General features: G+C 74.9%; 35 protein-coding genes (1 of these 35 cut by a window edge). 8 read left to right on the top strand and 27 right to left on the bottom strand.

What is annotated here, in order from left to right; genetic code table 11:
- Window positions 1–581: 581 nt before the first annotated feature.
- From ACZ6Q9_RS29865 to ACZ6Q9_RS29855, 3 genes are all read right to left on the bottom strand, one after another.
- Window positions 582–1,217 (bottom strand): hypothetical protein, encoded by a 636-nt coding sequence (locus ACZ6Q9_RS29865; protein ID WP_393266068.1) that lies wholly within the window; start codon window positions 1,215–1,217, stop codon window positions 582–584.
- 13 nt (window positions 1,218–1,230) lie between these two features.
- A complete protein-coding gene (locus tag ACZ6Q9_RS29860) occupies window positions 1,231–2,922 on the bottom strand; it encodes a DUF4012 domain-containing protein (protein WP_396830429.1) in 1,692 nt (563 codons plus the stop codon).
- A gap of 208 nt (window positions 2,923–3,130) precedes the next feature.
- Entirely contained in the window at window positions 3,131–4,354 is a 1,224-nt protein-coding gene (locus ACZ6Q9_RS29855) for a glycosyltransferase family 4 protein (RefSeq protein WP_396830431.1), read from the bottom strand.
- 159 nt (window positions 4,355–4,513) lie between these two features.
- On the opposite strand from ACZ6Q9_RS29855, the gene ACZ6Q9_RS29850 reads away from it, so the two are divergent.
- Entirely contained in the window at window positions 4,514–5,089 is a 576-nt protein-coding gene (locus ACZ6Q9_RS29850; protein ID WP_396830432.1) for an arsenate reductase/protein-tyrosine-phosphatase family protein, read from the top strand.
- On the opposite strand, the gene ACZ6Q9_RS29845 is transcribed toward ACZ6Q9_RS29850, so the two are convergent.
- Window positions 5,070–6,527, bottom strand: a complete 1,458-nt coding sequence (locus tag ACZ6Q9_RS29845; protein ID WP_393266079.1) for a tyrosine-protein kinase domain-containing protein — start codon at window positions 6,525–6,527, stop codon at window positions 5,070–5,072. The two genes, ACZ6Q9_RS29850 and ACZ6Q9_RS29845, sit on opposite strands and share 20 nt — an antisense overlap.
- 334 nt (window positions 6,528–6,861) lie before the next feature.
- On the opposite strand from ACZ6Q9_RS29845, the gene nhaA reads away from it, so the two are divergent.
- Entirely contained in the window at window positions 6,862–8,181 is a 1,320-nt protein-coding gene (gene nhaA, locus ACZ6Q9_RS29840) for a Na+/H+ antiporter NhaA (RefSeq protein WP_396830434.1), read from the top strand.
- A 136-nt stretch (window positions 8,182–8,317) separates the two neighbouring features.
- Here nhaA and ACZ6Q9_RS29835 read toward each other — a convergent pair whose 3' ends face one another.
- The 10 genes from ACZ6Q9_RS29835 to ACZ6Q9_RS29790 form a co-directional block, all read right to left on the bottom strand.
- Window positions 8,318–8,515, bottom strand: a complete 198-nt coding sequence (locus ACZ6Q9_RS29835) for a hypothetical protein (RefSeq protein ID WP_393266084.1) — start codon at window positions 8,513–8,515, stop codon at window positions 8,318–8,320.
- 35 nt (window positions 8,516–8,550) lie between these two features.
- A complete protein-coding gene (locus tag ACZ6Q9_RS29830) occupies window positions 8,551–8,838 on the bottom strand; it encodes a hypothetical protein (protein WP_393266086.1) in 288 nt (95 codons plus the stop codon).
- Entirely contained in the window at window positions 8,835–9,197 is a 363-nt protein-coding gene (locus ACZ6Q9_RS29825) for a DUF1622 domain-containing protein (RefSeq protein ID WP_393266088.1), read from the bottom strand. Before ACZ6Q9_RS29825 ends, ACZ6Q9_RS29830 begins: the two co-directional genes overlap by 4 nt.
- 40 nt (window positions 9,198–9,237) lie before the next feature.
- Window positions 9,238–9,825 carry a TMEM165/GDT1 family protein gene (locus ACZ6Q9_RS29820; RefSeq protein WP_357699458.1) on the bottom strand — a complete coding sequence of 196 codons (588 nt, stop codon included), beginning with the start codon at window positions 9,823–9,825 and terminating at the stop codon, window positions 9,238–9,240.
- Between the two features lie 243 nt (window positions 9,826–10,068).
- Window positions 10,069–11,034, bottom strand: a complete 966-nt coding sequence (egtD, locus tag ACZ6Q9_RS29815) for an L-histidine N(alpha)-methyltransferase (protein WP_393266091.1) — start codon at window positions 11,032–11,034, stop codon at window positions 10,069–10,071.
- A gap of 41 nt (window positions 11,035–11,075) precedes the next feature.
- The gene (gene egtC / locus ACZ6Q9_RS29810; protein WP_357699454.1) at window positions 11,076–11,822 is read right to left on the bottom strand and encodes an ergothioneine biosynthesis protein EgtC; all 747 of its coding nucleotides are present in this window, start codon (window positions 11,820–11,822) and stop codon (window positions 11,076–11,078) included.
- Between the two features lie 13 nt (window positions 11,823–11,835).
- Complete coding sequence (gene egtB, locus ACZ6Q9_RS29805; RefSeq protein WP_396830436.1) at window positions 11,836–13,173, bottom strand: ergothioneine biosynthesis protein EgtB; 1,338 nt, start codon at window positions 13,171–13,173, stop codon at window positions 11,836–11,838.
- Window positions 13,170–14,405 (bottom strand): ergothioneine biosynthesis glutamate--cysteine ligase EgtA, encoded by a 1,236-nt coding sequence (gene egtA, locus ACZ6Q9_RS29800; RefSeq protein WP_396830438.1) that lies wholly within the window; start codon window positions 14,403–14,405, stop codon window positions 13,170–13,172. The genes egtB and egtA overlap by 4 nt, the downstream gene beginning before the upstream one ends.
- Before the next feature lie 141 nt (window positions 14,406–14,546).
- Window positions 14,547–15,299 carry a hypothetical protein gene (locus ACZ6Q9_RS29795; protein WP_396830440.1) on the bottom strand — a complete coding sequence of 251 codons (753 nt, stop codon included), beginning with the start codon at window positions 15,297–15,299 and terminating at the stop codon, window positions 14,547–14,549.
- A gap of 15 nt (window positions 15,300–15,314) precedes the next feature.
- Complete coding sequence (locus ACZ6Q9_RS29790) at window positions 15,315–15,944, bottom strand: RNA polymerase sigma factor (RefSeq protein WP_396830442.1); 630 nt, start codon at window positions 15,942–15,944, stop codon at window positions 15,315–15,317.
- Window positions 15,945–16,478: 534 nt separating this feature from the next.
- Between ACZ6Q9_RS29790 and ACZ6Q9_RS29785 the strand changes: the two genes are divergently transcribed.
- Together ACZ6Q9_RS29785 and ACZ6Q9_RS29780 are read left to right on the top strand one after the other, a co-directional pair.
- Window positions 16,479–17,870: a serine/threonine-protein kinase gene (locus ACZ6Q9_RS29785; RefSeq protein WP_396830444.1), complete on the top strand. Its 1,392-nt coding sequence runs from the start codon at window positions 16,479–16,481 to the stop codon at window positions 17,868–17,870.
- Window positions 17,871–18,048: 178 nt separating this feature from the next.
- A complete protein-coding gene (locus ACZ6Q9_RS29780; RefSeq protein ID WP_350707623.1) occupies window positions 18,049–19,311 on the top strand; it encodes a nucleotide sugar dehydrogenase in 1,263 nt (420 codons plus the stop codon).
- A 59-nt stretch (window positions 19,312–19,370) separates the two neighbouring features.
- On the opposite strand, the gene ACZ6Q9_RS29775 is transcribed toward ACZ6Q9_RS29780, so the two are convergent.
- The 5 genes from ACZ6Q9_RS29775 to ACZ6Q9_RS29755 all read right to left on the bottom strand — a co-directional run bounded on the left by ACZ6Q9_RS29775 (window position 19,371) and on the right by ACZ6Q9_RS29755 (window position 25,460).
- Window positions 19,371–21,854, bottom strand: a complete 2,484-nt coding sequence (locus ACZ6Q9_RS29775; RefSeq protein ID WP_396830445.1) for an ABC transporter permease — start codon at window positions 21,852–21,854, stop codon at window positions 19,371–19,373.
- Window positions 21,851–22,645, bottom strand: a complete 795-nt coding sequence (locus ACZ6Q9_RS29770) for an ABC transporter ATP-binding protein (protein ID WP_350707619.1) — start codon at window positions 22,643–22,645, stop codon at window positions 21,851–21,853. The genes ACZ6Q9_RS29775 and ACZ6Q9_RS29770 overlap by 4 nt, the downstream gene beginning before the upstream one ends.
- A gap of 147 nt (window positions 22,646–22,792) precedes the next feature.
- The gene (locus ACZ6Q9_RS29765) at window positions 22,793–23,458 is read right to left on the bottom strand and encodes a response regulator (RefSeq protein ID WP_393266112.1); all 666 of its coding nucleotides are present in this window, start codon (window positions 23,456–23,458) and stop codon (window positions 22,793–22,795) included.
- Entirely contained in the window at window positions 23,455–24,699 is a 1,245-nt protein-coding gene (locus ACZ6Q9_RS29760) for a sensor histidine kinase (protein ID WP_396830447.1), read from the bottom strand. Before ACZ6Q9_RS29760 ends, ACZ6Q9_RS29765 begins: the two co-directional genes overlap by 4 nt.
- 62 nt (window positions 24,700–24,761) lie before the next feature.
- A complete protein-coding gene (locus ACZ6Q9_RS29755) occupies window positions 24,762–25,460 on the bottom strand; it encodes a DUF305 domain-containing protein (protein ID WP_393266117.1) in 699 nt (232 codons plus the stop codon).
- 137 nt (window positions 25,461–25,597) lie between these two features.
- Between ACZ6Q9_RS29755 and ACZ6Q9_RS29750 the strand changes: the two genes are divergently transcribed.
- Entirely contained in the window at window positions 25,598–27,040 is a 1,443-nt protein-coding gene (locus tag ACZ6Q9_RS29750) for an LVIVD repeat-containing protein (RefSeq protein ID WP_393266119.1), read from the top strand.
- Window positions 27,041–27,137: 97 nt separating this feature from the next.
- Here the strand turns inward: ACZ6Q9_RS29750 and ACZ6Q9_RS29745 are convergent, their stop codons facing one another.
- The 6 genes from ACZ6Q9_RS29745 to ACZ6Q9_RS29720 form a co-directional block, all read right to left on the bottom strand.
- Complete coding sequence (locus ACZ6Q9_RS29745; RefSeq protein WP_396830449.1) at window positions 27,138–28,145, bottom strand: linear amide C-N hydrolase; 1,008 nt, start codon at window positions 28,143–28,145, stop codon at window positions 27,138–27,140.
- Window positions 28,146–28,227: 82 nt separating this feature from the next.
- Window positions 28,228–29,160: a PfkB family carbohydrate kinase gene (locus ACZ6Q9_RS29740; RefSeq protein WP_396830451.1), complete on the bottom strand. Its 933-nt coding sequence runs from the start codon at window positions 29,158–29,160 to the stop codon at window positions 28,228–28,230.
- Window positions 29,161–29,335: 175 nt separating this feature from the next.
- Window positions 29,336–30,946, bottom strand: coding sequence for an asparagine synthetase B family protein (locus ACZ6Q9_RS29735; protein WP_393448837.1), 1,611 nt, complete (start codon window positions 30,944–30,946; stop codon window positions 29,336–29,338).
- Between the two features lie 4 nt (window positions 30,947–30,950).
- Window positions 30,951–31,910: a DUF5715 family protein gene (locus ACZ6Q9_RS29730; RefSeq protein ID WP_393448834.1), complete on the bottom strand. Its 960-nt coding sequence runs from the start codon at window positions 31,908–31,910 to the stop codon at window positions 30,951–30,953.
- 140 nt (window positions 31,911–32,050) lie between these two features.
- Window positions 32,051–32,890: an isocitrate lyase/phosphoenolpyruvate mutase family protein gene (locus tag ACZ6Q9_RS29725; RefSeq protein WP_396830453.1), complete on the bottom strand. Its 840-nt coding sequence runs from the start codon at window positions 32,888–32,890 to the stop codon at window positions 32,051–32,053.
- 677 nt (window positions 32,891–33,567) lie between these two features.
- Window positions 33,568–34,314 carry an ArsR/SmtB family transcription factor gene (locus ACZ6Q9_RS29720; RefSeq protein WP_393266136.1) on the bottom strand — a complete coding sequence of 249 codons (747 nt, stop codon included), beginning with the start codon at window positions 34,312–34,314 and terminating at the stop codon, window positions 33,568–33,570.
- A gap of 133 nt (window positions 34,315–34,447) precedes the next feature.
- Here ACZ6Q9_RS29720 and ACZ6Q9_RS29715 point away from each other — a divergent pair, with 133 nt between their 5' ends.
- Window positions 34,448–36,667 carry a glycoside hydrolase family 43 protein gene (locus ACZ6Q9_RS29715; protein ID WP_396830455.1) on the top strand — a complete coding sequence of 740 codons (2,220 nt, stop codon included), beginning with the start codon at window positions 34,448–34,450 and terminating at the stop codon, window positions 36,665–36,667.
- Between the two features lie 75 nt (window positions 36,668–36,742).
- Here ACZ6Q9_RS29715 and ACZ6Q9_RS29710 read toward each other — a convergent pair whose 3' ends face one another.
- Both ACZ6Q9_RS29710 and ACZ6Q9_RS29705 read right to left on the bottom strand, forming a co-directional pair.
- A complete protein-coding gene (locus tag ACZ6Q9_RS29710) occupies window positions 36,743–37,348 on the bottom strand; it encodes a response regulator transcription factor (RefSeq protein ID WP_350681505.1) in 606 nt (201 codons plus the stop codon).
- Entirely contained in the window at window positions 37,345–38,502 is a 1,158-nt protein-coding gene (locus ACZ6Q9_RS29705) for a sensor histidine kinase (RefSeq protein ID WP_393266140.1), read from the bottom strand. Before ACZ6Q9_RS29705 ends, ACZ6Q9_RS29710 begins: the two co-directional genes overlap by 4 nt.
- A gap of 133 nt (window positions 38,503–38,635) precedes the next feature.
- Here ACZ6Q9_RS29705 and ACZ6Q9_RS29700 point away from each other — a divergent pair, with 133 nt between their 5' ends.
- The gene (locus ACZ6Q9_RS29700; RefSeq protein WP_396830457.1) at window positions 38,636–39,502 is read left to right on the top strand and encodes a hypothetical protein; all 867 of its coding nucleotides are present in this window, start codon (window positions 38,636–38,638) and stop codon (window positions 39,500–39,502) included.
- 103 nt (window positions 39,503–39,605) lie between these two features.
- Window positions 39,606–41,000, top strand: partial view of a DEAD/DEAH box helicase gene (locus ACZ6Q9_RS29695; RefSeq protein ID WP_393448822.1) — the 5' portion only. It continues 402 nt past the right edge of the window; the window shows 1,395 of its 1,797 coding nt (coding positions 1–1,395); the start codon lies at window positions 39,606–39,608; the stop codon falls past the right edge of the window.

Raw genomic sequence — 41,000 nt, 5'->3', positions numbered from 1 at the left:
TAACGACCCCGGCCCGGCCACGATTCCGCCCCCACGATGCCCCCGGTCACACCCCGAACCGGACCCACGGGACACTGCCACCCGACCCCTGTCGACCTGCCCTCACAGACGGGGCACAACGTGCCCCGGCAGGCAATCGAGCCTGCTGTGACGGGGGGTGGTCCCACAGACGGGGCAGCTCGACAGCGCCCACCGCACCCACCCCACCGCCCCGGTCAAGAGCGGGCCGACGGGCCGTGACCTCGCGGTGGACAGCTCGCCAACCCATCGCCGTCGCCTCCCGACGGGCGTCCCGACGGGCCTCCCCCACGGCCAATGCCGGACAACGGACAGCCAGGCACGGACGGCGCGCGACCACCGACGGGGTGTGGCCCGCCGTGCCCGGCGCAGGGATCAAGCCTGACTGCCCGGAGCCGGGCACGGCGGGCCACACCCCCACCACCACGCACCGCAACCCAACACCCCACACCACGACCATCAGCAAGCAGGAACCAGAGAACAAGCCGACGCCCGCCGGGAAACCTCCCGACGGGCGTCAGCCGTTTCGCGGTGCCCGGGCACTGCCCGGAAGGCGCTCACCGTCAGCGCGCGGCCCCCATGCCGAAGCGGTGGCGCTTGCGCCAGACCAGCGACAGCAGCAGAAGCACCGCGCCGGCGCCGACGAGGCCGCCGCCGAACTTCATCGGGGTGCTCAGGCTGTCACCCGTGACGGGCAGCGGCGCCGGGGAGTGCTTCTTCAGCACGGTCAGCGTCGCGGTCGCCACCTTCTCCGACGACTCACCCCGGGCGCGGAAGGTGTAGGTGCCGTGGTGGCGCGGCGTGTAGGTCGTGCGGAACTCGCCCTCGTCGTCGGCCGTGACCTCCCAGCTTCTCGGGTTCGGCTGCGGGGCCTGCTGGAACGAGACGGGCGCCATCGCGACCAGCTCGCCGTTGCTGCGCCGCGCCTGCTCGGTGCCCAGTACGGGGGCGGCGAGCGGCGCCGTGCTGGCGGTGATCACGACCGTCTCGCCCGGCGTCCAGCCGGTGCCGATCAGTGTGGCGGTCTGACCGACCACGACGGTCGTCGGGCTCACCGCAAGGGTCGCGGGGCCGGGCGCGTAGGGCGGTGGTTGGGTTTCGCTCGGCGCCGGCTGCGGCTGCGCCGCCCCCGCGGCGGACGGCGCGGCCACCACGGCCAGACCGACCGCGAGCGCCATGATGATGCGGGATAGCCGCATGATTGGTTCCCTCCTACTGGTCACAGCTTGGTGCGGAAACAACTTGGGTGGTCCATGGGGTGGCGGTGGGGGTCAGCCACAGTTCGGCCGTACCGACGCCGGTCTTCGCGGTGAGCACGGTGACCTCCAAGGTGCGGGAGCCTCCCGGGCCGACCTCGACGTTCGCCGTGGTCACCTGGCGGCGCCGTTCGGTGCCGCTGCCCACCGCCGTCTCGACGCCGTCGAGGTGGGTGGTGAGCACGGTCCCGCCGGCGGGGCTGTACACCGACACCAACGTGCGGGCGGTGTACGGGTCGCCGGCCAGGCCGAGGCCGAGGACCGACTTGCTGAGACCCGACTTGGGCGCCGACGAACGCAGGGTGACCCGGAGCCGGAGTTCCCGGCGGCCGTCGGTCCGGCAGTCGCCGACGGTGAGGGTCGCCGTCTGCCGGAGGTAGTAGCCGAGCTTCGCGCCGCTGCCGTCGTTGAGGAACACGCCGACCGTCGGCACGACGTCCTTCTCCGGAAGCACCCCGGCCATTCGGCTGTCGCCGATCGTCCGTTGCTCTTCGGGTCGGGCACTCCAGAACAATATCCGGCGTTCGGTGACAGCACGGTCAAATGCGGACAATAACCCCTTCGGGTCGTATTTCTTCGTGACCAGCGCGTCGAACACGGCGGCGGCGGAGGCCGCGAAGAAGGCGTCCTGCTCCTCGTTGTCCATCCGCTGGTAGCTGTCGCCGAGCACCGTCTGGACGACCTTCTCCGCGGCCAGCGGGAGCCCGCCGGGCACCATCACCGGGCCGGTGGCCTTCAGCAGGTACGACAGCACCACCGGGTCGACGGCGAGCACGCCGTCCACCGTGGTCCCCGTACGCCGGCGGAACATCTCCCGGTAGAGCGCGGCGGCGGTCGGGAAGTGCGGGGTGAGGTTGACGTCCGCCGGATAGATCCCCGGCAGGTCGGCCCAGAGGTGACGCACCTCCGCGGGCACCTTCAACGGCGGCTGGAACCGGCCCAGCGTGCTGCTGCTGCCCTGCCGCCCCATCCGGACCCGGCCGTCGTCGGCGTGGATCACGGCGTACGCGCCGATCATGCCGCCGGTGGCGCGCAGCTCGGCCGGATTCTGGGACACCACGAGATAGGTGCGCGGGCCGGCGGCGCCCAGCAGGGGCGGGAGCAGCCGGGTGGCCTGGTCCGCCGCGGCGGTGAGGCCCGCCAGGCGGTCGATCTCCCCGCGCAGGTCGACGAGCGCCTGCCGGACCTGGCTCACCAGGCCGTCGGTGGGCACCGTGGCCAGGCTGCTCCGGGTGCCCTGCACGGCCGCGTTGACGGTCGTCAGTTCCGCCGAGACCGTCCGCAGCCGGGCCACGTCGAGCCGCCCACCCGCCGGCACCAGGCTGGCCAGGTCGGTGCGGAGCAGCAGCGGGAACGCCTGCCGGGCCAGGTCGTCGACGGCGACCGAGATCTGCCGCACGGCGGCCAGGTTGTCCCCGGCGTACGGGGTGTGCCGGCCGAGCCACCAGCCGGGGTCGCCGGTCGCCGACCTGGCCTTGCCCGCCTGCTCCTGGAGCGCGGCCAGGGTGCGCTGCGCGCGGGCCGTGTCACCGCCGACCACCTGGGCGCTGAGCTCCCGGGCCAGCCCGGCGGCGTTGAGCAGGTGGGCGCGGGCCTGCCAGCCCCGGAAGCCCACCCAGCCGCCCGTCACCAGGAGCAGCGAACCCACCACGAGGCAGGCGAGAAGTGCCCGGCGAAGCTGCCGACGCCGCCGGGGCCGGCCCCGCCGCCGGCGCGTTCTCTGGCTCTCCGTCACACCACACGTCCCTTCGCGGAAACGGACAGAAGACCCTATTCCTCCGCCTGTTCCTAACAGGTAACGATCGTTTTCGCCGGTAGATGACGGTATTAGCCGGTACGCGAGGGTTGCTCGCGGTTCAGCGGCCGGTGGCGCGGCCGGCAGCCGCCTCGTACAGCAGGCGTTCGATCCGGTCCACGCCCGCCGGCATGGACATCTCCCGCAGGTACGCCTCCCGGCCGCGCCGGCCCATGTCCACCCGGGCGGGCGGCGGGATGGTGGCGGCCAGCCAGAACCGGTCGGCCAGGCTCGCCCAGTCCTCCGGCGGGCAGGACAGCCCGGCCCGGGCCCGCTCCACCAGCTCGGCGGTGTCGCCGCCGGCCGAGGCCACCACCGGCGCGGCGCAGGAGAACGCCGCCTGGAGCTTCGCCGGCAGGGTGCTGCGCAGCTCCGGGAGGTCGCGCAGCATGACGAGCTGGTAGTCGGCGGCGGCGTACAGCTCCGGCATGTCCAGCGGAGACCGGCGTTCGACGAAGCGCACGTTGTCGGCGCGTAGTTCGGCGGCGAGCCCCCGCACCCGCCGCTCGTCCGCGCCGGAGCCCACCAGGACGAGGTCCATGGTGCGGTCCAGCGCCGCCGCCGCCCGTACCGCCGTCTCCAGGCCCTGCCGGACGCCGATGGTCCCGGCGTGCATCACCACGCAGCGGTCGTCGCGGCGCACCAGCCGGCGCGCCGCCCCGCTGGGCCGCGCGGGCTGGAAGATCCGCTCGTCGGTCCAGTTGAGCACCACCTGCACCCGGGCCGGGTCGGCCCCGGCGGCCACGACCTTGTCCCGCAGCGACGGCGCGGAGACCGCGATCCGGTCGGCGGCGCGGTAGGCCCGGGTCATCGCCGCGCCGATCCGCCCGGCCCACCGCCCGTTCCCGGCGCCGGTCGACTCGTCCGCCGCCCAGACGTCCTGCACATGGACGACGGTCGGCACCCGGCCCAGCAGCCGCAGCAGGCCGGCGGCGGCGAAGGCGGTCGCCGGCGGCAGGTGGACGTAGAGCGCGTCGACGTCGGCGAGGAACGGCCGACCGGTCAGCGTGGCGCTGCCGGCGAAGGAGAGGTAGCCGGCCATCCGCGTGCGCAGCGACCCGTCGCCGGCGCTGTAGCGCGGGACCCGGCGGACGGTCAGCCGCTCGCTGCGGGTCTCGTGGCGCCACCGCTGTCGCCACCCCGGGTAGACGTGCCCGCCGGGATAGTCGGGGAAGCCGGTCAGCACCTTCACCTCGTGTCCCCGCACCGCGAGTTCCTCGGCGAGGCTGCCCGGGATGAACGCCGGCTCGGGCGGGAAGTGGTAGGACAGGATCCCGATCCTCATCGGCACGCCTCCGTCCGGGTCGGGCGGTTCGGCGCGGCACGGCGTGGTGGACGCGTCGATCCCGCGTACGATGCCCGCATCCCCTCCGCGTCCGGCCGGCACCGACGGCCGGCGGCCGGCGCGGCGTTGCCCGCGCGAGCACCGACGAGAGGGATCCAGATGGTCGACCGCGTGCTGTTCGTCTGCCACGCCAACCTGTGCCGGTCCCCGATGGCCGAGTACCTCGCCCGCCGCCTGCTGGCCGGGCAGCCGGTCGTGGTCTCCAGCGCGGGCACCGACGCCGTCGACGGCCTGCCGATGCACCCGTACGCGGCGGAGGTGGCGACGTGGGCCGGCGGTGACCCCACCGGCTTCCGCACCCGGCGGCTGCGCGGGGAGCACCTGGTCGGGGCGACGCTGGTCCTGGCGGCCACCCGACGCCAGCGCTCGGTCTGCACCGCGCTCGCGCCGGCGGCGCTGCACCGGACGTTCACCCTGCGCCAGTTCGCCCGGCTGGCCGAGGCCGCGGACGCCGCGGATCCGGCGGACGACGCGATCGCGGACCCGACCGACGGGCCCGTGCGGGCCGCGGTCCGGGCGGCCGCCCGCGCCCGGGGGCGGCTGCAACCCGCCACCCCCGACGCGGACGACCTGGTGGACCCGATCGGCGGGACCGCCGCCGACTTCCGACGCTGCGCCGAGGAGATCGAACGGTCCCTGCGACCCCTCGCGGCGCTCATCGGGACAGCCGGGTGAGTTCCTGCGTGCGGTCGCTGACGCCGTCGATCCGCTCCGCGTGCCGGGCGGTCTTGGCCCGGTCGGCCGGCACGTCCGCGGGCCCGCCGGCCGCCACCACCCGGTAGGCCTCGTACTGGTAGGCCTCGGCCTTGGCCACCTTGGCCATGTTCAGCACGCAGCCGAGCAGCCGGACGGAGACCGAGTGCAGGGAACGCGCGGCGGCGGCCACCTGCGTCCGTGAGGTGCGTCCCTGCTGGGAGACCAGGAGCGCGCCGTCGGCCTGCACGGCCACCACCACGCCGTCGGTGACCGCCAGCAGCGGGGCGGTGTCGATGATGACGATGTCGGCCGATTCCCGCAAGGCGAGCAGCAGGTCCGCCATCGCCTTCGAGCCGAGCAGCTCGCTGGGGTTGGGCGGCGCCGAGCCGCTCGGCAGCACCAGCAGGGACTTGTCGCCCCAGCGCTGCACCACGTCGCCGACCTGGACGTCGCCGACGAGCACGTCGGTGAGCCCGATGCCGGCGTCGAGCCCCAGGTAGTCGGCGACCTTCGGCCGGCGCAGGTCGGCGTCGACCAGCAGCACCCGCCAGCCGGCCTCGGCCAGGGCGATCGCCAGGTTGCAGGAGAGCGTGGTCTTGCCCTCGCCCTGCAGGGCGCTGGTGACCGCGATGACCCGGGCGGGCTCGTGCACGTCCACGAAGCGCAGGTTGGTGCGCAGCTTGCGGACCGCCTCGGCGCGGGCGGAGTTCGCCGCGTCGCCCACGATCAACGGCTCCGACTTCGCCGTGCTCTCGAACGGGATCTCACCGAGCAGCGGGCTGCCGGTGGTGCGCTGCAAAGCGGCGGCGTCGCGCAACCGGACGTCGGCCACCCCGCGCAGGATCGCCAGGCCCACGCCGGCGAGCAGCCCCAGCAGCGTCCCGATGACGACGTTGCGGACCGGCTGCGGCGAGACGGGGCTCGAACTGACCCGCGGCCCGCTGACCACCTCGATCTTGATGGGGCCTGCCTTGCCGTCCTGGGTCGTCTCCACCTTCTGCACCAGCTCCACGAACTTCGCGGAGAGCGCCTCGGTGACCTTCAGCGCCCGGTTCTGGTCCGTGTCGGTCACCGACGCGCGCAGCAGGACGGTGCCCGTCTCGGTGGACGTGCTGACCAGACCCTGGACCTCCTCGGCGGTGAGCCCGATCGCGTTCTCGGCCACCACGCTCTGCGCCAGCCGGTCGCTGGTCAGCAGCTCCGCGTACGACTTGACGCGCTGCTGGAGGAAGAGGCCGCCCTGGTAGGCGTCCGTGACGCCCTGGCTCGGCGTGGTGACGAAGAAGGTCACCGAGGCGACGTACCGGGGCTGGGCCCGGACGGTGACGAGGGCGGTGACGCCGAGCGCGACCATGACGGTGAGGAGCACGATCCACCAGTGCCGACGCACGAGGCGGAGTTGGCGGTACAGGTCCATCAGGCGCGCCTCCGTACCAGGCCGGTAACGCCAAAGAACTTCACGAAAACCCCCAAGGTCGACATAATCTCGTGAAACCATTAAAGCGACTCATACGACCTATGTCCTGAGTTATGCATTTTCACCCCTTGACATCTACGCCCGACCCACCAACCGACAAACGGGCGTGCGGCGTCCCGGGACGCGGGGAGAAACGAACGGGCGTGACGTCTCCGACGACGAGCCGTCCCGACTCGCCGGTGGCGGCTGCGATGGATAGGGTCGGTGACGGTGTGCCGGGAAGCCTGGTCGGCAGCTACCCCCTGCTGCCCCGACACCAAGGTGAACCTCACGCATGAGCGACCGCGCCCCGCACACCGGCCCTTCCCGCCCGACCCGCCGGCTCTTCTCGCGTACGTCCTGGCCGGAGGCCCGCTTCCTGGCCGACGTACTGCGGACCGAGACGGTCGGCGGCGGTCTCCTCCTGCTCGGCGCGGTGATCGCGCTGGTCTGGGCGAACTCGCCCTGGGAGTCCGCCTACCAGACCCTCGGCGGCTGGGTGCCGTGGGCCGGCGGGGCTGCGCTGCACCTCGACCTGAGCCTCTCCGCCTGGGCGGCCGACGGCCTGCTCGCGGTCTTCTTCTTCGTGGTCGGGCTGGAACTGAAGCGGGAATTCGTCGTCGGCGAGTTGCGGGACCCGCGGCGGGCGGCCCTGCCGGTGATCGCGGCGGTCGGCGGAATGGCGCTACCGGCGCTGATCTACGTCGCGGTCAACCTGGCCGCCGGCGGCGACGGCCTGCGGGGCTGGGCCATTCCCACCGCGACGGACATCGCCTTCGCCCTGGCCGTGCTGGCCATCATCGGCTCCCACCTGCCGCAGGGCCTGCGGGCCTTCCTGCTCACCCTCGCGGTGGTCGACGACCTGCTCGCGATCACCGTCATCGCGATCTTCTACACCGACGACTTCAGCCCGCTGCCGCTGCTCGCCGCGCTCGCCCCGATCGCACTCTTCGGCCTGCTCGTGCAGCGCCGCAGGACCTGGTGGTGGGCCCTGATCCCGCTCGCGGTGGCCGCGTGGACGCTCGTGCACGCCTCCGGGGTGCACGCCACCGTGGCGGGCGTCCTGCTGGGCTTCACGGTGCCGGTCCTGGGCAGGGACGGCGACACGCACGGGCTCGCCGAGCACCTGGAGCACCGCTGGCGCCCGGTCTCCGCCGGCTTCGCCGTGCCGGTCTTCGCGTTCTTCGCGGCCGGGGTGTCGCTGCGGGGCGCCGACCTGGGCGCGATCGTCACGGACCCGATCGTGATCGGCGTCGTCGCCGGCCTGGTGGTCGGCAAGGCCGTCGGGATCTTCGGCTCGACGTTCCTGCTCGCCCGCTTCACCCGGGCCCGGCTCGACGAGGACATCACCTGGGCCGACCTGCTCGGGGTGGCGCTGCTCGCCGGGGTCGGGTTCACCGTCTCCCTGCTGATCGGCGAACTCGCGTTCGGCGCCGGCAGCGCGGCCGACGACAACGTCAAGGCGGCTGTGCTCACCGGCTCGGTGATCGCGGCGCTGCTCGCCGCGGTCGTGCTGGTCCGGCGCAACGCCGCCTACCGGCGGATCGCCGAGGCGGAGGCCGTGGACGCCGACCGCGACGGCGTGCCGGACGTCTACCAGCGCGGGGACGGCTGACCCGGACGGCCGAGGGCTGATCCGGGACGGCCGAGGGCTGATCCGGGACGGCCGAGGGCTGATCCGGGACGGCTGCGGCCGGAAGCCGCGCGGAACTCCGGCGGAACGACAACCGGCCCGCCGGAGCCCGGACGGGTCAGCGGCGCCGCTCGGCCGCCCGGCGCTCCTCCTGCTCGTCGGCGAGGGCGTCACTGACCGGCTCCATCAGGTCGTCGGCCGGCACCGCCACCTCCTCCGCCCGGTCCTGCTCGTCGGCCCGCCCGCCGGCCGGCGGCTGCGGGGCGGTGGCGTCTCCGGCGAAGCCGTACTCGTTCGGCTCGTCATGCTTGCTCATGTCGGCAGTCCTCCCGCTTTCTCCGGTTTCGCCTCCTACCGCAACGGTAGGTGGTGATCCTCTTGCCCGCTGGAGGCCGCCGATAGTCGTGGCGGCGCCGCGCCGGTGAGCGCGGCCCACAGCAGCCGGCGCAGCAGGACGATCGCCGCCGCGGCCGCCAGCTCCGCCCAGCCCTGGTCGACGGCCAGCCGCAGCAGGCCGGCGGCCGTGAGCAGGTCCAGCAGTACCCGCAGCGCGCAGCGCCAGGAACGCGTGCCGACCAGCGCCGCCAGGCCGGCGAGCGTGGCCAGCGCGGTGGTGGCGGTGGCCAGGACACGGGTCACCTGGCGTGCTCCGTCTCCCCCACCTGCCGCTGCTCCTGGCGGATCTCCCGACCGAGGAAGTAGTTCAGCGCGGTCCGGATGGTGGCGATGGCCGCCAGCTGCCCGATCTGGGTGAAGGTCGGCGAGACCGCCGTACGCAGGATGTCCGCCGCGAGCTGGAACTCCAGCCCGAGGGTGAGGAACCGCCCCAGGGAGAGGCGGATCGGGGTGAACACGGCGGCGCTGCGGTGCCGCAGCCCTTCGACCACGAACCGCAGCGCCGCCCAGGCCGCGCCGACGAAGATGACCACCGCGCCGGCGACCTCCACCGCGGTGACCAGCAACTGGTAGCCGTGGCGCAGCACCTCCTCGACGCCCACCCGCTGGCCTTACCCGGCCCGCCGGGCGGTAGTCGGGGCATCAGGTGAGCTGCGCGACCGCCTCCAGGATCAGCCAGAGGCCGCAGATGGCGAAGAGCGCGGCGGCCCCGTACTTGATGGTCTTCTCCGGCAGCCTCCGGCCGAGCATCCGCCCGACCAGGATGGCCAGCGCGTCCGCCGCCACCATGCCGACCGTCGAGCCGAGCCAGGTGCCGAACCAGCCGTACTTGGTGGCGAGGGTGATGGTGGCGAGCATGGTCTTGTCGCCCAGCTCCGCCAGGAAGAACGCGACCGACACCGCCACGATGGCGGACTTGCTGGTCTTCTCGGCCTTGCGCTTCTCCTCCTCGGTGAGCGTGTCCCCGCGCAGGGTCCACGCGCCGAAACCGAGGAACGCGAGGCCCGCCACCAGCGAGATCCACTCCGTCGGGAGCGCGGCGCCGAGGCCGTAGCCGATCGCCACCGAGGCCAGGTGCACGACGGCGGTGGCGACGGTGATGCCGATCAGGACCGGTACGGGTTTGAAGCGGGTGGCGAAGGTCAGGGCCATCAGCTGGGACTTGTCGCCCAGCTCGGCGACGAAGATGACGCCGAAGCTGACCACCAGCGCGACGAGGAAACCTTCCATGACATCCTTCCGGATCACGCCGGGAGGAGGTACGGGGGCGCCCTCGACCCGGCTGCGACAGCCTGAGTCGAAGGTCTCGCCCGCCCCGATGACGAGGCCGCGTGGCCGGATGCGGAACGCACCAGTGTGTCGACCACGACATTGGGGGCTACTCCCCTTCGCGCCGCCCAGCCTAGCCGACCACCGGCGGGGCCGGGCGCCACGGGTGAAGATCGTCACGCGCCGCCGGCCGGCCGGTCCCGGTCACTCCGCGCGGGCCAGGGTGACGCCGAACAGGCCGTCCGGGTCGGTCCAGAAGTCGTGGACGCCGAAGCGGGCCGCCGCCAGCTCCGCGGCGATGCCCTCGGGCCGGAACTTCGCGGACACCTCCGTGCGCAACTCCTCGCCCTCGGCGAAGGTGACCGCCAGGTCGAGCACCCGGACCCGCATCGGCCGGAGCGCGCGCAGCCGCATCTCGATCCACTCCCGCGCCGGGTCCCAGAGCGCCACGTGGGCGAACGCCTCCGGGTCGAAGTCGGCGCCCAACTCCCGGTTGACCACCCGCAGCACGTTGCGGTTGAACTCGGCGGTGACCCCGGCCGCGTCGTCGTACGCCGGCACGACGACCGCCGGGTCCTTGACCAGATCGGTGCCGATCAGCAGCCAGTCCCCCGCCTCCAGGGCGCCCCGCATCGCGCCCAGGAACCGCGCCCGCTCGGCCGGCAGGAGGTTGCCGATGGTGCCGCCGAGGAAGAGCACCAGCCGCCGCCCGCCGGTCGGCAACCGGCCCAGGTGACGGGTGAAGTCCCCCACGATGCCGCGCACCCGCAGCCCCGGGTAGTCGGCCGCGATCTCGACGGTGGACTGGCGCAGGGCGCTGACCGACACGTCCAGCGGCACGAACGTGCCGAGGCCGCCCCGCCGGGTGAACGCGTCCAACAGCAGCCGGGTCTTCTCCGACGAGCCCGAACCGAGCTCGATCAGCGTCTTCGCGCCGGTCAGTTCGGCGATCGCGCCCGCCCGTTCGGCCAGCACGGCGCGTTCGGCCCGGGTCGGGTAGTACTCCGGCAGCCGCGTGATCTCCTCGAACAGCTCGCTGCCACGGGCGTCGTAGAACCACTTGGGCGGCAGCCACTTGGGCTCGGCCGTCAGGCCGGCGCGGACGTCCTCCCGCAGGCTGCGGCCGAGGTCCTGCTCCTCGAGGTGGATCTCCAGCGGCTCGGCGCCCATGTCTTCCCCTTCGTCGTCGGAACGTCCCTGTCGGCCGGCGGTCAGACCTCGGCGAGGGCGCGCAGACGCACCCCCGTCGCGGTCGCCTCCACCAGTTGTCCGTCCGGCACGGCTTGCCAGCCGGGGTCGTCGTCGTGCGGTTCGGACGCCAGCAGCACCGAGGCCGGGGTCGCGCGGATCGACAGCGCGTGCCCGGCCACGCTGGCCACCACGGTGTGGCCGTCGGTGAGCAGCAGGTTGAGCCGGGACCCGGGGGCCGCCACGGCCACCGCCGTCACGGTCTCGGCGATCGCGCGGGCAGGCTTCACCCCGGCCCGCAGTCGGTGCCGGACCAGCGCCCAGAGCAGCGCCGAGTCGGTGGCCGCGTCCAGGGTGAGCAGGTCACGTACGGGCAGGGTGCCGGCGAGCGGGACCATCGTGTCGGGCCAGCCCCGCACCACGCCGTTGTGGCTGAACAGCCAGGGCCCCTCGGCGAACGGGGCGGCGGCCCCGTCGAGCACCGCCATGCCGACCGTGGCAGAACGGACGGCGGCCAGCACCGCGCCGGCGGAGGTGACCGCCGCGAGCTGCGCGATCGTGGGGTCGCTCCAGATCGGCTGGGCCCGCCGGTAGCGCACCGGCTCGCCGGAGCCCGGATACCAGCCGACGCCGAAGCCGTCGGCGTTGATCGTCCCGCCGCCGCGCATGTCGCGCGGCGCCCAGGACTGCCGCACCAGGGCGTACGGCGGGTCGAACAGCAACTCCCGCAGGGTGACCGGCGGTCCCAGGTAGGCCAGGTGGCGGCACATCAGGCGGCCGTCCTCACGGCTGCGACTCCTCTGGCCGGGCGTCGCGGGCGCAGCGGAAGCCGCTGAAGATCTGCCGCCGGATCGGGTAGTCCCAGTTGCGGAAGGTGCCCCGGCAGGCGACCCGGTCGGTGCCGAACGACCCGCCCCGCAGCACCTGGTAGTCGTCGCCGAAGAAGACCTCCGAGTATTCGCGATAGGGGAACGCGGTGAAGCCCGGATGCCCCCGGAAGGTGGTGGAGGTCCACTCCCACACGTCGCCGATGAGCTGGTGCACGCCCAGCGGCGAGGCGCCCGCCGGGTAGGCGCCCACCGGGGCCGGCCACAGGTGCCGCTGCCCCAGGTTGGCGTGCTCGGCGGTGGGGTCGTCGTCACCCCACGGGTAGCGGCGGGAACGGCCGGTGGCCGGATCCCAGCGGGCCGCCTTCTCCCACTCCGCCTCGGTCGGCAACCGCTTGCCGGCCCAGGCCGCGTACGCCTGCGCCTCGTGGTGGCAGACGTGCACCACCGGCTCGTCGTCGCGGACCGGGGCCCACCGCCCGAAGCGCAGGTAGGCCCAGCCGTCGCCGTCGCGCCGCCAGTGCATCGGCGCGGACAGCCCCGCCTCCCGGCGGTGCCGCCAACCGGCTGGGCTCCACCAGCGCGGGTCGTCGTAGCCGCCGTCGGCGATGAACTCGCGGTAGCGGCCGTTGGTCACCGGCGTGGCGTCGATGACGTACGCCGGCAGGTGGACCCGGTGGGCGGGGCGCTCGTTGTCCAGCGCCCACGGGTCGGTGTCGGTGCCCATGGTGAACTCACCGGCCGGCACCAGCACCTCGCCGCCGACCCGGGTCCGCGGCTCCGGCGGCGGCGGGGCGGGCAGCACCGCCGGGCCGGCGCGGAGCTGGTGGGTGGCGAGCATCGTCTCGTCGTGCTGCTGCTCGTGCTGCACGATCATGCCGAAGGCGAAGCCGTCGGCGACCAACGGACGGTCGGTGAACGCCACCCTGTCCAGCAGGTCGAGCACCTTGTCCCGGACGGTGAGCAGGTAGGCGCGGGCCTCCTCCGGCGGCAGCAGGGGCAGCGACGGGCGGTCCCGGCGGGGCTGCTTGAACGCGTCGTACAGGTCGTCGATGTCCCGCCGGACCGGCTCGCGGCCACCCACGTCCCGGACCAGCCAGAGTTCCTCCTGGTTGCCGACGTGCGCGAGGTCCCACACCAGCGGGGACATCAGCGGCGAGTGCTGCCGCACCAGGTCGGCCTCGTCGACCGCCTCGGTCAGCAGCGCCGTGCGGGCGCGGGTGCGTTCCAGCTCCGCCGCGATCCGGCTGCGCAACCGCTCCGCGCCCGGCCGCTGCGTGGTCGCTCCGGTCACGCGTGCCTCCTCCCCGCGGCGGCTCGTCGCCGCCGTACGCCTCGGTCGATGTCGTCGTGCAGGGCCGCCGGCAGGCCGAGCCGGGGCAGGGCGGTCAGGGCCAGGTCGAACAGCTCCACGGCGGCGGCGGCCAGCGCCGGGTCGCGCAGGCCGTGCCGGGCGGCGGCGCGCCAGCGGTGCGCCACCGGGCCGGCGACGGCGCGGGCCGCGTGCACGGTGCCGGGCTCGGCGAGCAGGGCGGCCACCACCGCGAGCGCGACCGCCCAGCCCCGGCCGGGCTGTGCGTCGAGGTAGCGCAGCTCCAGGTAGCCCCGGGGGCGCACCGGCGGGAACAGGGTGCTCACGTGGTAGTCGAGGTCGTCGGTGGTCGGCGGTCGGGGCAGCGCCCCGTCGACCCAGTCGGCGAAGCTGACGGCCGGCGGCGGCGTCCAGTCGGGACCGCCACCGCGTACGCAGAGCAGCGGCGCGGCGAGGACGTAGTCGGTCCAGGCGGCGACCGGGTCGACGTCGGCCCGCGCCGGCGTCCACACCGGCCGGGTGCGGGCCGGGTCGATGGCGAACCAGGCCGCCATGCGCGCGGACGCCCAGCCGGTGGCCCGGCCGGCGTGCCGGGCGGCCGTGGCGAAGGCGGCCAGCAGGGGCGGCCCGAGCGCGTGCGCCGTCGCCCAGCGGGCCGGCAGGTGCTCCGGCTCCCCGGCGTCCAGGCAGACCTGCAGGCCGGCGGTGCTGTACATCATCGTCCGGCCGGCAGCGCCACGCCGGTCGAAGACGTGCCGCATGGCGCGGTAGCGGGGGGTCTCGACCACCGCCCGGGGCGGCCGGTGGGGGTCGATGCCGCTCTGCCCGAGGACCAGCCCGGCGGCGGCGAGCAGGCCGCTCAGCTGGGCGATGTCGCCGTCGGTGGCCTGGACGAGGGTGGCGAGCGAGGTGCGGGGCGCGGTGGAGATCTCCAACTGCCCGCCGGGCTCGACGGTCACGGTGCCACCGTGACGGAGCGGTGCGGCGGGGCTCGCGCGGTCGAGGGTCGGGGGGCTGTGCCGCCCCAGCGCCGCCCGGAGCCGCTCGCCGTCGACGGGGCGGGCGGGGTCGGCGGCGTCGTGCACGGTCCATTCGAGTTCGACGCCGGTGTGGGTCGGCGGGCCGGTCTTGAAGCAGATCCGGGCGAGGTGACCGGCGGCTGCGGCGCGCTCCCGCAGGACGATGCTCCGGTCGAGTTCCGGCGACGTCACCACAGGACGGTCTCCCTTCCCCGCGCCGACTTCCGGGCCATGTCACCGTAGCGCCGCCCACCGTCATCGGCAGGGCGTCGGCGGCCCACCACTTCTGTTTCTAACAGACGGATTTCGCGGGGTCGGCCGGAACGAGCAGGGCAATCAGCCGGTCGCCTCCGGGGACGGTGCCGTCGTGGGCTCGGCGTTCTTCGGCTCGGCCTCGGGCGCCAGCTCCCGGCAGAAGTCGTCGACGTTCTCCCGGCCGCCCGCCGCGGTCACCACGCCGGCGTACGCGGAGCTGTCCAGCGCCTTCTCCCGCTGGGCCGGCGGCTTGGCCAGGTACGCCTGACAGAGCCCCCGCATCTGCTCGGTGCGCTGCTCCGGCGGTCGTGGCCCGCCACCGCCCGGGGCGCCGGGGGTGGCGGCACCGGACGTGGGGGCGGCGGACGGGCCGCGCGAGCCGTCGGTGGGCGCGTCGGAGGGGGTGCCGCCGCTGCCGGTGGCGCCGGTCGACCCACCCCGCTCCGTACCCGTGGTGGCCGGTGCCGGCGTGGCCGGGCGCGGCGGCGGGGCCGGGTCGTCGGGGCGGTCCAGGGTGACGGCCGCGAAGGCGGCGCCCGCCGTCGCGGTGACCGCGATTCCGGCGGCCCAGGCCACGGCGCCGGCGGTGAACCGGCGTCCGCGCGGTGGCCGCGTCGCAGCGGTGGCGGCGGGCGCGGCGGCGCGGGCGGCCCGGAAGGCTGCCAGCGCGCCCTCCTCGCCGGCCAGTTCGCCGGGGCGGGCGGGGGCCGCCGCGGCCGAGAGCAGCCGGGCGAGCGACTCCGGGCCGGCGTCGGGCGAGCCGGCGCGGGCCGCGTCGAGCAGCCGGTCGGACTCGGCCCGGTCGGCGGGCCGCTCGTGCCGGCGGAAGGTCATCTGATTCCCCTCACGTCAACCGTCCGCCGGCTCGGCGTGCGGCGCCTGCCGCCGACCGGCGCGCGGACGCGGCGGGGTGGCTCCCTCGGGGTCGGCCGGCGGCTGGGACAGGTCGTAGCGTGTCATCAGGGCGGCGAGGCGGCGCAGACCCCGGTGGGCGGCGGTGCGCACGGCACCGGGCCGGCGGCCGAGCACCCGCCCGGCGGTCTCGGCGTCCAGCCCGATGACGGCGCGGAGCAGGACCGCCTCGGCCTCCCGGGGCGGCAGGGTGGCGATCAACGCCAGCGCCGCCTCGGTGCCGATGGTCTCGCCGGCCCGTTCGGCGGTGTCGGCGTCGCCGGCCAGCTCGCTGAGCGCCTGCACCGGCACCGGCAGCGACGGGCGGCGGCGTTGCCGCCGCAGGTGGTCCATGGCCCGGTTGCGGGCGATGGTCACCGTCCAGGCCCGGAACTCGCCGCCGGTGAAGCTGGGCAGGTCGCGGGAGATCTGCAGCCACGTCTCCGACGCGACGTCCTCGGCGTCGGCGCCGACCAGGGCGGTCAGGTACCGCAGCAGACCGGGTTGGAGGCTGCGGTAGAGGAAGCGGAAGCCGTCCTCGTCGCCGGCCTGCGCCGCCGCGACCGCGTCGTTCAGCTCAGCGGACACGGGACCGCCACTTCCGCTTCCCGGACGCGCCGGGGTGGCGCACGCCGAAGCGGGCGTGCGCGACGCCAGCACGGTCCGGCACCCGGACCTGATCCCGCACCCTCAGCCCCCCGCTGACCTGGTCACGCCCGGGACCGCGGCGGCCCGGACGGTAGTTCTGGACTCTCGCCACGGCGGCACGGCCGGCGGCGCGGCGCCGGCGACGCCGTGGGGCGGGCCCGAGTCGGGCTAACGGTAGGAGCACCGGGCCGATCGGACAAGTCGGCCCCGGTCGGCAAAAGAGTGAGAATTATCTACCTGATCGGGTGGCGGGTCGCCGTAACGCGGCGCGCGCCCGCGACGCTGCGCCCGTGCTGGAGGGGCGTTCGTCCAGCGTACGGTGGCGACGGGCGGATCTCGTCACGGGGCGTCCCCGGACGGTCACACCATATCGGAGGCGACCGCCGGCACACAGCCCCCGACGGGGCGGCCCGCGCCGGTGGGCCGGCCCGCTCACCGCGCGCCGTTCTCCGCCGCTCTGGGTACGGTGGTGCTGTGTTGTCATCGGAGGTCGTACTCAGCGGTCGGTACCGCCTGGACGAGCGTGTCGCCACGGGCGGCATGGGCGACGTCTGGCGGGCCAAGGACCTCGTCCTCGGCCGTCAGGTCGCGGTCAAGGTCCTGCTGCCCGCCCTGGTCTCCGACCCCGATTTCATCGCCCGTTTCCGCGCCGAGGCACGGATCATGGCCGCTCTGCGGCACCCCGGCATCGTCCAGGTCTTCGACTGCGGCGAGGACGACCTGCCCGACGGCGGCCGGGCCGACTACCTGGTCATGGAGTTCGTGACCGGCCAGCCGCTGTCCAAGCGGATCGAGGCCGCCGGCCGGCTCGACGTCGGCGAGACGATGGCGATCGTGGCCCAGGTCGCGCAGGCCCTGCACGCCGCGCACCTCGGCGGGATCGTGCACCGCGACGTCAAGCCGAGCAACCTGCTGGTCCAGGAGGACGGCAGCGTGGTGCTGGTCGACTTCGGCGTGGCCCGGTCGACGAACGTCACGAGCATCACCAGCACCAACGCGGTGCCCGGCACCGCGCTCTACATGGCGCCCGAGCAGGCCGCCGGCCGGCCGGTCTCGGGGGCCACCGACATCTACGCCCTCGGTGCCGTCGCCTACTGCTGCCTGAGCGGCAGCCCGCCGTTCACCGGCGACAACCCGCTCCAGGTCGCCGTCCGGCACCTCGACGACGAGCCACCGGAGCTGCCGCACGACATCCCGGAGGCCGTTCGCGCGCTGGTCTCCCGCGCCCTGGCGAAGGATCCGGCCGACCGGTTCAGCAGCGGGGCCGCGATGGCCCAGGCCGCCCGCGCCGCGGTCTCCGACCCGTCGGCGGCGACCGCCATGGTGCCCGCCCCCGGCGTCGCCGCGCTGCGTGGCGCCGACCCGGGCACCCGCACCGACGTCCCGGTCGTGCCGGCCGCGGCCGGGCGGAAGAAGCGCCGCGGCCCCCTGGTGGGCGCGGCCGCGGCGGTGCTGGTGGCGTTGGCGGGCCTCGGCGCGGCGCTCGGCGCGACGAGGGACACCGACGCGCCCGCGGTGAACGTGCCGAAGACGACGGCGCCGGCCGCCGTGCCGAGCGCGGAGGCGCCGACCGAGCAGAAGCAGAACCCGGACCGGGGTCGGCCGTTCCGGCCCGCCGGGTCCACCTCCAGCCCGTCGCCGTCGCCCACCGTGCCGCCGGAGTCGCCCCAGCCGAGCCAGACGGCCGGCCCGGAATCCCCGGGGCCGACGGGCAGCACGGATCCGACGCCGCCCGGCGGCGGCTCTTCTTCGGGCCCGCCGACGGGGCCCGCGACGCCGAGCGGCGGGCCGAGCACCCCGTCGGACGACACGAACAACCCGCCGGGTGGCGGGGGCGGCGGCGCGGCGACGGACCGTTCGGCCTGATCTCGGCACCCGTGCCGCCGCGCGCGCCGGCGGCGATCCCGCCGTTCGGGCGCTCCGGTGACGCACTGTCGACACTCCACGTACCCCGGCAGCACCGGTAATCCCAAAACGGACTTACGGGTACAGAGATCGCTCTAGGCTCCCAAGCAGGTTGTTTCCGTCTGCCTCGGGAGTCCGGGTGAGCGTTGAGAAGTTGGTCGTCATCGGCCAGGGGTACGTCGGCCTGCCACTGGCCATGCGGGCCGTCGAGGCCGGCCTGGACGTGATCGGCCTGGACGTCGACTCCGACCGGGTCAAGCGGCTCGCGTCGGGCGAGTCGTTCGTCGAGGACATCCCCGCCGACCGGCTGGGCCGGGCGCTGGCCAGCGGCCGGTACCACCCGAGCACCGAGTACGCCGACGCCGAGGGCTTCGACATCTGCGTGATCACGGTGCCCACGCCGCTGCGCGACGGCACGCCCGACCTCAGCTTCGTCGAGCAGGCCGGCATCGGCATCGGCCCGTACGTCCGGCCGGGCTGCGCGGTGGTGCTCGAGTCGACCACCTACCCCGGCACCACCGAGGAACTGCTGCGCCCGCTGCTGGAGTCGGCCAGCGGGCTGCGCAGTCCGGGCGACTTCCACCTCGGCTACAGCCCCGAGCGGATCGACCCGGGCAACCAGACGTGGCGGCTGGAGAACACCCCGAAGGTCGTCTCCGGGGTGGACGCGGACTCCCTCGCCCGGGTGGACGGGTTCTACCGGCGGATCGTGGAGCGGACCGTGCCGGTGGGCTCCACCCAGGTGGCCGAACTGACCAAGCTGATCGAGAACACCTTCCGCCAGGTCAACATCGCCCTGATCAACGAGCTGACCATGCTCTCCCACCACCTGGACATCGACGTCTGGCAGGCGATCGAGGCGGCCGAGACGAAGCCGTTCGGATTCATGCCGTTCCGGCCCGGCCCCGGCGTCGGCGGGCACTGCCTGCCGATCGACCCGTGCTACCTGTCGTGGCAGGTCAAGCGGCGCCTCGGGCGGCAGTTCCGGTTCATCGAGCTGGCCAACGACGTCAACCACGAGATGCCCGAACACGTGGCGCAGCGGATCATGGGCGGGCTGAACCGGACCGGCCGCACGATCAGCGGGGCCCGGCTGCTGCTGCTCGGGCTGGCATACAAGAAGAACACCGGCGACATGCGCGACTCCCCCGCGGTCGACGTGGCCCGCCGCCTACAGGCGCTCGGCGCGGACGTGCGGGCGGTGGAGCCGTACGCCGAGCCGCACCACATCCCCGGCGGGGTCCTCGTGGTGGAGCTGACCGAGCGGGAGATCCGGGCGGCGGACGCGGTGGTGGTGGTCACCGACCACGACGTCTTCGACTACGACCTGGTCGTCCGGCACGCCCGGTACGTCTTCGACTCCCGCAACCGGTGCTCCGGGCCGGTGGTGGAGCACCTCTAGACCCGGCACCGCTGGCCGGTCCCGCCACCCGGGCGGGCGACGGGACCGGCCGGCGGATGTCACTGGTCGCCGAGCGCCTCGACCACCGGCCGGGCCAGCGCCCGGCGGGCCGGCAGCACCGAGGCCGCCAGGGCGGCCACCACGGCGACCCCGAGGATCAGCCCGAGCTGCCCCAGCGGCAGCACCACGGCGAAGTCCCCGCTGATCCGGGCCAGCAGGGCCATCGCGGCCGCGCTGACGCCGGTGCCGAGGCCCACCCCGAGCAGCGCGCCGACCAGCGCCATCAACACCGCCTCGACGGCCAGCACGGCCCGCATCCGGCCCCGGGTCAGGCCCACCGCCCGCAGCACGGCGTTCTCCCGGGTCCGCTCCACGACCGACAGGCTCAGCGTGTTCGCCACCCCGACCAGCGCGATCACCACGGCCAGGCCGAGCAGCGCGGTGACGAACGCGAGCAGCATGTCGACCGTGCTGGTGAGCATCTTCTTGTACGCCCCCTGGTCCATCAGGTTGGCCGTCGGGTAGCGGGCGACCACCGCCTCGATGGCGGCCCGGGCCTGGTCGGCGGTGACGCCGTCGGCGGGGTCGATCTCGGCCAGGTAACCCCGCTCGGCGGGGAAGAGCGCGGTGAAGTCGGCGTCCACCACGTCGATCACGTGACCGGCCGGAACGGAGCTGCCGGCCAGGACCGGCCCGTCGTCGGTGACGACCGCGGCCACCCGGAACGACCGGCCCCGCACGGTGACGGTGGAGTCGGTCGCCCAGCCCCGCGCCTCCGCCAACTCCCGGTGCACCAGCACCGACCCGGGCGCGAGCCGGTCGACGTCGCCCGCCACGACCCCGGTCAGCGTCCGGCCGACCAGGGCGGGATGGGCGGCCCGGACCTCGACGTCGGCGGTGACGGCGCTGCGCTGCTCGTGCACCACCGCCAGCTCGGGCCGGGCGCGCAGCTCGCCGACGAGCGGCGCGGGCAGGTCGCCGCCGATCCCGGTGACCAGCCAGTCGACCCCGATCTCGGCGTCCACGCTGCGCTCGATGCCGTCCTTGGTGCTGCGCGCGCCCACCACGAACGCCGACACCAGCCCGATGCCGATGACCAGGGCGGTCGCGGTCGCCGCGATGCGGCGCGGGTTGCGCACGGCGTTGGCCACGGCCAGGCCGGCGGTGGCGCCGAACAGCTTCCGGGCCGGCCAGCCCAGCACCCGCACCAGCGCCGGGACGAGCACCGGCCCGAACAGCACGATGCCGAAGAAGGTCAGCACCCCGCCGAGCGCCACCAGCACCACCTGGACCGCGGACGCGGCCGCCACCAGCGCGGCGATGCCGGCGACGAAGACCAGCGCACCGACGGCGAGCCGGAGCCGGCCGGCACCGCGGGCGGGCTGGACCGCCGCGTCGGTGAGCGCGGCGACCGGCGGCACCCGGGTGCCCCGCCACGCGGGCAGCAGGGCGGCGCCGACCGTGATCGCGGTGCCCAGCAGCAGGCTGAGCAGCACGGTCGGGGCGGTGAGGGTGAGCCCGCCGGAGACCGGCACGTCCAGCCGCGTCATGAGCTGGTTCATGCCGCCGGCCAGGGCGACGCCCAGCAGCACGCCGGCCGCGGAGGCGACGGCCCCGATCACGGCGGACTCCAGCAGCGCCGCCCGGAACAGCTGCCCCCGGGTCGCGCCGACGAGCCGCAGCAGCGCCGTGCGCCGGGTCCGCTGGGCGAGCACGATGGCGAAGGTGTTGGCGATGACGAACCCGGCGACCACCACCGCGACCCCGGCGAAGGTCAGCAGCACCATGTTGAACTGCCGCAGGTCGCGGACCGCGTCCTCGACCGCGTCGTCGAGGATGCGCTGGCGCGTCTTGACGGTCGCGCCGGCTCCGGCCGCCTCGGCGGCCCGGTCGGCCAGCGCCGCATCGGTCACGCCCGGGTCGGCGGCCACCATGATCCGGTCGTAGCCCCGCTGCCCGGTCACGGCCATGGCGTCCGCACCGACCAGACCGATGAACGGGCCGCCGACGTCGCGGGGGGTGCCGGCCACGTCGACCGTGCCGACCAGGGTGTACGGGCGGGCCTCTCCCCCGCTGCCGCCGACGCGTACCGGCCCGCCGAGGGTGAAGCCCTCCTCGGCCACGGTGGGCGCGTCCAGCACCACCTCGCCGGGGCGGTCGGGCAGCCGCCCGGCCACCACGTCGTACGAGCGCAGCGCCGGGTCGACGGGGACCGCCGCGAGGACGGCGTAGCCGAGCACGGGGCGGTCGTCGGCGCCGACGATCCCGCCGGAGCCGAGCAGTTCCCCCTCGGCGGCGGCGACCCCGTCGAGCGTGCGCACCCGGTCGACCAGCGCGGTCGGCAGCGGGTCCTTGGTGGCGGAGTAGACGGCGAGGTCGGTGTGCCGGTCGAACGTCCCGGCCCGGTCGTACGCTCCCGCGCGCATTCCGTCGACGAAGATCAGCGTGCCGGCGATGAAGGCGACGCCGAGCACGATGGCCAGCGAGGAGAGCAGCAGGCGCAGCGCCTCGGCGCGGAGCTGGCGCAGGGTCAGCCGGATCACCGGGCCACCGCCTCGCGGCCGGCGGCCGGCACGCGCGCCGAGTCGAGGCCGGCGAGGGTGTCGAGCACCCGCTCGGCGGTCGGCGCGGTGAGGTCCCGCACCGGCCGGCCGTCAGCCAGGAAGAGCACCCGGTCGGCGTGCGCGGCGGCCGTCGGGTCGTGGGTGACCATGATCACGGTCTGGCCGAGGGTGTCGACGGCCTCGCGGAGCAGGCGCAGCACCTCCGCGCCGGAGCGCGAGTCCAGGTTGCCGGTCGGCTCGTCGGCGAAGATCACCCACGGCTTGGTGATCAGCGCCCGGGCGACCGCCACCCGCTGCTGCTGCCCGCCGGAGAGCTCTGCCGGCCGGTGACCGAGCCGGTCGGCGAGCCCCACCGCGGCGACGACCTGGCGCAACCAGGCCCGCTCCGGCCGGCGGCCGGCGATCGCCAGCGGCAGCACGATGTTCTCCTCGGCGGTCAGCGCCGGCAGCAGGTTGAACTTCTGGAACACGAAGCCGACCCGGTCGCGGCGCAGCAGGGTGAGCCGCTTGTCGTCGAGCCGGGAGAGATCGGCGTCGCCGATGCGTACGCTGCCCGCGGTGGGACGGTCCAGGCCGGCGAGGCAGTGCATCAGGGTGGACTTGCCGGAGCCGGACGGGCCCATGATGGCGGTGAACCGGCCGGCGGCGAAGTCGACGTCGACGCCGTCGAGGGCGACGACGGCGGCCTGGCCGGCCCCGTACCGCTTGGACAGGCCGCGGGCGGAGACCGCGACGCCGGCGGTGGCGTGCGCGGGAGGTGCGACGGACACGTGGAGCTCCCCGTGGAGATCGTGACTGGGACGTCTCCGACGCTATGGGCGCGGCGGCCCGCGGGCGTCCACCCACGCGCTCGACCCCGCTGCGACCCTGGGCGGCCCCGACGGGGCGGACCCGTACGACCTGGGTCGTACGCCGACTCAGCCGCCCGGGGTGACCAGGCCGCTCTCGTACGCCAGCACCACCGCCTGCACCCGGTCGCGGAGCTGGAGCTTGGCCAGGATCCGCCCGACGTGCGTCTTCACGGTCGCCTCGGCGACGTGCACCCGGGCGGCGATCTCGGCGTTGGAGAGCCCCTGCGCCACCAGCAGCAGGATCTCCCGTTCCCGCTCGGTGAGCTGGGCGAGGCGCGGGTCCTCGGCCGGGCCCGGGCCGAGCCTGCCGGCGAAGCGGTCGAGCAGCCGGCGGGTGATGGACGGGGCGACCACGGAGTCGCCCTGGGCGACCACCCGGATGGCGGCGAGCAGCTCCTCCGGCGGGACGTTCTTGAGCAGGAAGCCGCTGGCGCCGGCCTGGAGCGCGGCGAAGGCGTCCGCCTCGGTGTCGAAGGTGGTGAGCACGAGCACCCGGGGCGAACCGGCAGGACGGTCCCGGCAGATCCGGCGCGTCGCCTCCACCCCGTCCATGGTCGGCATCCGGACGTCCATCACCACCACGTCGGCCTCGACCCGGGCCAGCACCCGCAGCGCGTCGGCGCCGTCGATCGCCTCGCCGACGACCTCCAGGTCGGGCTGGGAGTCCAGCACCATCCGGAAGCCGGCGCGGACCAGCGCCTGGTCGTCCACGATCACCACGCGGACCGTCATGCCGCCACCACCTCCGTCGTCCCGGACGTCGACGGTAGCGGCAGCCGCGCCTCGACCTGCCAGCCCCCGGCCAGCCGCGGACCGGCGGTGAGGCTGCCGTCGTACACGCTCACCCGCTCGCGCATGCCGACCAGGCCGTGCCCGCCGGACGGGGCCGGGCTGACCGGGGGGCGGCCGCGCCCGTCGTCGAGCACCCGGACCACCACGGCGTCGCGGGCATGGTCGAGGATGACCTCGACGCCGGCACCGACCCCGGCGTGCTTGAGCGCGTTGGTCAGCCCCTCCTGCACCACCCGGTAGAGGGTCAGCTCCAGGCCGGCCGGCAGCGGCACGGGCTCCCCGGTGACCGTGTGGCGTACCCGCAGGCCGGCGGCGCGGAACCGGTCGAGCAGGGCGGGCAGCTCGGTCAGCGCCAGCCGGCGGTGCTCCGGGTCGGCGACCAGCCCCGCGCCGCCGGGCTCGGCCGCCGCGCCCGGGTCGGCCGCCGCGTCGGGCGGGCTCGGCTCCCGCAGTACGCCGACCAGCCGGCGCATCTCCTCCAGCGCCTGGCGCCCGGTGTCGGCGACCACCTTCACCGCGTTCCTGGCGGTCTCCGGGTCGCGGTCGAGCATGAACCGCGCCCCGTCGGCCTGCACGATCATGACCGCCATGCTGTGCGCCACCACGTCGTGCAGCTCCCGGGCGATGCGGGTGCGCTCCCCGGCGACGGCGGCGCGCGCCTCCGCCTCGCGTTCCCGCTCCAGGGTGGCGGCCCGCTCCTCGAGGCTGAGCACGTAGAGCCGGCGGGTCCGCACGTTGAGCGCGACCAGCCAGACCGCCCCGGTGACCAGCCCGATATAGATCGCGGTCGCCCACCAGGCGACGGTGCTCTCGGTCTGGATGGCGGCGAGGACCACCCCGACGGCGGCGGTGATCCCGGCGAGGATGCCGTCGCGGAGCCGGTCGGCGTACTTCACGACGCTGTAGAGGGCGACCAGCACCGCGACGTCGAAGGCCAGTGGGCCCCAGCCGGCGAACACCTGGACCAGCGCGAGCACCGCCACGACGGCGGCGACCGCCGACGGGTGGGACCGGCGGAACAGCAGCGCCACCGCCATCGCGGCGCCGACGAGGGCGGCCTGCCACCCACCGGGCTGGTTCACCAGGCCGGCGAGGCCGAAGAGCACCACCAGGCCGGCGACGAAGACGTCGAAGGCGACGCTGCGCAGCGGGCGGCCGAAGATCGTGCGGTTCACGGTCACCCAGCGTACGTGCCGCTGCCGCCCGCGGGTCACCGCGCGCCCGGCGGGACCACCCAGCCGCGTCAGGGGGCCAGCACGTCGCGCATCCGGTCGATCTCGACGGCCTGCTCGGTGGCGACGGAGTTGGCGAACTCCGACAGGGTGAGGTCGGCGCCGACCTTGAGCAGGTCGGTGGCCATCTGGACCGCGCCCTGGTGGTGCTCGGTCATCATCCTGACGAAGAGCCGGTCGAACTCGGCGCCCCGGGCCGCCGCGAGCTGGCGCATCGCCTCGGGCGACTGCATGCCCCGCATCGTCCCGTGGTCGTGCCCCGGCACGTCCGGGGAGAGCCCGCGGGTCTGCAGCCAGCCCCGCATCATGCCGATCTCCGGGCCCTGGCTGGCCCGGATCCGCTCGGCGAGGGCGCGTAGATCCGGGTCGGCGACGCGGTCCGGGGCCAGCGCGGCCATCTCCAGGGCCTGGGCGTGGTGCGGGATCATCATCCGGACGAACCAGACGTCCATGGAGTTGTGCCGGGACGTGGGGGCGGCGTCGCGCAGTTCCTCGGCGGGACGGACCGCGGCGGTCTCCCCCGGTCGGCCCGGCACGATCACGGCGGGCCTGGCCGGGTCGACGGGCGCCGACGCCGAGGCGGGGGCGGCAACCGGCTGCGCGGAGGGCGCGGTCGAGTCGTCGCCGGACCGGGACAGGACGACGGCCACCACCGACACCACGAACACGGATGTGACGACGGCCAGGATCCGTGCGCGTCGGTTGGTCATGGGCCACTCCCCCGCTAGAGGTCACGGCGATCGTATCCATTGACGGAGACACCAACATGTGACCCAAGTCACATCGACGCACCTCATCGGACGGTAAGGTGTCGACAATCGTCACCCCCTTGCGAAGGGCCTCGCCGATGATCACACTTCGCACGCCGCGGGCCCGGCGGCTCACCACCGTGAGCCTGGCCGCGGCCGGCCTCCTCCTCGCCAGCGTCGCCACCGCCCCACCGGGGAATGCCGGGGTCGCGGCACCCTCCGGCACGGTGGACACCACCTACACCATCCCCGGCGTCGACGAGATCGTCAGCAGCCCCAACCTTCGGCAGGTCGCCAACCTGCCGAAGCAGGCCCCGCTGGACGCCACGAACAGCGACCTCGCCTTCCAGGGCCGCTACGCCTTCGCCGGCAACTACAACGGGTTCGTCGTCTACGACATCTCCCGGCCGACCGCGCCGACGGTCGTGTCGCAGGTCTACTGCCCCGGATCGCAGAACGACATCTCCGTCCACGGCGACCTGCTCTTCCTCTCCACCGACGCGCCCCGCAGCGACGACTCCTGCAACAGCACCGGATCGTCGGCGACGGTCAAGGAGTCCTGGGAGGGCATCAAGATCTTCGACATCAGCGACAAGGCCAACCCGCGTTACATCAAGGCGGTCGAGACGGCCTGCGGCTCGCACACGCACACCCTCGTGCCGGGCACGGACCGCAAGACGGTCTACCTGTACGTCTCGTCGTACAGCCCGCGGGCGGAGTTCCCGGACTGCCAGCCGCCGCACGACTCCATCTCCATCGTCAAGGTGCCGCTGAAGAAGCCCACCGACGCGGCGGTCGTGGCCACGCCGAACCTCTTCCCGGACGGCGGCTACGAGGGCCGCCCGGGCGGGTCGGCGACCACCGGCTGCCACGACATCACCGCGTACCCGGAGAAGAACCTGGCCGCCGGCGCCTGCATGGGTGACGGCATCCTGATGGACATCTCGGACCGGGAGGCTCCGCGGGTCATCAACCAGGTCCGCGACACGGTCAACTTCGCGTTCTGGCACTCGGCCACGTTCAACAACTCCGGCACCAAGGTGATCTTCACCGACGAGCTGGGCGGCGGCGGCGCGGCCACCTGCAACGAGGCCATCGGTCCCAACCGGGGCGCCGACGCCATCTACGACATCACCGGTAGCGGCGACGCCCGGACGATGATCTTCCGCAGCTACTTCAAGATCCCCCGGCCCAACGCCGACACCGAGACCTGCGTGGCACACAACGGCTCGCTGATCCCGGTGCTCGGGCGCGACATCATGGTCCAGGCGTGGTACCAGGGCGGCATCTCGGTCTTCGACTTCACCGACTCGGCCAACCCGCAGGAGATCGCGTTCTGGGAGCGGGGCCCGCTGTCGACCGAGCGGCTGACCGGCGGGGGTTCCTGGTCCGCGTACTACTACAACGGCTACATCTACTCCAACGACATGCAGAAGGGCTTCGACGTCCTGAAGCTGACCGACTGGCGGACCTGGACGGCGAACCTCGTCCGGTACCGCGAGCTGAACGTGCAGACCCAGCCCAGCTACCTGGGCTGGTAGTCGCACAGCGCGCCGACGGGCCCGGCCCCCACCTCGGGGGCCGGGCCCGCCCGCGTTCCGGGTGCAGCCAGTTCCCTCGCCGGGGACGTGCGGAAGCTCAGCTCACCGGGAGCTGGTAACGCCGCTCACCGCCGCCGGTCGCGGTGGTCAGCCGGACCTCGCCGCTGCGCAGGCCGTACGTCACCGACCAGCGGGTGTGCGACTGGCGGACGTCGTTGAGGATCTCGAACGCCGCCGGGGCGTCCGCCGTGCCGCCCGTCCGGCCGAGGGCCGCGGCGATCACGCCGTAGCGGTGGTCGGCCCGGCGACGCTGCTCGTCCACCCCGACGACCGGCACGTTGGTCAGCGCCCGCCAGTCGCCCCGACCCTTCTCGACCGACATCTTCCCGTTGACGAACTCGACCACGGCCGACGCCCCGGTCGCGTCGGCGAGCAGGTAGTGCAGCGGCGGCCCGTCGGTGAAGTCGAGGTTGTAGCGCCCGAACACGGCCACCGCCTCGTCCACCGTGGCCGCATGGTCGAGCACCAGACGCTGGATGCGAACCGACCCGACGGTGGCCTTGCCCGGGTCGGCGACGGCCCGCGCGCCGTCGTCGGCGGCCAGCCCGATTGCCAGCCCCCGCTCGTTCATCCCGTCGAAGGGCAGCAGCGGCGCGTTGAGCAGCCGCCGGTCGCCGGTCGGGTCGGGGCCCACCCCGAGGTAGGACATGTCCACCACGGAGATCGAGGCGTACCCGTCCGGAGGATCGGTGCGCAGCACCAGCGCCGGGTTGGCGTCCCAGTCGAAGTTGCGGGCGAACAACGGCCGGGCCGGGTCGCCGGTGGCGGCGAAGAGGGAGCAGCCGAACGCCTTCGCCGGGCGCGCGTCGGTGCCGACCGTCGCGTCGTACGCCCCGACGTAGGTCATCTCGTACATCGGAAGGTCGTTGACCTTCCGCAGGCTGGCCAGGGTCTTCTCGACCTCGCCCGGCTCCTGCCGGGAGGCGCTGGGCGTGCCGGCGAGCGTCGGTGCTCCCGGCGACGCCGGCGGACCGGGCTCCGCGCTGGAACAGGCGGTCACGGCGAGCAGCAGGGCGACACCGGCGCCCAGGAGAGTCCTCCGCATATCCTCTGGACGCTAGGGCAGGAATCGAGGGTTGTCCACCGCCCGATCGGTCGCCCCGGCGCGGCACCGGCGACCCGGACGGTCAGCCGGCGGGAATCCGGTCGAGCTGCTCCCGGATCGCCTCGTCGGTCAGTGCCGGGCGGCCGCCCGGGTGGCCGACGGTGGCGCCGGCGGCCGCCACGGCGTGACGGGCGACCCGGTCGCGGGGCTCGCCGCGCAGCAGACCGACGGTCAGCGCGGCGACGAACGCGTCCCCGGCGCCGGTGCTGTCCACCGTGGGTGTCCGGCTCAGCGGCAGGAACAGCTCGCCGTCCGGCCAGACGAACGCGTTGCCCTCCCCCGCCACCTCGATCGCCAGCAGGGACGGGCCGCGCCGCAGCAGCTTGCGCCCGGCGGCGAGCCCACCCTCGGCGTCCCGCGGCGCGTCGCCGGTGATCAGCTCGACCTCCTGCGCGTCGGCCCGCAGCACGTCGGCGAGGGCGAGCAACTCGTCGGCGTCGGCCGGGTCGGTCGGGGCGCCGTCGAGCACGATCAGCCGGCCGGCCTCCCGGGCGGTCCGGGCCGCGACCAGGGCGGCCCGCGCCGGCTGTTGCAGCTGCACCAGGACGGCCCGCGCGGCGCGCAGCGCGTCGGCCGCCCCGGCCACGTCCTCGGGGGTGAGCAGGGTGGCCCCAGGCAGGTCCTCCAGGTAGCGCCAGTGGGCCTCCGCGTCGACCACGTCGACGACGAGCCCGGTGGGGCTGCCCGGCCGGCGCAGCACCCGCGCGACGTCGATCCCGTCGGCCCGCGCCTGCGCCAGCAGCCGCTCCCCCACCTCGTCGTCGCCGACCACGGCGAGCAGCCCGACCGACGCGCCGAGCTGGGCGAGCCCGACGGCCTGGTTGGCCCCCTTGCCGCCGAGCAACTCGCGTCGGCGCCGCACGAGGGCGTTGCCGCCGGCCTCCGGTACCTCGTCGACCAGCAGCACGAGGTCCCGCGCCACCTGCCCGACCACCACCACGTCCAGTTCCGTCATGGCTCGGGTTCTACCCCGGGCCGGGCGGCGCAGTCCTCGGCTCGCGCCCGCCCGGCCCGACCGTCGGTGCCGTGGCCCCGGAGGGGCCTTGTGGACGGTCCGACGCACCCCTGCGCTTCGCATTCGGCAAGGGCCACGAGGGCCGACGGCCGTGTACGTGGCTGCACCTGTTCCGTCAACCCGGCAGCGGGGCCTCGTCACCCCGGTTACGGCGCGGGCCGACCAGCCGGCGCACCATCGGCGCGGCGTTCCACTTCGCCGCGCCCACCAGGTCCCGGGCGTGCTCCAGCACCGTGTAGTCGGGCCGGGCCCGGCCGGCCGCGAGCGCCCGGTCGAGATCGTTGCCGCAGCGGGTGAGCACGCTGTCGAAGTCGCGGCGGACCGGTTCCAGCAGGTGGTAGCCGAACGACCGGTGCAGTCGGGCGAAGAGCGGCTTGTACAGCCGGGCCCGCTCGTGCAGGCCGGACGAGTACGACATCGGGTTCTTCGGCCGGCGCCGGACGTAGTCGGGCAGCAGGTCGGCGAAGGCCCGCCGGACGATCCACTTCTCCTGCCCCTCGCGCATCTTCAGCCCGATCGGCAGCCGCATCGCCAGCTCCACCACGCTCAGGTCGAGGAACGGCACGCGGGCCTCCACCCCGTACCCCATGCTGGCCCGGTCGACACGCTGCAACTCCGTACGGCAGAGGTTGCGGATCTTGTGCAGGAAGAGCCGGCGGGACGCCTCGGGGTCGACCTCGTGGTACATCGGGTAGCCGCCGAACAGCTCGTCCGAGCCGTCCCCGGTCAGCACCACCTTCACGCCCAGCTCGCGCAGCCGGCGGAAGAGCGGCACGGAGACCACCGCGTTGATGATGTCGCCGTACTCGGTCAGCTCCGAGATCCGGATGGCCTCCCGGACGTCGGCCAGCCGGATGTCGCGCGGGCGCAGCTCGACCACCTCGTGCGGCACCTCCAGGTCCCGCGCCAACCGCCGCGCGTACGCCACGTCGGGGCTGTCCGTCACCCCGACGGTGACCGCGACGCAGTCGGGGTGCATCTCGCGCACGTGCAGCAGGGCCAGCGAGCTGTCCAGCCCGCCGGAGAGCACCACCCCGACGGTGAGGTCGGTGTCCACCCGCGTCCGGATGCTGTCGGTGAGGGCGGCACGGACGAGCAGGGCGGCCTCGTCCGGGTCGTCCACCACCGACAGCCCGTCGCCGAGGGTGAGCAGGTCGACGTACGCGCGCAGCCGGACCTGCCCGTCGGGCTCGGCCCAGCCGTGGTGCCCGGGCGGCACCTCGCCGATCGGGACGCCGTGCCCGACCAGCGCCTTGACCTCGCTGGCGACGTGCAGGCAGCCGGGCGTCCGGGCCCAGTACAGGGGCTTCACGCCGAGCGGGTCCCGGACCAGCCAGGCGCGGCCCGTGGCCCGTTCCACGACGGCGAAGGCGTACTCGCCGCGCAGCCGGGTGACCATGCCCTCGCCCCACTGCAGGAACGCGGCGAGCACGACCTCGGTGTCGCTGGCGCTGCGGAAGCGGTGCCCGAGCCGGACCAGCTCCGCGCGCAGCTCGTGGTGGTTGAAGACCTCGCCGTTGTAGCAGAGCAGCCACCGCTCGTCGACGGAGGTCCACGGCTGCACGGCGCGCTCCCGGTCCACCACCTTCAACCGTCGGGTGCCGGCGAGCAGGCCGTTCTCGTAGCGGGCCTCGGTGACCTCGCCGCGGGGGGCGAGGGTGGCGAGCATCCGCCGGAAGATCGCCGGGTCGGCCTCGGGGCCGAGGCTCAACGCGATGCCGCACATCGACTCAGACCCCCATCTCGGCTTCGTACGCCCGGCGCAGCCGCCGGCCGCTGGCGGGCGCGAGGCAGAGGTGCCACGCCTGCCCCTCGTCGACCACGTTGACCTCGCCGGCCCGCTGCCGGGCCAGCAGCAGCTCGGCGAGGGTGTCCCGGACGCCGAAGCGGCCGAACCACGCCAGCTCGACGTCGACCGCCCAGCCCAGGCAGTGGCCGCTGGGGACCATGGCGGCGTACCCGAGGCGGCGCAGCCGGTGCTGGTGCTCGGCGCTGCGGACCAGGCTGGTCACCCACAGCGGCGGGGTGGCGGGCGGGGTGTTGGCGGCGAACTCCCGCCCGATGTCGTTGAGCAGCGCCACGACCTCCCGGCGGGCCCGCCGGAAGCGCAGCCCGGCGGTGCGCGGCGTGGCGTCGGGCCGCAGCCGGCGCCGGGCCGCCCGCATCCCGCGTCCAAACAGCGTCTTCGGCTGCTCGATGTAGCAGAACCGGAGCAGGTCGCGGCGGCGCAGCCACTCCAGGTCGACCAGGTCGGGGCTGGCGTCGACCTGGGCGTCGGTGAGGAAGGCCGGCGCGTCGCGCCACCACATCACGTCGACGCGGGAGAGCAGGTAGATGCGGACCAGTGCGGTGAGGTCGGCGGCGGAGCTGCGCGGGTTGGGCTGGTAGCGGGCCATCTCCAGCAGCAGCGTCTCGCGGGCGCCGACGAGCCCCTGGGGGGTGGCGTCGAGCACCGCGGCGATCGCGGGCTCGCGCAGCCGGTCGTCGATCAGCACCTGCCGCGCCGCCGTGCAGGACGCCCCGGCCAGGGCGCCCACCTCGACCAGCAGGTCGGCGACGGCCGCCCGGTAGGCGTCGAGGTCCGGCGTGGCGGGGCGGGGCGGCGTACCGGGCACCCGCCGGCGGGCGCGGGCTGCGGGTGTGACGGAGGGCCCGGGCTGCTGCCCCGGACTTCGGCTGGGCACTCGCATGGTCGGGTCCTCTCTCCCGTCACGACATCACTGTGTGCATCGCCCTACGCACAACGTAACCAGGCGCGACGGGATAAGTACGAACAATCCTCTTATCTCCTCCTAAGGGCCAGCTCCGGGGCGTGGGCGGGCACGAACGGCTACGGCCGGGACGCGCCGCTCAACCGCTGCACCTCGGCGTACGAGGGCGGTTCCCGGTCCGGCGCGGCGCCGGACCGGACGGCGTCCAGGACGTCCAGGGCGGCGCCGAGCGCGGCCCGGAACAGCAGCGAGCCCGTGCTCACCCGGGCCACGCCGATCGCCCGCAGCTCGTCGAGGGTGGGCCCGCCCGGGCGGTACAGCACGTTCAGCGGCAGGTCGATCCCCGCGACGAGGGCGCCGATGGTGTCGGCGTCCGGCGACGCCGGCACGAAGATCCCGTCGGCGCCGGCATCCGCGTAGGCCCTGGCCCGGGCCAGGGTCGCCGGCAGCGGGTCGGGCATCCCCAGCCACCACGTGTCGGTGCGGGCGTTGACGAACAGGGCCGGCGCCGCGGCCTTGACGGCGGCCACCTTGGCCGCGGTCAGCGCCGGCGGGTCGAGGGTGCCGTCGGCCCGGCCGTCCTCGATGTTGATCCCGACCACCCCGAGGGCGGCCAGCTCGGCCGCCAGGTCGGCGACGGCCGCCGGGTCGTCGGCGCAGCCCGCCTCCATGTCGACGCTCAGCAGCACCGGAAGGCCGCGCAGCGCCCGGGCCAGCCGGAGGTTCTCCGCCCGGGTGGCCGCCGCCGCGTCCGGCAGCCCGGCGGCGGCGGCCACCCCGAGGCTCGTGGTGCCGACCGCCGGGTGTCCGCGCGCGGCGAACGCGGCGGCGCTGGCGTGGTCCCAGGCGTTGGGCAGCAGCAGCGGCCGGTCGGCGTGGTGCAGGGCGTGGAAGGCGGCACAGCGCTCGTTCATCGGGGTGCCGGGTGCGGGCGGGATGACGAGGTCGTCGACAGTCACCCCACGACGGTAGGACCGAAAGCATTCGGCGCCCGCCGAAACGTCGGCCACCCGGCGCGCGGTGCCACGCCTCCGGGCCGAGCGGCCAGGAGCCTGCTCCGACCGACGCCGGGGCCGCGCGCCCGGTGGCGGCCGGATCGCGGCCGGATCGCGGCCGGATCGCGGCCGGATCGCGGATGCCCTGGCCCGCCTCTGCTCAGCAGGCCCAAGGACACGCCGCGGATCGTGGCGGCCGGCTGACGCAAGGCGGGACGAACACGCAACGTGGCGGCCCGAGCCAACCGGCCACCGCTACCTCACGCCCTTTGCTCTGCACCCGCGGCCGCGCCAGCTACGGAAAGTCAACGAAGCTTGCCCGCTCAACCAGCACCGGACCAATGGATCGCCAGGTCAGTCCTGTGGTGCGTGGATGGGTGCAGAGCAAAGGGGCCAGGGTGAACCGGGCGACTGGATCGCCGACCGCCACAGAGAGTGACATCCCTGATCCGTCACCGTCGGTAAGGAGATTGGCGGCGGACTTGCCCGCCGTCGGTCTCAGGGGTCGAATCCGAAGGCGCCGCCGGACGGGGCGGGGCATCGGCGGGACGCCGACCAATGGGCACGGACCCCTGGGGCCGCACGTTCCGGGGTTCAGCGCGAGTCGGGTCAGGCGCGAGTCGGGTCAGGCGCGAGTCGGGTCAGGCGCGGCCGCCGCCGGTATCCGGTGCGGCGGCGGGCGCGAGGTCGGCCGGGGCGAGGCCGAGCGCGGCGGCCAGCGCGGGACCGCCGGCCGCGGTAAGCCGGACGGCCCGGCCGCCGCCTCGGGTGAGCCAGCCCGCGTCGAGGAACCGGGTGCACAGCGCGGCGCCCAGCGCGCCGGCCAGATGCGGGCGGCGTTCGGTCCAGTCCAGGCAGTCGCGCAACAGGGGGCGGCGGGCGGACCGCAGCGGCGCGACCGGCACCCCGAGCCCGTCCAGCCAGCCCAGCCCGGCCGGGGTCAGCGCCAGGCCGTCGGCGCCGTCGAGCAGCCCGCGGTCGAGCATCGTGTCGCGCAGCAGCACGCCGAGGCGGCCGGCGAGGTGGTCGTAGCAGGTGCGGGCGTACGCCAGGGCGGCGTCGGCGCGGGCGGCGCGCAGCGAGCGGACGGGCTGGGGCCGCGCCGGCGCGTGGCCGGCCAGGTCCTCGATCAGTTGGGCCACCGAGGGACCGGCGAGCCGGACGTAACGGTGCCGCCCCTGCCGCTCTTGGACCAGCAGCCCGCCGCTGACGAGGCGGGTGAGGTGATCGCTGACGGTGGAGGGCGCCACCCCGGCGAGCCGGGCCAGCTCGCCGGCCGCCCACGCCCGGCCGTCGAGCAGGGCCAGGCAGATGCGGGCCCGGGTGTCGTCGGCGAGCAGGGCGGCGAGCCGGGCCAGGGTCGGGCCGTCCGTGGCGGTGGTGGTCACGGAACCATGCTGGCACGGGCACGTTCCGGTGCCCACCGAAGTGTCGCCTTCCGCCTTTACAACGTTGTATCCAACGTTGTAGAAACGGACCCAGTGATCCAGGTCGACTTCTCCCCCACCCGAGGTAGGTCTGATGGGACATCTCCGCCGCGCCGGCGCGCTCGTCGCCGTCATCGGTCTGGCCCTGGCCGGAACGGCGTCCGCGCCGGCCGCCGCCGCGCCCGACCCCCGTTACCGCAACCCGGTCTCGGCCGGGTTCGCCGACACCTTCGCCGACCCGGTGGTCGTCCGTGGTGAGGACGGTTTCTGGTACGCGTACGGCACCACCGACCCGTTGCGCGAGGGCGAGGGGACCTTCCACCGGGTGCCCACCGCCCGCTCCGCCGACCTGGTCGACTGGACGTACGTCGGGGACGCCTTCGGCGCCGACCAGCGCCCGGTGTACGCGGCGCCCGGCGCCGGCTTCTGGGCCCCCGACGTGCGCCGGGTCGACGACCGCTGGGTCATGTACGTGACCGTCACCGACACCACCGTCTCCCCCGACGGCGGCGACTTCGCCGTCGGCGCGGCCACCGCGCCCACCCCGACCGGCCCGTGGACCTTCGCCGACGAGCCCGTGGTCGCGCCCCGCCCCGGCGGTGGCGGCGGCTGGCTGTGGACCATCGACCCGAGCCAGTTCACCGACGTCGACGGCCGGCACTACCTCTACTACGGCAGCTACTACGGCGGCATCTCGGTCACCGAACTTTCCCCCGACGGGCTGCGCGCCGTCGGCGCGCCGACGCCGGTCGCCATCGACAACAAGTTCGAGGGCAGCTACGTGCTGCGCCGCGACGGCTGGTACTACCTGTTCGCCTCCACCGCCAACTGCTGTGCCGGCCCGGCCACCGGCTACTCCGTCCACGTCGGCCGGTCGCGCAGCCCGCGCGGCCCGTTTGTCGACCGCGACGGCATCCCGCTGACCGCCTCCCGGGCCGGCGGCACCCCCGTGCTCGCCCAGAACGGCAACCGCTGGATCGGCACCGGTCACAACGGATTCCTGACCGACCTGTCCGGCCAGGACTGGATCGTCTACCACGCCATCGACCGGGCCGACCCGTACCTGGACGAGCCGTTCGGCATCAACGAGCGGCCGATGCTGCTGGACCGCCTCGACTGGATCGACGGCTGGCCGACCGTGAACGCCGGCGCCGGCCCGTCGGAGGGCGCCCGGCCCGCGCCGGTCACCACCGGCCGGGTGGACGAACGCTTCGACGCCGGCCTCGCCGGCTGGCGCGGCACCGCCGGGGACTGGCGGGTCTCCGGCGGCCGGCTCACCGGCAGCGGCACGCTGGCCGGCCGTACGTCCGTCGGCGGGGACCTGCGCGCGGAGGCCGACCTGCGGCCCGCCGCCACCGGGGCGGCCGGGCTGACCCTCGGCGCCCGTGTCGCGGTGCGGGTGGACACCGCCGCCGGCAGGCTGGTCGCCCGGGACGGCGCCCGCACCGCGAGCGCACCGCTGCCCGCCGGCTTCGACGCGGCGGCCGGGCACAACCTCGCCGTCGAGGTACGCGGCCGGCAGCTCACGGCCGAGCTGAGCCCGGCCCGGCTCGGGGACCAGGTGGCGGCGCTGTCGCTGCGGCTGGACGGGCCGGTCGTCGGCCGGATCGCGCTGACCGCCACCGGCGGGGACGCCGGGTTCGACAACGTCAGCGTCGCCCGGCTGCACCGGCCGGTGCGGCACGCCGCGCCCGAGCCCCGGGCCGGCGGCCTGCTGCCGGCGTTCTCCGACGAGTTCACCGACGGGCTCGACCCGGCGTGGCGGTGGGTCCGGCCGGACCCGGCGGCCACCGTGTCCGGCGGTGCGCTGCGCTGGCCCGTGCAGGGCGCCGACCTGACCGGCACCGGCAACAGCGCCGGCGTGCTGCTGCGCGACGCGCCGACGGGCGACTACGTGGTGGAGACGAAGGTGACGCTCGACCTCGGCGAGGAGACCGTGCGCAACTACCAGCAGGCCGGCCTGGTCGCCTACGTCGACGACGACCGCTTCGCCCGGTTGGCGCAGGTCGCCATCTGGAACACCCGCCAGGTCGAGTACGGCTACGAACTGCCCTTCGCCGGCCGGCCGGTCTACGGCGGCAACATCGTCGGCACCCCGGCGACCACCACCTGGCTGCGGCTGGCGCACCGGGTCGACCCGGCCACCGGCGAGCACGAGTTCCGGGCCGGCTCCAGCCGGGACGGGCGGAACTGGACGTGGGGCGGGGTGTGGACCTTCCCGGCCGACACCGCCCCGCGGATCGGGCTGGTCGCCCACGGCGGCGCCGATCCGGCGCTCACCGCGCAGTTCGACTACCTGCGCTTCCACCGCTGAGCGGATCGGACCCCCTGCCGTCGAGGGGCGGCAGGGGGTCCGCCGGTCAGAGCCGCCAGGCTGGCGGGCGGCCGGTCAGAGCCAGCCGTTGTCCCGGGCCGTCCGCGCCGCCTCCGCCCGGCTCGTCGCACCGAGCTTCTGCACCGCCGCGGCGAGGTAGTTGCGGACCGTGCCGCTGGACAGGTGGGCCCGGCGGGCGACCACCGCTACCGGGGCGCCGTCCTCGGCCAGCCGCAGCGTGTCCAGCTCGCGCGGGGTCAGCGGGCACGGCGGGATGGTCAACGCGTCGGCGGCCAGCGCCGGGTCGACGTACCGGCCGCCGGCGTGCACCCGCCGGATCACGTCGGCGAGCGCCCCGCCGGGCGCGCCCTTGGGCAGGAACCCGCGGGCCCCGGCGGTGAGCGCGCGGGCCAGGTGTGCCGGCCGACCCTGGCCGGTGAGGATCACCACCGCGCAGGACGGCAGCACCCGGGCCAGCTCGGCGGCGACCTGGAAGCCGTCGGGGCCGGGCATCGCCAGGTCGACGACGGCCACGTCGGGGCGGTGCGCCAGGGCGGCGGTCACGGCGGCCCCGCCGTCGGCCGCCTGCGCCACCACCGTCAGGTCCTCCTCCAGGTCGAGCAGGGCGGCGAGGGCGGCCCGGATCAGCTCCTCGTCGTCGGCGAGCAGGACCCGGATCATGACGCCGTCGGGACGGTCGCCTCGACGGTGAAGACGCCGTCCTCCCGGTGCGTGCGCAGTTCCCCGCCGGCGGTGGCCAGCCGCTCGGCCAGCCCGCGCAGGCCGTGGCTGTGCCGGTCGGGCGCGCCGGCCGCGCCCGCGCCGTCGTTGGTCACCGTCATCCGCGCCACGTCCGCCTCCTGGTCGATCTCGATCCGGCACCAGCCGGCCCGGCTGTGCCGCAGCACGTTGGTGCCGGCCTCTCGCAGCACCGCCGCGAGCTGGGCGGCCGCCTCCGCCGGCAGCTCGCCGGCGGGCGGCACCACGGTGCACCGCACCCCGGAGGAGCGCAGCACCTGCCCGACTGCGGCGACCTGCTCGGCGAGGTCGACACGGCGGTAGCCGTGCACCGTGCGGCGCAGCTCGGTCAGTGCGGTGGCGGCCAGCCGCTGCGCCTCGGCCGCCTCCCGGCCGGCCCGCTCCGCGTCGGTGGCCGCGAGCCGGGCGGCGAGTTCGGCCTTCAGCGCGATGACGGTGAGGTGGTGCCCGAGCAGGTCGTGCACGTCGCCGGCGAAGCGCAGCCGCTCCTGCGCCGCCGCGAGGCTCGCCTGGGCGACCTGCCCTCGGTCGGCCTGCACCAGCAGCTCCCAGAACCACACCTGGAATCCGTTCACCGCGGCGATGCCGAGGCCGACGCCGCCGCTGATCGCCAGGGACCGACCCACGGGCGTCCCGGTCGCCGTCGCCACCGCCGCGGCGACCGGCAGGGTGGCGGCCGCCACGGGAACCACCATCCGCAACCGGGCGACCAGCGGCACCGCGCCGACGACCGCCGCGCCCAGCCAGGCCCAGGTGGGCCACGCTCCGGCGGCGACCGGCGCCACCAGCGGGACGCTCAGCACCGCCACGGCGGCGAACGCCACGCGGCACCGGCGGCGGACCCGGTCCGCCACGTCCGGTGTCACGGTCGCGTACAGGGCCACGGCCAGCACCGCGGCGACCGCGGCGAGCCCGACCGCACCGAGCGCCACCCGCAGGCCCGACGGCTCCCGGGCCAGCCCGATCGCGGGCAGGAACAGGCCGGAGGCCACCCCGGTGGCGAGGGACACCAGCGCACCGGTCCGGGCCCGGCGCAGGCGCCGGTCCGGTCCGGACACCGTCGGGTCGAACGCCACGGTCCGAATGGTAGGGCGTGGCGGCGGCCCACCGCCGTACGCGGGATGCACGGATCGGCGGTGCGTTCCGCACGGTCGACCGGTGACACGGCGCGGGTGTCCGGCGCGCCCGTCCGGCCGCAGGCTCGGTGGCATGACGGAGACGACGACGAACGCCAACCCGACGACGCCGCACGTCGGTCACGCGCGACCGCGCGCCGCGCTCCTGCGGCACCTGCTGGAGATGGCGCTGGCCATGATCGCCGGCATGCTGCTGCTCGGGCCGCTCCGCGCGGCCGTGGGCACATCGCTCGGCGTCTCCCCCGACCTCGGACGGGCCGACGTCGGCGCCGTGCTGATGGCGACGGACATGAGCGTCGGCATGGCGGTGTGGATGCGGTACCGGAGGCACTCCTGGGCCGCCGTCGGGGAGATGATCGCGGCGATGTACCTGCCGGTCCTGGTGCTGTTCGTACCGTTCCGGGCCGGGCTGGTCGGCGCGGACGCCCTGCTCCTCGGCAGCCACCTGCTGATGCTCCCGGCGATGGCGCTCGCGGTGTTGCGGCGGCGCGCCGAGTACGCCCGGCACCCGGCCGCCGCCCGCGTGGTTCCGCGTCACCGGCTGCTGGCGGCGCTGGTGCGCCGCTGGCCGACGGGGCTCGCCCTGCTGGTGACGCTGGACATGCTCCTCTCCCCGTGGGTGCCCCCGGCGCTGTTCCTGCTGGCGCTGCCGGCGGCCTACCTGGTCATCGGCGCGGCGCGCGGGCAGCTGGGCGAGCGCCGGATGCTCGTCCTCCAGGTGGCCGGGCTGGCCGGCTGGGCGGCGCTGGCGCTGGTCGCCACCGTGGTCGACCACGGGCTGGCGGGCTGGCTGGTGGCCGCCGGCTGGCTCGGACACGCGGCCTGGGACGTGGTGCACCACCGCGCGAACCGGGTCGTCCCGCGCGGCTACGCCGAGTGGTGCGCGGTCTTCGACACGGTCGTCGGGCTCGCCGTCGTGCTGGCTCTGCTGACCCGCTGACCCCGACCGGGGTGGGTCGCCGGCACGGGGCGGCGACCCACCCCGGCGGGCTGTTGTGCCGGTCGCCGGAACCGCCGGCCGGCGATGATGAAAAGCTTGCCGCATGAGTTCCGCACCCGTACGGCACGACCCACCGACCGACCCCTCCCCGGACACCCCCGACGAGGTGACCGCCTTCGCGGATCTCGGACTGCGCGCCGAGCTGCTGGGCGCGTTGTCCGCCCTCGGCTACGAGGAGCCCACGCCGATCCAGCGGGAGGCGATCCCTCCCCTGCTGGCCGGGCGGGACCTGCTCGGGCAGGCGGCCACCGGTACGGGCAAGACCGCCGCGTTCGCCCTGCCGCTGCTGCAGCGGATGCCCGACGAGCGGCCCGGCGACCCGGTGGCGCTGGTGCTGGTCCCGACGCGGGAGTTGGCGGTGCAGGTGTCGGAGGCGTTCCACCGCTACGGCAAGGACCTGGGCACCCGGGTGCTGCCCATCTACGGCGGCCAGCCGATCGGCCGGCAGCTGCGCGCCCTGGACATGGGCGTGGACGTGGTGGTGGCGACCCCGGGCCGGGCGCTGGACCACATCGCCCGGGGCACGCTCAACCTGGGCTCACTGGCCACGGTCGTGCTCGACGAGGCCGACGAGATGCTCGACATGGGCTTCGCCGAGGACATCGAGGCGATCCTGGAGCACACGCCCGCGCAGCGGCAGACGGTGCTGTTCTCGGCGACGATGCCGGCGCGGATCGACGGGCTGGCCCGCCAGCACCTGACCGACCCGGTGCGCATCCTCATCGCCCGGGAGCAGCCGGTGGCCGGGGAGGCGCCCCGGGTGCGGCAGAGCGCGTACATCGTCGCCCGGGCGCACAAGCCGGCGGCGCTGGGCCGGGTGCTGGACGTCGAGTCCCCCACCGCGGCGATCGTCTTCTGTCGCAGCCGGGAAGAGGTCGACCGGCTCACCGAGACCATGAACGGCCGGGGCTACCGGGCCGAGGCGCTGCACGGCGGGATGAGTCAGGAGCAGCGCGACCGGGTGATGGGCCGGCTGCGCACGGGCACCGCGGACCTGCTGGTGGCCACCGACGTGGCCGCCCGCGGCCTCGACGTCGAGCAGCTCACCCACGTCGTCAACTACGACGTGCCGTCGGCCCCCGAGTCGTACGTGCACCGGATCGGCCGGGTGGGCCGCGCCGGGCGGGAGGGCGTGGCGATCACCCTCGCCGAGCCGCGCGAGCACCGGATGCTCAAGACCATCGAGCGGGTCACCGGCCAGCGGATCACCATCGACAAGATCCCGACGGTGGCGGACATGCGCACCCGGCGGCTGGAGCTGACCCAGGGCGCGCTGCGGGAGAGCCTGCTGGAGGACGACCTCGACCCGTACCGGGCGATCGTCGAGTCGTTGACCGACGAATTCGACCTGGTGGAGGTGGCGCTCGCGGCGGTGAAGCTGGCGCACGAGGCGACCTCGCCGGGCGCCGACGACGAGGAGGAGATCCCGCAGGTGCCG

Source organism: Micromonospora sp. NPDC049139, from assembly GCF_055586845.1.
This window is presented reverse-complemented; position numbering and strand designations above follow the sequence as displayed.

Coding starts and splice junctions, on each gene's coding strand:
- nhaA (WP_396830434.1), top strand. CDS start 6,862: ATGAGCGACCGCGCCCCGCACACCGGCCCTTCCCGCCCGACCCGCCGG.
- ACZ6Q9_RS29730 (WP_393448834.1), bottom strand. CDS start 31,910: ATGCGAGTGCCCAGCCGAAGTCCGGGGCAGCAGCCCGGGCCCTCCGTC.
- ACZ6Q9_RS29845 (WP_393266079.1), bottom strand. CDS start 6,527: ATGGACCTGTACCGCCAACTCCGCCTCGTGCGTCGGCACTGGTGGATC.
- ACZ6Q9_RS29710 (WP_350681505.1), bottom strand. CDS start 37,348: ATGATCCGGGTCCTGCTCGCCGACGACGAGGAGCTGATCCGGGCCGCC.
- ACZ6Q9_RS29735 (WP_393448837.1), bottom strand. CDS start 30,946: ATGTGCGGCATCGCGTTGAGCCTCGGCCCCGAGGCCGACCCGGCGATC.
- ACZ6Q9_RS29755 (WP_393266117.1), bottom strand. CDS start 25,460: ATGACCAACCGACGCGCACGGATCCTGGCCGTCGTCACATCCGTGTTC.
- ACZ6Q9_RS29850 (WP_396830432.1), top strand. CDS start 4,514: ATGGTCGACCGCGTGCTGTTCGTCTGCCACGCCAACCTGTGCCGGTCC.
- ACZ6Q9_RS29865 (WP_393266068.1), bottom strand. CDS start 1,217: ATGCGGCTATCCCGCATCATCATGGCGCTCGCGGTCGGTCTGGCCGTG.
- ACZ6Q9_RS29740 (WP_396830451.1), bottom strand. CDS start 29,160: ATGACGGAACTGGACGTGGTGGTGGTCGGGCAGGTGGCGCGGGACCTC.
- egtD (WP_393266091.1), bottom strand. CDS start 11,034: ATGGGCGCCGAGCCGCTGGAGATCCACCTCGAGGAGCAGGACCTCGGC.
- ACZ6Q9_RS29715 (WP_396830455.1), top strand. CDS start 34,448: ATGGGACATCTCCGCCGCGCCGGCGCGCTCGTCGCCGTCATCGGTCTG.
- ACZ6Q9_RS29750 (WP_393266119.1), top strand. CDS start 25,598: ATGATCACACTTCGCACGCCGCGGGCCCGGCGGCTCACCACCGTGAGC.
- ACZ6Q9_RS29795 (WP_396830440.1), bottom strand. CDS start 15,299: ATGACCTTCCGCCGGCACGAGCGGCCCGCCGACCGGGCCGAGTCCGAC.
- ACZ6Q9_RS29765 (WP_393266112.1), bottom strand. CDS start 23,458: ATGACGGTCCGCGTGGTGATCGTGGACGACCAGGCGCTGGTCCGCGCC.
- egtC (WP_357699454.1), bottom strand. CDS start 11,822: ATGTGCCGCCACCTGGCCTACCTGGGACCGCCGGTCACCCTGCGGGAG.
- ACZ6Q9_RS29700 (WP_396830457.1), top strand. CDS start 38,636: ATGACGGAGACGACGACGAACGCCAACCCGACGACGCCGCACGTCGGT.
- ACZ6Q9_RS29820 (WP_357699458.1), bottom strand. CDS start 9,825: ATGGAAGGTTTCCTCGTCGCGCTGGTGGTCAGCTTCGGCGTCATCTTC.
- ACZ6Q9_RS29835 (WP_393266084.1), bottom strand. CDS start 8,515: ATGAGCAAGCATGACGAGCCGAACGAGTACGGCTTCGCCGGAGACGCC.
- ACZ6Q9_RS29855 (WP_396830431.1), bottom strand. CDS start 4,354: ATGAGGATCGGGATCCTGTCCTACCACTTCCCGCCCGAGCCGGCGTTC.
- ACZ6Q9_RS29745 (WP_396830449.1), bottom strand. CDS start 28,145: ATGCGGAGGACTCTCCTGGGCGCCGGTGTCGCCCTGCTGCTCGCCGTG.